Below are 57,082 nucleotides of genomic sequence, written 5' to 3' on the forward strand. Positions count from 1 at the left end.
GCAAGTGGTTCGTCAGTCACACGTCCCCCACGGTGTGATACATCGGCATCTGGCGTCCCATAGCCGACTGTAAGGTTCCGGCCTCGAATCTTGTGGTCCTCTACTGCCTGCGCTTGTAAATAACCTGACCGAAACCGACCTTCCACAGGCCACCGGCCTTCGCCTTTGAACAGAAGACGCGAAACGGCAGGTTTCGGGAACTCGGCAACCTGGTCTGAACGGCCGGAATGGGGCGCGTTGGCGACCCACGGTTGCCGATGCCACGCCGATCATTCACGCAGTAACAACGTGCTAGCGAATGTGGTTGCTGAGTACGGAATCTGGAAATGCACACATCCCAAACTTTCGGGTTCCCGGGGCTATAAGCTCTCGAAGACCTTCGCCAGCGCACTCGTTCCGAGATCAGCCTCACGGTCCGACAGGCCGGAGAAACCGAGCAGCAGCCTTGATGCGTCGAGGGATGCAACGTTCATGCGTGAGAGGGGCATGACGACCACGCCGTGCGCCAGGGCGGTCTGGGAAATCTGCGTATCACTGCTCCAGGTGCCGGTGCTGCGTACGGTCAGGTTGATGCCCTGGTCGGGCAAAACCACCGACAGGTGTTCTCCCATGCGCTCCTGTAGCATTCGAGCTAGCATGTCGCGCGAGGCGCGCAACCGCTCGCGCAGACGGCGCAGATGGGCGGGGAAATAGCCTTCCAGCAGAAAGTCGGCGACGACTCGTTGCTGGAAACTGGGCGGACAACGGTCGAGCGCCGGGCGCACGGCGCGAAACACCGGCACTAAGTCGGGCGGCACAACAAGATAGCCCAGGCGCAGGCTGGGCAGCAGGGCCTTGCTGAAGGTGCCGGTATAGAGCACACGATCAGCCTGATCGAGGCCCTGCAGCGAGGCTATGGCGTGACCGTCGTAGCGAAACTCGCTGTCGTAATCGTCCTCGACAATCCAGCATCCATGTTCACGCGCATAGGCCAGCAGTTCGAGGCGCCGGGGCAGCGACAGCACGGAACCGGAAGGGTACTGATTGGAGGGCGTCACATAGACCAGAGCGGGCGGCGCCAGCGTGCCGGCAATCAGCGGATCGAGTACTATACCGGACGGGTCGACCGGCAGGCCCAAGATTTCGGCGCCATTCAGCGCCAGGCACTGCCGGGCCGGGGGATAGCAAGGGTCTTCGACGACCACGCGATCTCCCGGCGACACCAGTACGCGAAAGGCCAGGTCGAGCGCCTGCTGTGTCCCCGCCGTGATAAACAACTGCTCGGGCGTGCAGCGCACGCCGCGCGAGGCGGCCACATGGGCCACGATGGCCGCACGCAGATCCGGTTCGCCCTGGATATCACCATAGCCTTCGAAGGCATAGTTCATGTGGCGACCCGCCAGGCGGTTGAGCAGGCTCGCCGTCCGTTCGTCATGCGCCATTCGGCCGGTGACAAAGGGCAGCAGCTTTTGTGGTTCAAGGCTGGGACCACGGGTCAGCATGGCGGTCACCGACGCCGAGATGGACCGCCGCGGCGAACTCTTCCCGACAATGGGTTGCGCGACCGTTTCGAGCGGCTCGGCGGGCATGTCTGTCAGGACGTAGGTCCCTGACCCATGACGCGCCGTGGCATAGCCCTCGGCGATCAAGATGTCATAGGCCTCGGCAATCGTGCCGCGCGCGAGCCCCCATTCCTGCGCAGCAAGGCGCGACGACGGCAGCCTCTGTCCCGGCTTGATCCAGCCATCGGCGATGGCCTCGCGTAGCGCCAGATAGAGTTGTCGGGCCAGCGATGCCGGCGCCGCTGGATCAAGACGCGGCTGGAACCCGGCCGACGGGCTTTCGCGCCGGCGGGCCAGCCGGCGCTTCGTAGAGGGCAAGTGGCTCACGACACGCTCGCATAGTGGCTCTTTGAATATCATGGATTATGCATTCTAGTTGATCCACTTTCAATGACCCAGCAATCGAGGTTACGCATTGAAACAATCCAGATTGAAGATTGCCGTATTGTTCGGCGGTCGCTCCGCCGAACATGATGTATCGGTGCTGTCGGCGACCAATGTCATGGCAGCCCTCGACTCCGACAAATACGAGCCCGTGCCGATTTTCGTGACCCGGGATGGCCGATGGCTGCTGAGCCGCTACGAAAAGGGCGTCCTGGCGACGCCCGACAGTGGGGCCGAACTGGCTTTGGTGCCCGGTGGGCGCGGGCGCCTGACCATGCTTGGCGCTGGCGGAGAGGTCGTGGGTACCGACAGGATCGACATACTGTTTCCGGTCCTGCATGGCCTCTTCGGTGAGGACGGCTCTGTGCAGGGTTTTGCCGAGGTCGCCCGCGTGCCGCTGGCCGCCATGGCCTTTGCGTACATGCTGATATCGGTAAATCCGGGAATGGTGTTGAGCTCGTTGACTAGAAAATCGCCGTTTTGCTTGAGGAAAAAGTCCACCCGAGCCATGCCGTCGCAACCCAGCGCCCGGAAGGCCCTGGCTGCCATGTCGCGCATAGCGTTCTCGACTTCTAGTGGCAGATCCGCGGGCACTTTGAGGACCGCGCCGGTCTCGTCGACATATTTGGCGTCATAGCTGTAAAAGCCATGCTGCTCCGCCGGTACGATCTCGCCGGGGCGGGAAATGAAGAGGCCGCCTGTCTCATCCTCCAGCACGCTGAACTCGATCTCGCGGCCCGCCACGAACTCTTCCACGAGGAGGTCGCGGTCAAAGCGGAGGGCGTCTTCGAGGGCGAGTGGGAACTCCTCGCTGCCGGAGACTTTCCTGACGCCGACAGATGATCCCTGCCGGGCAGGCTTGATGAACATGGGCGAGCCAAGCGCACGTTCCAGGGCGGCAAAGTCAGGCGCCTCTTCCTTGGTGATGGCCACCGAACGCGCCACCGGGATGCAGGCCGCGTTCAGCAGACGCTTGGCAATGATCTTGTCGAGCGCCGTGGCCGATCCGAGCAGGCCGCAGCCGGCCAGCGGCATTGCCTATTCCGAGATCATCGAGCGTCTGGTGAGTCATGGCCTCGCGCGGGCGAACCGACCATGACGACCCTCGACACAGGCGAGGCCAAGACGGCCAGTGGCCTGCTCAATGGGCTCATCGGTGTCGCCATCTTCAGCGGATCGCTGCCAGCAACGCGGCTTGCTGTCCAGCAGTTCGACCCGATCTTCCTCACCGTGGCGCGGGCCACCATTGCCGGCCTGCTGGCGCTGGTACTGTTGCTGGCCCTGCGCCAGCGCCGTCCGGCAAAGGCCGACCTCCTCTCCCTGGTCATTGTCGCGCTGGGTGTTGTCATCGGCTTTCCGCTGCTGACGGCGCTCGCGCTGCAGCACGTTACTTCGGCCCATTCCATCGTCTTCATCGGCCTCCTGCCGCTGGCGACCGCCGTTTTCGGCGTGCTACGCGGCGCCGAGCGACCAAAACCCGCCTTCTGGCTGTTCTCTGCGCTGGGCAGTGCGCTGGTGGTCGGCTTTGCCTTGGCGCAAGGGCTCACAGCGTCTCCGACCGGCGATCTGCTCATGCTGGCCGCCATCGTGGTCTGCGGCCTCGGCTATGCCGAAGGGGGCAGGCTGTCGCGCCGGCTCGGCGGCTGGCAGGTTATTTCCTGGGCGCTGATATTGTCGCTGCCGCTCATGATCGGGCTATCACTGCTGACCCTGCCGCCAACATTTATCGGCATCACCCTGCCGACCTGGATGAGCCTGGCCTATGTTTCCGTGTTCAGCATGCTGGTCGGCTTCGTCTTCTGGTATCGCGGGCTGGCCCAGGGCGGCATCGCCGCCATTGGCCAGCTGCAACTACTGCAGCCCTTTTTCGGCTTGGCGCTCGCCGCCACCCTGCTGCATGAGCCCGTCACCTGGACCATGCTGCTGGTGTGCTTCGCCATTGTCCTCTGCGTATTCAGCGCCAGACGATTTGCGGCATGATCAATGGGACGCAAGTTGGGCGGTTCCAACTATCTTACAACTCCCCAAAGCGCCCCTAACATCCTTCCGCCATCGCGGTTTCAGGCAGTTCACTGAAACTACCGCTTTTGGGACCCGGCTGAAGCGGCTCTTGCCTCCGAAATGGGGCGCATCGCCGAAATTTGCTGATGTCGAATGCAGGGGACCGTTGCACGTAAATGCTGCTGTGCGATCGCTAGTAAATGATGTCGCGCGAGGAGCACTCGCGCTGGAAGAACTCACCGCTACCGATTTCACAGATGCCCACCGCGCGACGCACTGAATGGCAGCTATCGGAATACTTCTCAATTTGACCCAATGGCCGAACTGGGGCGCGTGGCCGAACGGCTGCCTCTTAGCTGTCGCTAAAGTTTCCGTCTATTTGCGGTGATGTTGGGCCGCATGTTTCCAAGCTTGACGCGCACCGTGGTCAACGACTTGTACTGGCGGTTGGCTATTTTGAATTTTCATCAGATCGACTGAAGCTCAGGGAAGCAAGCCATGTTCTCGGGCGCTCCCTGTGGTCGCACCCTCGAACTGCGTTGAGAGGAGTGAGCAATGAGCAAAACGCGACCAAAAGGTCGATCGATGGCAAGGAAGAGTGATCCTGCTCTTGAGGTATATGACAAACGTAGGCCATATGGGGTGAGGCTTTCTGCCCGAGAACTGGAGATCGTGAAGGCGCGCGCCAACGCAGAGAACAAGCTTCTTGGGGTGTATTTGCGTGACCAAGCACTACAGCCAAGCCGCCTCCTTGACCTGCAGACCTGGGCAAGACTGGCGAAGTCTGCGGACCGAATTGACGCGCTTTTTGAGCGCTTGGAAGCACAGGATTTTTGCGAACTGGCCAATGAGGCCGACGAACTGCGACAGGCACTTGCGCGGTTCCGAACTGCCCTCCTTGTGCGCAAGGTTCCCTGATGATCGGCAATCTCGTCAAAGGTCGGGACGCCACCGGTCTTGCAAAGTATCTGCTGAGCGCGGTCGATCACGCCGGCAACCTGAGAGAGCGTGTGAATATTCTGGGTGGAACACTTGCGGGCCGCACAGCGGCGGCCATTGCTGCGGAATTGGATGCATTCCAAGGCCTTCGGCCCACTCTGGGTGTCCATCTCGTTCATCAAATGCTGCGCCTGGCAGATTTTGAAGACGAGCTAACTGACAGCACTTGGTTGACCATAGCCAAGCGCTGGGTCGCTGATATGGGTTTTCAAGCCTGGCTGGCGATCGCTCATGGAGACCAGCACATTCATATCGTAGCGTCACGCGTATGTATCGACGGTTCGGTTGTCAGCGACCAGAATGACTACTTCCGCTCCGAAACGTGCGTACGTCAAATTGAAAGAGAATTTGGACTGGTCAAGGTAAAGCCATCGCATTTGCTGGATCATGAGCGCAAGCAGACCCATCAGAAGGTTGCGACAAAGGGGGCTACTGAGATCGAGCGCGAACATGGCATTGCGATGCCTGCCAAGATTATCGCTGGCGAAATTGATCGTATCTTTGCTTCTGGTAGCACTGTAACTCTGCAAGCGTTCGTCGCGGACCTGCAAAGCTGCGGGATCGATGTTCGCCCCAATCTGGCAGCTACCGGCAAAATGTCAGGGTTCGCCTACCGAATGGGGAACGTCAAAGTGACTAGTAGTGCAATGGGCCGCTCCTACACTTGGGCACGCCTACTGGCACGAGGCCTCGCCTATAATGCAGGTGCCGACCAACATATTTTGCGAGACCTGCTTACCCAAAGTATGGCCAGAGAGCCAGCAGAGGTAGGCACCACCGAGCACACAAGTCCTGAAGCGTTGCGGAGCGCTGCAGTCTATACCCAAGCGAGGATGCAGACACTAGTTGATGTGGTGGGACCGAACCAGATCGCAGTTCGGACACCTGAAAGTCGGGTCTTCTATAGATCGGACTTCGTCCCGCGATTGATGCAGGACGCAGCGATTGAGATCGAATTTTCAAGGCGCTTTGTTGTTCTTGGAGACATTCCCCGCGACCGGCGTGAGCAGGTGATGGGGCTACTTGAGCCGTCGATTGTGATCTCTCACGTCTCGGGAACGTGTGACGTCGTCTGCCGAGTGGCGAATGATGACCATCCGCTTCCCACTCAACAGGCATACAAGGAGGTGGCGCAAGCTCTCTCCCATCTCGCTGGCGCAGAGCGCAGGGACTCTATTGCCTCGCCGGTGCCCCGCTCAAAGTCACACTCGAGGGTTGAACAACTGACGCCCCGATTGTCTAGGATCGGCGCTGAGGCGCAATTAGTGGCCCGTCATTCTCCCGGTGCCCTGGCCATTTGGGCCAAGGCGGGCGTTAGCGAACTGTTCCACAAGCTAATAGCTGCAGCAAAGAGGCGGCTCGGTTTGAGTAACCTGACGTTGATTTCGTCCCCGCAGATGCAAAAAAACGAGCAGCCGACAAAGCTGGCTAACCCAAGGACCGACACCGATCACGAGAATGACTTTTCTGCTTAGTTGCGTTCGCGCTAGCTAGCAAAAGGGCGACGATCCAATCGCTGTGAGTTGCCGCCCGATAGACTGCCCGATCTTAGTTTGCGCAAGCAGTGTTCTGAGCTGTTCTAGTGCGCTTCTTGTTGCGAGGTCGAGGTGCCGCCACGCGTGCATGACTCAAAGCGGCCTGAGCAGCGATTGTAAAATCCGGCAACTTTTCGATAGCGTCGAGCATTATCGGCAGCGGCGTTGGATCCCTGTAAATTCTGTTGGTAGTACCGACGTTCTCATGGCCCAGAAGATCCTGTACGGTCTTGTCCCTGACAGCGTCATGATTGTCGAGCTTAGTCGCCACGTAGTGCCTGAAACTGTGAAAGGTCTTACGACGACCATCGACCTCCCGATTGGCGCCCAGTGCCAGATCGACCGCATTGTTGAAGTGGTGGTCCATCTTGTCGCCAAAGGATGAATGTGTGCCTTTGGCAATGCCCGCTCTGGCGGCCAATTCCGGAAACAAATCGACGTCTCTACGCTGCTGTCTCTCCGTAACGTATTTCGCAAAGCCCAATTTCAGAATCGGCGCAGGGATCGGGATAGTCCTTGCCGAGGCGATTGTCTTAAGACCGCGATTGCTGTTCACGCGGACCACAAACGCTGGTGTTTGCGCCAGAATATCCACGTCGGCAACCTGCATTCCTGCGATCTCTTCCCGCCTGACTCCGGTGTAAGCGGCGATCAGCGGGCACCAATACAAGCCGTCCTGGATAATCAGATCGCCGGGCAGATTTCGTCTCGATTGAGATTTGCAGCCGGTCCAGATTGGTCCCGCAAAAAGCGCAAAAAGGTCGGCTGTCTTGAACCTTGGGCGATCCGTGCGCGTGGCCCCGATGTGCACGCTGCGGTCCTGGATTGCGGTGGAGAGATTTCCCAGTTCTGAGAATCCAGCGTTTTTCGCCGCCTTCAGCAAACTTCCTAGAACGCTCAGATTCTTCTTGATCGTCTTTGCCCCGATAGTTTTGAACCCTGCCTTGCCAGCTTTTTGTGCATTTTCGACTCGTTGATGCAAAGTGCGTTCGGCGTCGATCGGATCTTTGCCGTGAGCCGCAGGCAACTGCTCAAGAATGCGCATCCATTTCCAAATGTCAGCCTGCCGGATGCTGACCAGGGTGGTGCATCCCGTGCACTCGACAAATTCTTCAATGACCCTGAGTTTGACCTTTCCCCAGGCAGCATCGTGAGCGCCGGTCCTGACCGCGCGAGCAACCATGTCTCGGGCAAACTCCAAGGTGCCGTCCAACTCGGCGCCCTGCATGGAGTTATGCTCATCAATCCCTTGCTGAGTCATGGTTGTCTGGCTGGGCGCTCTTGGTCCATCGATTGCAGCGGCAGGTATGTTGGAGACGTCCGGTTGCTCCAGCAGGGCGACGAGTTCGCGCGACTGCTCGAGCTGCGATGTGCCCGTTCGGCTTGCGAGTTCATCCGCCACAGAGAGCGCTGCCGCGGCCATCGCGTTCAGCTTAGCCATCCGCCCAGTAGCAAGCTCAATACCGGTTGCCTGTGTGCCAAGGAAATCAGAGATTTGGTGGCGCATACGCTCTGTTCCCGCCTCGCTCCAGATCATGTCAGCAGTAGCGTCCGCCAATTTGCTGACTCTGCGATCAAACTCTGTGTCTCCCGTCGGGGCGGCCTGAGCATCGAGACCTCCTTGAGCCAGCGCAAAGTGTGCATGCGCCGCAACTCGATTGGCGGTAATTTCCTCTTGAATGGAATCACCCGAGTCCAGGGCAAGCATAGTAAGGTTGCGGAGCTTGTCCTGGTGCTTCTTGAAGCAAAGCTTCATAAAGGCCTTCACCTGCTCCTCAGTCATATTGCCCTCACGCAAACTACCAAACGCGCGCTCACTTTCGAGCGTCAGAACACAGGATAGCTGTTGGGCGACCCGCCAGTCTCGTGTGCCGAGACTGAAATCCACATATGCGCGAGAACTCGGGATGCGTCGGCGCCAATAATACGCGTGATTACGGAGGCTGCAAAACTGGACTGCTCTGTGCATCTTTTGGCCCTTGTGTGAGGCCTTGTGTGCGACAGAGCTTCAGCGAGATTTTCGCCTTCAGCTTTTATCTTTTATTTTCAGTGTCTTGGGTGGAGATTTGGCTGGGGAACCTGGATTCGAACCAAGATCGACGGAGTCAGAGTCCGCTGTTCTACCATTGAACTATTCCCCAGCAGATGCCTGCTGGCAAGTCAGCGCGGCGGCCCGGGGGCGGCGAAGCGCGACGGGGGTCTCATTAGACAAAGCTGGGGCCGAATGCAAGCGGGACGGCACGCGAATAATGCCGTGCTGGGGAAAAATCCCTGTGCCCGGCCATTCCCCTCGCGGATCGGACTGATGTCATCTTCCATTGGCAGGAGCGGCTGCGGGAGCGCCGGGCATGCTTTGCGTTGCGCTTCCGCCTGCCTTGCTCTACCGTCATTTTCGACAACGCAACATGATGTGCCCTCGGGCGCGGCCGGTTCGACCGGTCCAGCGACCGTGCACAAAGGAGCCAAAAGTGACCGAACCTGTTCGGTCCGCCCTGGTCTCGGCCCTTGTGGACGAGGCCGGAGCCGGCGTCTCTACCGGCCAGAGCCGGAAGGAGAGGGCGGGCGCTGCCCCGCCTGTCGTGCCGGACCAACGGACCCCAAACGCCCCCCATCCCAGGCGCGGTCGCGGGCCGCTCTATGCGGCGCTGGACCTGGGCACCAATAATTGCCGGCTTTTGATCGCCCGGCCGCATGAGCGCGGTTTTCGCGTGCTCGACGGGTTCACCCGAATCGTCCGCCTGGGCGAGGGGGTTTCAGTGACTGGCCGGCTTTCGGACGCCGCCATGGAACGCACGCTGGACGCCTTGCGCCAGTGCCGCAACAAGCTGCGTGACCATCAGCCCGGCCGCATGCGTCTGATCGCCACCGAGGCCTGCCGTGCCGCGGAAAACGGTCCCGCATTTCTCGACCGTGTCCGCAATGAAGTCGGGTTGGAGCTCGAGATCGTCGATCGTCGCACCGAGGCCGAGCTGGCCGTGACCGGCTGTGCCGACCTGATCGACGGAGCAGCGCAGGGCGCGCTGATGTTCGATATTGGCGGTGGCTCATCCGAGCTGGCCTGGCTTGATTTTCGCGGCGGCCGCCCGCGCGCCCAGGGCCGTATGTCGGCCTCCATCCGCTCCTGGCAATCCCTGCCGGTGGGCGTGGTCTCGATTGCCGAGAAATTCGGCGGTGTCGATGTCACTCCGGAAGTCTTCGAAGCCATGGTCGAGTATGTCGGCTCGCATCTGCGCCAGTTCCGGGGACGCGAGAAACTCAAGCAGATGATCGGCACCCATCCGGTTCACCTGATCGGCACCTCGGGCACGGTGACCACGCTGGCCGGGTTGCATCTGGGGCTGGAACGCTATGAGCGGCAGAAAGTCGATGGGCTCTGGATGCGGCGCGACCAGGTGGACGAAACCATGCGGGCCCTGCTCGGCATGCCTTTCGCGCGGCGTGTGGCGCATCCCTGCATCGGCAAGGACCGGGCCGATCTGGTGCTGCCCGGCTGCGCCATTTTCGAAGCGATCCGCCGCGAATGGCCGACCGAACGGGTCCGCGTCGCCGATCGCGGCTTGCGCGAAGGCATTCTGATTTCCCTGATGGACGCCGACCGCACGCAGAAGCGCCCGAATCGCTATCCCAGGAGGCAAGGCAATGGCCAATAACAAGGCTCTGGGCACGGGCGGACGCAAGTCCGACAAGGACCTCAAGATCAGGGTGAAAACGGCCAAGGGCCGCAAGGTGGCGTCGACCAAATGGCTCGAACGTCAGCTCAACGATCCCTATGTGGCCCGCGCCCGCGCCGAGGGCTATCGCTCCCGCGCCGCCTTCAAGATCCAGGAGATCAACGAAAAGCACAAGCTCTTCAAGAAAGGCATGCGCGTGGTCGATCTCGGCGCCGCGCCCGGAGGCTGGTCGCAAGTGGCTGCCAATGCGGTGGGCTCCACCACCGAACATCCGCTGATCGTGGGCATCGACTATCTCGATATGGATGCCATCCCCGGCGTTATCCTGTTCAAGAAGGATTTCACCGAGGAGGATGCACCCGCCATGTTGATCGAGGCCATGGGTGGTCACGGTGCCGATGTGGTGATGAGTGACATGGCCTGGCCGACCACCGGCCATCGCGCCACCGACCACCTGCGCATCGTGCACCTGATCGAGATCGCTGCCGACTTCGCAATTCAAGTGCTCAATCCCGGCGGATCTTTTGTGGCCAAGGTGTTCCAGGGCGGCACCGAGCATGAGCTGCTGCATATGCTCAAGCGCCACTTTGCCACCACCTTCCACGTCAAACCGCCCTCGAGCCGCAAGGATTCTGCGGAGGCCTATCTGGTCGCAAAGGGGTTCAAAGGCTCCGCTTCGGCCGAAGGCAAAATCACTCCAGTGGAGTGATTTTAGACGCGGAGGCCATGAGAGCTACGTTCGAATGGCGGGGGTGCTTCGGCTGAAGGCAAAACCACTCCAGTGGAGTGATTCTGGACGCGGAGGCCATGAGAGTTACGCCCGAGTGGCGAGATCGCCGCTAAGAAGACGATCAATGCGATTATTCTGCGCCACGCCCAAAGTGGCGCTGGATCGAGAAAATGCACGCGGACCGGTAACCGCACGCCTCCTGGAAACGAACACTTCTTTGAAATTGCACTTGGTCAATGCAGCCAAGGCTGAAATGCTGCCCTTAGAAATGTCCCGGGAGGACCCCATGTTGCGTCACACGACTACCCGCTTGATTCTGGCCACATCGATGGTTGCCCTGCTCGGCGGGACAGCCATGGCCGAAACCTTCCGCTGGTCGGCCACCACCGACCCGCAGACCATGGACCCGCACGCCGCCAATCTGGCGCCGGTGACCTCGTTTCTGAACAATATCTATGAAGGGCTGGTCCGCCGCGGCAAGGACATGTCCATCGAGCCATCCCTGGCCACCGCCTGGGAGCCGCTGACCGGCGATGAGGACGGCTGGCGCTTCACCCTGCGCCAGGGCGTCACCTTTCAGGATGGCGCCCAGTTCAATGCCGATGACGTACTGTTTTCCTATGAGCGCGCCATTTCCGAACAGTCGGACGTGAAATCCTGGTTCGCGCCGGTCAGTGAGTTGCGGGTGGTCGATGATTACACCGTCGAGTTCATCACCAATGGTCCCAATCCGCTGTTTCCCGACAGCATTGCCAACTGGATGATCCTGGATCGCGACTGGGCCGAGGCCAATGGCGCCACCGCACCGGCGCGGGACAGTGAAACCTATGCGACCCTCAACGCAAACGGCACCGGCCCGTTCATGCTGGATACGCGCGAGCCAGGCGTCGCCACGCGTCTGGTGGTCAATCCCGATTGGTGGGACGAGCCCGAGCACAATCTCACCGAGGCCGTGCTGAGCCCGATCACCAATTCAGCCACGGCCATTGCCGCGCTGCTCTCGGGGGAACTGGACATGCTGGCCACCGTGCCAGTACAGAACGCGCCGCGCCTGGCCGAGACAGATGGCATCACGGTGTTCTCCGGGGTCGAGGCCCGCGTCATCATGCTCGGCTTCAGCCAGGACAAGGACACGCTCTATTTCACCGATGGCAGCGTCGATGGGAACCCGTTCACCGATGTGCGTGTCCGGCAGGCCGTGGCCCATGCGGTCGATGTTCCGGCGATCGTCCAGGTCATCATGGGTGGGCTGGCCAAACCAGCGGCGCAATTGCAGCCTGCGGGGCTCTCGGGCTATTCGGCAGCCCATACCGAACGTCCCGCCTACGACCCCGAGGCGGCCCGCGCCTTGCTGGCCGAAGCCGGCTATCCCGATGGCTTCACCTTCAGCTTGCGTTGCCCCAATGACCGCTATCTCAACGACGCCGATGTGTGCCTGGCCATCACCGGCATGCTGCAGCAGGTTGGGCTGAACGCCGAGCTTGAAACCATGCCGGTGGCCAATTACTGGCCCGAACTGCGCGAAGACAATGCCGACCTCTACCTGCTCGGCTGGTCGCCGGGTACGTTCGACGCCGAGCACCCGATCCGCTTCCTCGCACACACGCCGACCGAACAGCTCGGTACCTGGAACTTCGGCGGCTATTCCAATGCCCGCATTGATGAATTGCTGCCCCAGATCCAGCAGGAACTCGATCCGGCGGCTCGCCAGTCCATGCTGGAAGAAGTTGCCGGCATTCTTCAGGACGAGATGGCCTATGTGCCGCTCTATGAAGAACCACTGGTCTGGGCCGCGCGCGATGGCGTGGAGCTGGTGCAGCGCCCGGACAATTTCCTCATGCTGCGCTGGGTCACGGTCAACTGACCACACGCCGCATCAATGCATATGCGGGCCGCTCATCAACTGGTGGCCCGCATTGCGCGGAATGCGCAGGAACATGACGACAGCGATGGCGCTGATGGCCGAGACCACGAAGAAGGCCATGTGAAAATCTGTCAGCGCCAATTCGCCCCCGCCACGCAGGCGATGGGCAAGTTCGAGCGTGCCACCGCCGACCGCCACGCCCATGGCGAACATCAACTGGCCCCAGACCTGGCTGATCACATTGGCCTGGCCGGCATCCTTGTCCTCCACATCGGCGAAGACGAAGGCATTTGAGCCGGTCCAGAAGGTTGATTGCCAGAAGCCTGTAAATACGAGAATGCCCAGGATCAGCGGAATGGGCGTGCCCGGCACATAAAAGCCCATCACCAGAATGCCCAGGGTCGAGACCAGGCTGGCGATCACCAGCGGGTATTTGAACCCCCAGCTCTTGAATATCCAGTTGGCGACAAACTTGGCGGAAAGCGCCCCGATGGCGGCAACGAAGGTCACCATGCCGCTTTCGAACGGGCTGAGCCCGAAGCTGAGTTGCAGCATCAACGGAAACAGAAACGGCACCGCGCCCTGGCCGAGGCGGAAGAAGCTGCCAGCCACCACCGAGACCCGAAAGATCGGCAAGCGCAACAATCGCAGGTCGAGCAGGGGATATTCGGTGGCCAGCGCATGGCGCGTGTAGAAATAGCCCAGCCCGATCCCCAGCGCTGCGGCGATGACGCCATAGATCGGGGGCAGGGCAGGCAGGCTGATCACCGAGCAGCCGAAAGCAAACAGCGCAAAGGCGAGTCCGGCCAGCACGAAGCCCTTGCCATCGATGCTCCGCGGCTTGTTGCGCGTCTCGTTGGGCAGCGCCAGCCCGACCAGGGCTATGCCGAGCAGGCCGATGGGAATATTGATGATGAAGATCCAGTGCCAGGAGAAATAGGTGGTCAGAAACCCGCCAAAGGGCGGGCCGACAATCGGGCCGATCAATCCGGGAATAGTCAGCCAGGCCATGGCGTCCACCAGTTGGTGCCGTGGCGTCATGCGCACCAGCACCAGCCGCGCCACCGGCCCCATCATCGCCCCGCCCATGCCCTGGATGAAGCGTGCACCCACGAACTGTGCGAGCGAGCCGGAAAAGGCGCAGGCGATCGAGCCGATCATGAACACCAGCATGGCCAGCCGGAACACCCGGCGCGCGCCAAACCGGTCCGCCATCCAGCTCGAAATCGGGATGAAGATGGCCAGCGCCACGAGATAAGCGGTCAGGGCCAGTTTGAGCGAGATGGGATCGGTACCGATATCGGCTGCAATGGCCGCCAGCGACGTGGCGATCACGGTCGAGTCCATGTTCTCCATGAAGATCGCCGTGGCGAGGATCAGAGGCGTTGCGCGCGACATGTCTTGTTTCGGCCCGGTGTTCCGGTGCCGCTCACTCCCGAACGGCCCGATGGCCGGAAACATTGTTGCCGGCGTCATGCGGCAGGCGGAAATAGATGATGCCGGCCAGGGCGCTCATGCCCCCGACGGCAAAAAAGGCGATCTGAAAATTGAGCAGCGTCAGGTGGCCGCCGCTGAACATGCTGGTGATCTCAAGGATGGCACCCGCCACCGCCACCCCGAAGGCGACCGACAATTGCTGGCCCACCGCCACGATGGCGGTGGCCTGGCTGGCTTCTTCGTCGGAAATATCGGCATAGCCAATGGCGTTGGTGCCGGTAAAGAATATCGAGCGCAACACGCCACCGGCGACCAGGATGATCATCATCACCGCCACCGGTGTTTCTGTGGTGAATAGGCCCTGCGCCGCGATCAGCAGCCCGCCAAAGACCGATGCAAACCCCAGCACGCGCGGGAAGCCGAAGCGCGCAAAAATCCGTTCAGCGATGAACTTGCTCATGATCGCGCCAATTGCCGAAACGAAGGTGATGGCGCCGGACTGGAATGGATTGAGCCCGAAGCCGAGCTGCAGCATCAGCGGCAGCAGGAAGGGCATTGCACCCACCCCGATGCGAAAGAACGACCCCCCGGTGACCGAGGAGCGGAACAGCTTGTGGCGGAACAGGCTTGGATCGAGCAGGGGATATTTCGTCTTGCGCGCATGCAGCAGATAGAGCAGGGCCGCCGTGACGCCGATCGCCAAGGTCATGTAGCCATAGATTAGCGGCAGGGCAGGCAGGCTGATCACCGACAGACCAAATACCGATCCGGCAAAGGCCACCGAGGCAATGAAGAAGCCGACGATGTCGACCGGCCGCGGAGTCCGTTCATCGGGCACCTTGAGATAGATGCCCGAAAAGATGATGCCGGCAATGCCGATCGGGATATTGATCCAGAAGATCCAGTGCCAGCTCAGATAGGTGGTCAGGAATCCGCCGATCAGCGGCCCCGAGACCGGTGCCACCAGCGCGGGGACCGTAAGCCAGGCCATGGCGGCAACCAGCTCATTGCGCGGGGTCGAACGCACCAGCAAGAGACGTCCCACCGGCGTCATCATCGAGGAGCCGATGCCCTGGAAAAAACGCGAACCCACGAAGGTTTCCAAAGAATAGGAGAAGGAGCAGGCCAGCGAGCCGAGCATGAACACGAAGATCGCCAGCCGGAAGATATTCTTGGCGCCGAACCGGTCCGCCATCCAGCCGCTGATCGGAATGAAGATGGCCAGCGCCACGAAATAGGCCGTCAAGGCGAGCTTGAGCGCGATCGGTTCGGTGCCGATATCGTTCGCAATCGCAGGCAGCGAAGTGGCGATGACGGTCGAGTCCATCTGTTCCATGAACAGGGCGACCGCCAGGATGAGCGGGGTAACGCGGATCAAGACAAAACCGGGATGAATCGGAATAGGCCGCGAATGCGGTATCGCCATTATGGGCTGGCCTGCCGGACACGACTAGCCCAAAATCATTCATCCATGGGATGAACCCGGTTCGTGCCCGGGGCACTAGGCAAACAGCGTCCCGGGTGCTATTGGACCTCGCCAACCTGAACCCGCGCACATTCAATCGCCGGTTCACATTCCAACAGTTCTGGATTTCATCAGAAGGCAGGAAGGGTCTGGCCTTGGCGAAGATTATTACCACCATCACCGGCGAATCGGCGCTGACATTCGACGATGTGCTGCTGCAGCCCGCGCGTTCGGACATTCTGCCCACCGAGACCGATATCTCCACCTATGTCACCAAGGACATAGCCCTCAAGCTGCCGATCCTCTCCTCGGCCATGGACACGGTCACCGAAGCCAATATGGCCATCGCCATGGCCCAGGCTGGCGGCATGGGGGTCATTCACAAGAACCTGACCGCCGAGCAGCAGGCCGAGCAGGTCCGCATGGTCAAGAGCTTTGAAAGCGGCATGGTGGTCAATCCCATCACCATCGGCCCCGAAGCGACCTTGGCCGACGCGCTTGCGCTGATGCAGCAGAGCCGGATATCGGGCATTCCAGTGGTCGAAAATGGTGGCAAGGGTGGCCGCGCCATCGGCAAGCTGGTCGGCATTCTCACCAACCGCGATGTGCGTTTCGCCTCGAACCCCAACCAGCCCATTGCCGAGCTGATGACCAAGGACAATCTCATTACCGTCGGCGATGGCGTGTCCAAGGACGAAGCCAAGGTGCTGCTGCACCGCCACCGCATCGAGAAACTGCTGGTGGTGGATGCCGATTTTCGCTGCGTCGGCCTGATTACCGTCAAGGACATCGAAAAGGCCCAGCTTCACCCCAATGCCGTAAAAGACGAGCAGGGGCGCCTGCGCGTGGCCGCCGCCTCGACCGTGGGGGACGCCGGCTTTGATCGTTCGCTGCAACTGATCGATGCCGGCGTCGATCTTCTGGTCATCGACACCGCGCACGGCCACTCGGTACGCGTCGCCGAGGCCGTCGAGCGCGTCAAGCGCGAGAGCAATTCCACCCGTATCGTGGCGGGTAATGTTGCCACGCCCGAAGCTGCGCGCGCCCTGATCGATGCCGGCGCCGATGCCATCAAGGTGGGCATTGGTCCCGGCTCGATCTGCACCACCCGCATCGTGGCCGGTGTTGGCGTGCCGCAACTAGCCGCCGTCATGGGCTGTGCCGAAGAGGCGAGCAAATCGGGCGTGCCGGTCATCGCCGATGGCGGCATCAAGTTCTCCGGCGACATGGCCAAGGCCCTGGCCGGCGGCGCGTCCTGCGTCATGGTCGGCTCGCTCCTTGCGGGCACCGACGAGGCGCCGGGCGAAGTCTTCCTCTACCAGGGCCGTTCCTACAAATCCTATCGCGGCATGGGCTCGGTTGGCGCGATGGGCGCTGGGTCGGCCGATCGCTACTTCCAGCAGGATGTCCGTGACCAGATGAAACTGGTCCCCGAGGGCATTGAGGGCCAGGTGCCTTATAAGGGCCCGGTCAACGCCGTGCTGCACCAGCTCGCCGGCGGTCTCCGTGCCTCCATGGGCTATACCGGGGCGCATAATCTCAAGGACTTCCGCGAGAACTCGGTCTTCGTGAAGATTTCCGGCGCGGCCTTGAGCGAAAGCCATGTGCACGACGTCACCATTACCCGCGAAGCCCCCAACTACCGCAGCGGGCGCTAAGACATCCTGGCGTTGCCGGCACCCCGGCAGCGCCCCACCGCTCGCCGGAAAACTGATTCAGCAACAAGACGTTACTGCGAAAAGCCGACTCTCTGGCGGAGCCTCAGGACATGCCCCTTCTCGACAAACTGCTCGCCCTCGCCATGGCTGCCCAGGTCTTCCTGACGCTGGGCTTGCTGATATGGATGGGACGGGAGCGCGTCCCTCGTGTCATGCGGGGCGAGATCAAGGTGGCAGATATTGCCGTTGAAAAAGATGCCTATCCGCTCAAGGCGCGGCTGCTTTCCAACAGCTTCGACAATCAGTTTCAGCTTCCCCTGCTGTTCTTCGTCGGCGCGTTGGCCGCTCTGCATTTTGGCCTGCTCGACTGGTTCACCGTCGGCCTAGCCTGGCTGTTCGTCTTCCTGCGCTACGTGCACGCCGCCATTCATGTCACCACCAACCGGGTCTATCGGCGCTTTGCCGCCTACACCGCCGGCCTTGCCGTCCTGGCCCTGTTCTGGCTATGGCTGGTCCTTCGCCTTTTGCTTGCCCCGAGTGTTTGATCCATGCGCCTTCCCGGCCGTCTTGCCGCCGCCATTGAAGTTCTCTCCGACGTCGAAACGCGGCACCGGCCCGTTTCCGAGGCGCTGAAGGCCTGGGGCATCAACAATCGCTTCGCGGGGGCCGGAGATCGCGCCGCTATCGGCAATCTTGTCTATGACGCGCTGCGTCGCCGCGCCTCCCACGCCGCCGCCATGGGCAGCGACAGCCCGCGCGCCCTGGTCCTGGCCGTGGCCATGCGCGATTGGGGAGAAACGCCGGACAGCCTCGCCGCGGCCTTTGAGGGCGATAGCCATGCCCCCGAGGCGCTCACGCCCGAGGAAATTGCGGGGGCAATGGCAGATCTTTCCAGTGCACCGGCCGCCGCGCGCGCCGATATGCCCGAATGGCTGGTCCCCTCGCTGGAGCGTGCGTTTGGGGATGACTGGATTGCCGAAGGCGCGGCGATGGCCGGGCGTCCTTCACTCGATCTGCGCGCCAATGCGCTCAGGGCCTCGCCCGAAAAGGTGATGAAGTCGCTGGCGCGGTTCTCGCCGCAACCCACCACGATCGCCCCGTTCGGCATCACCATGCCGGCTGGTCCGCGCGACGCCCGCACGCCCAATGTCACCACCGACGAAGGCTACCAGAAGGGCTGGTTCGAGGTGCAGGACCAGGGCAGCCAGATCGTGGCCATGCTGGCTGGTGCCCGCGAGGGCGAACAGGTGCTCGACCTCTGCGCCGGAGCAGGGGGCAAGACATTGGCCCTGGCCGCCACCATGGGGAACAAGGGCCAGATCTTTGCCTATGATGCCGACCGCTCGCGCCTTGCGCCGATCTATGATCGCCTCAAGCGCAATATGGTGCGCAATGCCCAGGTCCGGTCCCCGCAGAATGGCGCACTGGATGACCTGGTCGGCAAGATGGACCGGGTTGTGGTTGATGCGCCCTGCACCGGCACGGGCACCTGGCGCCGCCGCCCCGATACCAAGTGGAAACTGACGCCAGAGCTTCTGGCAGTGCGCCAATCCGAGCAGGCGGCACTGCTGGTGGAGGCGGCGCGCTATCTCAAGCCGGGCGGCACGCTGGTCTATATTACCTGCTCCATCCTCCCCGAGGAGAATGACGATCAGATCGCCACGTTTCTTGCGGACCATCCCGGTTTTGAAACCGTGGACATCGCTGCGGCGTGGCGCCAGACGCTGATCACCGATCTTCCGGAAGGCCTTGCCACCTCCGGTGGCGGCATCTGCCTGACACCAAGGCGCACCGGGACCGACGGCTTCTACTGCCACTTGCTGCGCAACAAGGGCTGAGGGGTCTTCTTCTGACACCTTGTCCCTCTGCTCCATGCGGAGAGGAGGCGGAACGCCAAGCATAGGGCAGGGCTGCCGTGTCCAGGCAAATACGGACCCCAAATGTGAACTAGTGCTGCGGTTTCTGCGTTCTGACAATAGAACACCCGTATGGGAGAACATCATGCACGCCACCGCCGCCGATTACCGAACACCACAATCCTGGATCGCCCTGGCCATCTTCCTCGTATTGGTCATCGGTGTCGGCGCGCTCGTCGGCACCCAGTCCCAGCCGGGCACCTGGTACGAATCGCTCGCCAAGCCACCGCTCAATCCGCCCAACTGGATTTTCGGTCCAGTCTGGTTCGCCCTCTACGTGATGATCGCCGTGGCCGGCTGGCGCATCTGGATCGCCGCACCGCAATCGGGTGCCATCAAGTTCTGGGGCGCCCAGATGCTGCTCAACTGGGCCTGGTCGCCGGTTTGGTTCCTGGCGCAAATGCCATGGGCAGCCTTTGCGATCCTCATCGCCATGTGGCTTTCGATTGCCGGGTTCATCCTCGCTGCCCGGCGGCATGACAGCGTCGCACCTTGGTTGTTCGTACCCTATATCGCTTGGGTGAGTTTTGCCGGTTATCTCAACCTTTCTATCGCGCTGATGAACTAGCATCAGACTTGTGCGGCGTGCATGGGGGCTTCTCCCACAGCATGCTTGCACAATCGGTGTGGCGAGGCTAAAGCCTCGCCATGCAGCACCCAGACACCGCCACCCGCAACGACACTATCCTGATCGTCGACTTCGGCTCGCAGGTCACCCAGTTGATCGCCCGCCGCATTCGCGAGACCGGTGTCTACTGCGAAATTCACCCCTTCCAGTCCGCCGGCGCCGCTTTTGGCGCGCTCAACCCCAAGGGCGTCGTGCTCTCGGGCAGCCCTGCTTCGACGCTGGACGAGAACGCGCCCACCATTGACCCGGCGATTCTCGATGCCGGTGTACCGATCCTGGGCATCTGCTACGGTCAGCAGGCGCTCTGCATGGCCCTGGGCGGCAAGGTCGAGGCCGGGCACCATCGCGAATTCGGCCGCGCCGAAGTGACGGTGCACAAGGCCAACAGCCTTTCCGATGGTGTCTGGGATCTCAACACGGATCATCAGGTCTGGATGAGCCATGGCGACCGCGTTGTCGCTCTGCCCGAGGGCTTTGAGGTGGTCGGCACTTCGCCAAACGCCCCCTTCGCGATGATCGCCAATGAAGCGCGCCGCATCTGGGCCGTGCAGTTCCACCCCGAAGTGGTGCACACCCCCGATGGGGCCAAGCTCTATGCCAATTTCGTGCACCAGATCTGCGGCGTTTCCAGCAACTGGACCATGGCAGCCTATCGTCAGAAGATGGTCGAAAAGATCCGCGAGCAGGTCGGCACCGGCAAGGTGATCTGCGGACTCTCCGGTGGCGTCGATTCTTCTGTTGCTGCCGTGCTGATTCATGAGGCCATTGGCGACCAGCTCACCTGCATCTACGTCGATCACGGCCTGATGCGGCTCAACGAGAGCGAACAGGTCGTCACTATGTTCCGCGATCAGTTCAATATTCCGCTGGTCCATGTAGATGCCGAGGATCTCTTCGTGGGCGAGCTGGAAGGCCAGTCCGACCCCGAGACCAAGCGCAAGATCATCGGACGCCTGTTCATCGAAGTGTTCGAGCAAGAGGCCAAAAAGCTCGGCGGCGCCGATTTCCTGGCTCAGGGCACGCTCTATCCCGACGTGATCGAATCCGTCTCCTTCACCGGCGGCCCCTCGGTCACCATCAAGTCGCACCACAATGTGGGTGGTCTGCCCGAGCGCATGAACATGCAGCTCGTCGAGCCGCTGCGCGAGCTGTTCAAGGACGAAGTGCGCGCCCTCGGCCGCGAACTGGGCATTCCCGAGAGCTTCATTGGCCGCCATCCCTTCCCGGGACCGGGCCTGGCCATCCGTTGCCCTGGCGGCATCACGCGTGAAAAGCTCGACATCCTGCGCCAGGCCGATGCCATCTATCTCGATGAAATCCGCAAGTCGGGCCAGTACGACAAGATCTGGCAGGCCTTCGCCGTGCTGCTGCCAGTCCAGACCGTCGGCGTCATGGGCGATGGCCGCACCTATGAATTCGTCTGCGCCCTGCGCGCCGTCACCTCGGTCGATGGCATGACCGCCGATTTCTACCAGTTCGACATGAACTTCCTCGGCAGGACGGCCACGCGCATCATCAACGAAGTCCGCGGCATCAACCGCGTGGTGTACGATGTGACCTCCAAGCCGCCGGGCACGATTGAGTGGGAGTAGCCACTGGCGGCGCAAAGCGCCGCAAAATCAATCCAGTGGACTGATTTTAGGTAGCTACACCCGGAGCGTTGTGCTCGAAGGGGCAGGCGGTTGCTCTCTGCTCCGCCGGCATTCGATAGCCTCAAAGGCGCCTTGCTTCCCGTTTTCGCCCAGTCGCTCGGATCGCGGATCCAGTCGCAATTGTCTTAGGCCCATGAAAACCATCGAAACAGCAAGGGTCGTCCTGCGCAATTTTGCCCCGGAAGATGCCGAGGGGCTGCTCGCCTATATGCGTGAACCGCGGGCAAGCTGCTTTATCTCCGGCAAGCTCGACGATCTCGATGCAGCCATCTCCGATATCCGATCCCGAGCCGATAGCGACGACGCGATTGCGGTCGCGCTGAAGTCTTCCGGGGAGCTGATCGGCGACATGTTCTGCATGTTCGAAGAGCCCGACACGTTCAGCGTTGGCTGGAATTTCAACGCGGCCTTCGAGGGCAAGGGGCTGGCCAGCGAGGCGGCACGCGCATTGCTGCACCACCTGTTTACCGACCGCGGTGCCCGGCGCATCTTTGCCTATGTCGAAGTGACCAATCCGCGTTCACAGGCGCTGTGCGAGCGGCTCGGCATGCGCAAGGAAGGTGTCTTCCGAGAGTTCATCTCGTTCATAAACGACGCGGCGGGCAATCCGATTTACGAGGACACAATGCAATATGCCCTGCTCAGGCGGGAATGGGGCGGCCAGGCATAAGCGCCCGGCGCCCCGGAACAGTGGCACACCTCGCCTCAGGCGCCGCTTGATGAAGGCATCAGGCCCTGTTCAGCCGGTTTGCATTCCGGGGGGCGCGTGATAATGCTCGCCCTCAAATTCTTTCTTGCCTTAGGCCGACCATGTCCAACGAGAACATTTTCCGCGAAATCGACGAGGAACTGCGCACCGATCGCATGCGGGCGCTGTGGCGCCGCTTTGCGCCGTTCGTCATCGGAGGCGCCGTTGCCATCGTCGCCCTGGTGGCGATCAATGAGGGCTGGTCCTGGTACACCAACAGCCAGTCGGCCGCGGCCTCCGAAGAGCTCTATGCAGCCTATGACGCCGCCGAATCCGGCAATCTCGACGAGGCCGTAAGCCAGCTCGATGCGCTGGCCGCTGACGGTTCGGGCGGTTATCCGGTTCTGGCCGAGTTCCGCAAGGCCGCCTTGCTGGCCGAACAGGGCGACACCGCTGGCGCCATTGCCGCCTATGATAGCCTCGCCAATACCCAATCCAACGCCCGCCTGCGCGAACTGGCGTTGTTGCTGGCCGCCAACCTTCTGGTCGACAGCGGTTCGCTGGCCGATGTCGAGGCGCGCATTGGCACGCTGGCAACCGAGGACAGCCAGATGCGCCGCGTCGCCGGTGAACTGCTGGGGCTGGCCCAGTACAAGGCCGGCCAGTTCGCTGCGGCCGAGGAAAGCTTCGAGGCCGTGCTGAACGATCCGCTGGCACAGGGCGGCATCCGCAACCGCATGGCCTACTATCTGGCGCAGATGTTGTCCGAAGGCGTGGTGGCTGAGCCCGCGCCGGAGCCGGCTGCGGACAATGCCGATGACGCTGCACTCGACGGCGAACCCGCTGCCGAACCCGCGGCCGAATAATCCGCATTTCAGGGGAACCGCCATGACGGTCACACTTGCCATTGTCGGCCGTCCAAATGTCGGCAAATCCACCCTGTTCAATCGGCTGGTCGGTCGCAAGATCGCTCTCGTCGACGATACGCCGGGCGTGACGCGCGACCGGCGCGAGGCCGATGGGCGCATTGCCGATTTGCATTTCAAGGTGCTCGACACTGCTGGCTATGAGGACGTCAAGGACGGCAGCCTCGAAGACCGCATGCGCCAGCAGACCGAGCTGGCCATCCGCGAAGCCGATATCATCCTGTTCATGATCGATGCCCGGGCGGGTGTTGTGCCGCTCGACCAGCGCTTTGCCCAGGTGCTGCGCAAGGCCGGCAAGCACGTCCACCTCGTCGGCAACAAGGCCGAGAGCAGTGCCGCGGAAGCCGGCCTTGTTGAAGCCTTCAAGCTTGGTTTTGGTGAACCCATCCCCTTGTCGGCCGAACATGGCCTGGGCCTGTCCGAGCTCTATTCCATCGTTTCAGCGGCCATCGACAAGGCCGAAGCGCAAAAGGCCGCTGCAGCGGCCCGGGGCGAAGAAACTGTGGACGACCTCGACTTCATACCGGAGGTCGATGTCGACATCACCCCCGACATGCTCGAAGGGGAGGGGGACGACGCGACCCTGCGTTGGAACCCGCGCCGCTATCTCAATGTGGCCATCGTCGGGCGCCCCAATGCGGGCAAGTCCACCCTGGTCAATCGCATGGTGGGCGAGGATCGCGTGCTGGTTGGCCCCGAAGCCGGCATCACCCGCGACAGCATCCTGGTGCCCTGGGAATGGGAAGGCCGCATTGTCAATCTGGTGGATACCGCCGGCATCCGTCGCCGGTCCCGCGTCACCGGCAAGCTGGAAAAGCTGGCCGTGGGCGATAGCCTGCGTTCCATCCAATATGCCGAAGTCGTCGTGCTCATGCTCGATGCCACCGTGCCGTTCGAAAAACAGGATCTGGCCTTGGCCGATCTGGTCGAGCGTGAAGGCCGGGCGATGGTTATTGCGCTCAACAAATGGGACTTGATCGAGGACAAGAACGAAACGCTCAAGGTCCTGCGCGAGGAATGCGAACGGCTATTGCCGCAACTGCGCGGCGTTCCGCTGGTGACCCTGTCGGGGCTGACCGGCAAGAATATCGACCGGTTGATGGATGCCATTTTCGAGATCGAGCGGAACTGGAACGCCCATGTGTCTACCTCGCGCCTCAACCGCTGGCTGGCAGGCATGATCGAGGGGCATCCGCCCCCGGCCGTCTCCGGCCGTCGTCTCAAGCTGCGCTACATGACCCAGGCCAAGACGCGCCCGCCCAGCTTCATCGTCTTTTCATCGCGGCCCGACGCGGTGCCCGCGTCTTATCAGCGCTATCTGGTGAACGGATTGCGCGAGGCGTTCGACATGAAGGGGACGCCAATCCGCCTCTGGCTGCGTGGTGGCAAGAATCCGTACGTGGACAAGAAATAGTCAGATCTGAGCCCAGGGCATTTGATAAGGCATCAAGCCCTGTTTACGTCTCGGCGCCTTGCCCTATGATGCGCCCGTCGGAGCACCCCGCCATTGGTCGCGGCGTGCCAATAGTGCACTCTCTTGCTTACAGAAATTCTCATTGTTGTTGTGCTGATCCTGGTGAACGGCGCGTTGGCCATGTCCGAGCTGGCAGTGGTCTCGGCCCGCCCGGCGCGGCTCAAGGTCCTGGCTGAACAGGGTGACGCCGGCGCGGCCACAGCCATGCGCCTGGCCGAGGAGCCGGGCAAGTTTCTCTCATCCGTACAGATCGGCATTACCCTGGTCGGCATCCTCTCGGGCGCCTTTTCCGGTGCGACGCTGGGCCTGCGCCTCACGGCCTGGCTCAAGGATCTCGGGCTGGCGGACAATTTTGCCGACATCGCGGGCGTTGGCGTCGTGGTCGTGCTGATTACCTATGGCTCGCTGATCCTGGGTGAGCTGGTGCCCAAGCAGATTGCCTTGCGCAACCCCGAAGCTGTAGCGGCACGCGTAGCCCAGCCCATGGCGCTGCTGGCTTTGATTGGTACGCCGGTCGTCTGGCTGCTGGACGCCACGGGCAAGGCCGTCCTGCGCCTGTTGGGGCAGGGGGACCAGACCGAAGATTCCGTCACCGAGGAGGAAGTGCGTACCATCATCGCCGAGGCCACCACGGCTGGTATTCTTGAGCATGAAGAACATTCCATGATTTCGGGCGTGATGAAGCTGGCCGACCGCTCGGCACGCGGCATCATGACTCCACGGCTCGATGTTGTGCTGATTGATCTCGAAGACAGCTATGAGGACAATCTCAAGATCATCCTCGAAACCTCGCACACCAAGGTGCTGGTGCAGGAGGGGGATGCCGACAGCATACTGGGCGTTCTGGCCCAGTCCGACCTGCTCCCGGCGCTGGTCGCCGGGAAACAGCCGGACCTGCGTGCCCTGGTCAAGCCTGTGCCGGTGGTGATGGAGCATGCCGATGCGCTTGATGTGGTCGAGGCCATGCGCAAGGAGCGCGCCCAGATGGCGCTTGTTGTCGATGAATACGGGCACTTCGAGGGGATCATCACCTATGGCGATGTGCTTGAGGTCATCACCGGCATCTACAATGAAGAGCCCGGCGACGAGCCAGCATTGACCCAGCGTCAGGACGGCTCATGGCTGGTTGCGGGCTGGATGCCTGTCTATGACTTTGCCGAGCGCTTCAACGTGCCCGTGCCCAAGGATGCGCGCTATGAAACGGTGGCCGGATTTGTACTGGCCCAGGTCAACCATATGCCCGCCGTTGGCGAGGTCTTCGAGCAGGATGGCTGGCGATATGAGGTGCTTGATCTGGACGGACACCGTATCGACAAGGTGCTGGTAACGCCGGTCGCGCCGCAGAGCGTGGACTAGAGGGGCATTCCGAACCAGACGACGCCCGGCTCCTCGCGCAGCGGCGTAAAGCCGCTGCGGGTCCAGAAGGCGATGCCGCCGCTATTGCTGGCGCTGGCGCCCAGATGAATGCCGCTTACCCCGGCAGCCTTCGCCCGTTTTACCCACATGTCGAGCAGCCTGGTGCCCACGCGCTGCCCGCGCAGGCGCGAGAGCAGGTTCATGTGGATATGGGCGGGATAGCCCGCCACGATATCGGCCGGCGTGGTTTCCGGCCGCATGATGGCGGCGACACGCCCCCGGTCAGCTTCGGTCATGCCGGAGGGGTCGGCATATCTGGCGCGCAGAGTTGGCCACCACTCCCGCTCGAGCCGCTCCGCGAAGCGATTGCTGTCATGGGTGCCCACGATATAGCCGGCAACACCCGCCTCATCCTCGGCGACGAAGACATTCTCTGGTTCCAGCACCCCATAGGGCGCCGAATAGATATGTCCCACAAGCTGGTGGTCGCTATGCAGCGGCGTGGCATCCTTGCTGGCGTCGCCCGTCTGCAGGCAGATCGCATAGAGCGCGTCGAGATCCTCGGGACGGTAGGGACGGAGCGCCAGCATGGTTCAGATGTCTTCGAAGGCGCCAGTGCCGACATCGAACAGCCGGCCATTCTCGTCCAGCGACGGGCTCAGCATATCGATCAGGCTCGGCGCCACCTCCGCCGGGGTCGGCAGCGTATTGGGGTCTTCGCCCGGCATGGCCTTGGCCCGCATGGCGGTGCGCACAATGCCCGGATAGTACACATTGGCGCGCACCTTGGTGGTCGCGACTTCGCCGGCATAGGATTTGACCAGCGCGTCGAGCGCCGCCTTGCTGGCGGCATAAAGGCCCCAGAACGGGCGAGCAGACCGGGCCGAGCCGGACGAGACGAAAACGGCCCGTCCGGCCTCGGACTGGCGCAGCAACACGTCCAGCGAGCGCAACAGGCGATAATTGGCCGTCACATTGACGGCCATCACCTTGTCGAAGTCGTCCGGCTTGATGTGGGCCACAGGGCTCAGCACACCCAATTGGCCGGCATTGGCCACCAACCCATCCAGATGCCCCCAGCGCTCGAAGATTGCCGCGCCCAACCGGTCAATGGCGTCACCATCGCGCAGGTCGAGCGGCACCAGTGTGGTCGAGCCTCCGGCCGCCTGGATGGCGTCATCGAGCTCTTCCAGCCCGCCAACGGTCCGCGCCACGGCAATCACATGCGCGCCGCGCCGTGCTGCTTCGATGCTGGCGGCATAGCCAATGCCGCGCGATGCGCCGGTGACCAGGACGACCTTGCCGGCCAGTTCGGTTTTGTCAGTCATCAACCCGCTTCCTTGAGCAGCGAAATCTGCTTGGGATCGCTCATCGTGCGTCCATGCAAATCGGTCAACTGCGTCGGATAATCCCCTGTGAAATAATGGTCGGTAAATTGCGGCGCCTTGGCGTCGCGCTTTTCTCCACCCACGGCCTGATAGAGCCCATCAATGGACAGGAACGCCAGAGAATCCGCCCCGATATAGCGGCACATGTCATCAAGCTCGGCATATTGGTTCGCCAGCAGCTTGTCCGGATCCGGCGTGTCGATGCCGTAATAGTCCGAATGGAAAATCATCGGGCTGGCGACGCGGATATGTACTTCGGTCGCCCCCGCTTCGCGGATCATCTGCACGATCTTGACCGAGGTAGTGCCGCGCACGATGGAATCATCGATCAGCACTACACGCTTGCCGGCAATCTCTGCCCGGTTGGCAGAATGTTTGAGGCGTACGCCAAAGGCACGGATCTGCTGCGTCGGCTCGATGAAGGTCCGGCCCACATAGTGGTTGCGGATGATGCCCAGCTCGAACGGAATGCCGCTCTGCTGTGCAAATCCGATGGCGGCCGGCGTGCCGCCATCGGGCACCGGCACCACCACGTCGGCCTCGACTGGGGCCTCGATGGCCAGGTTCTTGCCCATATTCTTGCGCGCGGTATAGACGCTGCGGCCCGAAACCATGCTGTCGGGGCGGGCGAAATAGACATATTCGAACAGGCAGGGGCGCTCGGGCACCTGATGGGCAGGCTTGCGGGCCTCAATGCTGATCGAGCCATCCGGCTGGATTTCGCAGATGATAACCTCGCCATTTTCCACGTCGCGCACATATTTGGCGCCGACGATGTCGAGGGCACAGGTTTCCGAACAGAAGATCGGCTTGCCATCCAGATCGCCCATCACCAGCGGCCGGATGCCGACAGGATCGCGCGCAGCAATCAGCTTGGTGCGGGACATGGCCAGCATGGCATAGCCCCCCTCCATCTGCCGGATCGCGTCGATGAAGCGGTCGGCGGTGGAGGAATGGCGCGAACGGGCGATCAGGTGCAGCACCACTTCGCTATCCGAAGTTGACTGACAGATGGCGCCGGTCGCGATAATCTGCCGGCGCAGGGTCAGCCCATTGGTGAAATTGCCATTGTGGGCGATGGCGATGCCACCGGCTTCCAGTTCGGCAAACAGCGGCTGCACATTGCGCAGTGCCACTTCCCCGGTGGTTGAATAGCGCGTGTGGCCAATTGCGATATTGCCGGGCAGCTTCGCCAGCACGGCGGGGTCGGTATAGTGGTCGCCCACCAGGCCCATATGCTTTTCCTGGTGGAACTGACGGCCATCGAAGCTGACAATACCGGCCGCTTCCTGGCCGCGATGCTGCAAGGCATGCAGGCCGAGGGCGGTCAGGGTCGAGGCATCGTTGTGCCCCAAAATGCCAAACACGCCGCACTCCTCGTGCAGCGTGTCTCCATTGAGATCGAAATCGTCATCGTTCCAATGGGTCACCGGGTTCTCCATGCGAATTGGGCCTGCTCGCAAATAGCGCATCTACCTGCCGGCCACCATTGCCAGATGGGGTCGGCAGGATTGAGGCGGGTGCGCTGCTGCCCGCCAAACTTGTCTGGCCTCAGGCCTCGGGCGCCGGGTCGATCACCGGATCGGTCGGGTCGACGGTACCATCAATACTGGGGTCCGGCGTGCCGCCTTCAAGCGGGGCGGCCGGCGCCTGCGGATCCTCGGTCAGATTGGCGCCGCCACCCGAGAGGATGTCGGTCACCTGCTGCTCAAGACCTTCGGGCAGCATGGAAATCAGCGTATTGCCCATATCCCGCAGATAAGGCAGCGACTGGGCGTTGCTGGCCCATTCCGGCAGATTGGTGCCGAGCAGCCAGATGCCGAAAATGGTGATGACGATGGCAATCAGAATGCCGCGCAGCACGCCAAACACGAAGCCAAGCGTGCGGTCGATCGGGCCAATACGGCTATCGACCACGAAATCGGCAATCCGCATGGTCAGCAGATGCAGCACGATCAGCGCGACAATGAACGTCACGACCACCGTGGCGATGTCGGCCACCACGGGTTCCGCGATATATTGCCGGGCAATGTCGGGATGGTACTGCCACATGTAAACGGCGATGGCGGCAGAACCCGCCCAGGTCGCCAATGACAGGACTTCGCGGGTGAGCCCCCGTGCCGTGGCCAGGATCGCTGAAATCAGCACCAGCACACCCACACCAACGTCGAACGCAGTCAGCATATGTCTTTGCCCTGTTGTCTTGCCGCCCCGGCTTTTGCTGGACCTTTAACGGCTTTGACGCGCGCTGCCAAGCCTAGCGGTGCCGCGTCCTCACAATCTCCCCGGAAACCATTTGTTTACCAGCCTTCTGGCTCAGGCTCCGGCATCTGGCGCTTGCCGCGCGCGGCAATGCGGCTGACCATGTCGCTCAATTGCGCATATTCGGTGACCTCAAGGCCGCTATTGCGATCCGCCTTGCCCAGCTTGCCGGTGACCACCGAGCCAAAGCCCAGCTTCTCGGCCTCGCGCAGCCGCAGCGCACCATGCACCACGGGACGCACCCCGCCGGCCAGCGAGATTTCTCCGAAATAGACAGCATCGGCTGGCAGGGACGCGCCGGTCAGCGAGGAGATCAGCGCGGCTGCCACGGCCAGATCGGCCGCCGGCTCGTTGATCTTCAGCCCACCAGCGACATTGAGATAGATGTCATTGGCGCCGATCCGGACCCCGCAGCGCGTTTCGAGCACAGCCAGCACCATGGATAGGCGCGAACTGTCCCAGCCCACCACGGCACGGCGCGGCGTGCCAAGCGGGGAGGGGGCCACCAGCGCCTGAATCTCAATCAGGATCGGCCGCGTTCCCTCCATGCCGGCAAACACCGCGGACCCGGCCGCGTCCTTGTCGCGCTGGTCCAGGAACAGGGCGGAAGGGTTGGCCACCTGTTCAAGGCCAAGCTCGGTCATGGCGAAGACGCCGATCTCGTCGGTGGCACCATAGCGGTTCTTCACCCCGCGCAGGATGCGGAAGGTATGGCTGCTGTCGCCCTCGAAATAGAGCACGGCATCGACCATGTGCTCGACCACGCGCGGCCCGGCAATCTGCCCGTCCTTGGTGACGTGGCCCACCAGCACAACGGCAGCCCCGCTCTTCTTGGCAAAGCGCGTCAGGGCCTGGGCCGATGTGCGCACCTGGGTGACGGTGCCCGGGGCTGAATCGACTCGGTCGGTCCACAGGGTCTGGATGGAATCGATGATGACCAGGTCCGGGGGCGGCCCGCTTTCAAGCGTGGCCAGGATGATCTCGACATTGGTTTCGGCGGCCAGCAGCACCCCGGCTTCGCCAAGGCCCAAGCGCTGCGCCCGCAGCCGCACCTGCGCGACCGCTTCTTCGCCCGACACATAGATGACGCGCTTGCCCTTCTGGGCCAAGGCCGCTGCCGACTGCAGCAGCAGGGTAGATTTCCCGATGCCGGGATCGCCTCCGACCAGGAGCGCCGATCCCTTGACGAAGCCGCCCCCCGTCACCCGGTCCAGCTCGGCAAAGCCGGTGACCACGCGCGCCGCACTTTCAGTCTCTCCCGAAAGCGGCACCAGATTGGCCGGACGGCCGCTGGCCTTGGCCGATTTCGGACCCGCGCCGACCCCGGAATCCACCAGTTCCTCGACAATGGTGTTCCACTCGCCGCAAGCGTCGCAGCGCCCCTGCCATCGGCTGGAGACGGCCCCGCAGGACTGGCAGATGAATTGGGATCGGTTCTTGGCCACGCTTACTCTTTCCCCCGCGCGATCGAGCGTTCCGCCAGCTTGCGCGTCGTGTTCCAGTTCCGGGCCGTGTTGAGCCCGCATTGCTTGTCGATTCTCCGGATCAGCTTGCCGGACTTGGCGACGTCCTGCGAGAAATCCACGATCAGGTGATTTGCGATGACATGGATCATCTCGGGTCCACCATGGTCCGAGATCCAGCCCAAGTCCGGCTTGGCAGCGGCGAAGAAATAAACGCCCGTTTCGGCGGGACGATGCTGGGCCGCATCGGCGATGGGATCGGCCCGCAGCAGCTTTTTCAACTGCGCCGGGGTCCGCAGGATCGGGACGACATTCTCGCCCAACCCGAATTGGCGGAGCACGCCGGTCATGGTCTGGCGCGCCGCGGCCGGCGAGCCGTCGAACTGCGCAATCATATTGCCCGTATTGACCAGTGTTTCGGGCGCGATGAAGCCGGCGGCCTCGGAGGCCGCGCGCCACTGCGCCATGCCCATCAGCTTGTGCGTCGCCGGACCAATGGCGCGCAGCAGAATGGCGTAGAGAGGCGGGGAGGTGGCCAATGCGAATCCGAATGCTAAATGCGGTGAACACTAGCAGCCATGCTCATGGCAGGGCAAGAACGAAATGGGAACAAATGGCGCAACTTTGCGCCGCCAGGCTAGCTTGCCTCGCGGTTGCACAAAAGGAGCGGTATCCCGAGACGGTCGTCGTCCCTGAAACTAAAAAACTGAGACGAAAACCGCCTCGGGATGCCCGCCATTCGCGCATAGCGCTCAAGGCCTTCTCACCTCAAATCTCTCCACCGGAGAGATTTGCCTAGTAGGACGGATCGAAGTTCTCTTTAGAGGGTAACTTGGAAGGCTGTCCGGCGCGACCGCCCCTGGGGCACTCGCTTTCATCTGCGGCCGAAGCCACAGCAGGCACGAACTCTCACCGACCGACCCCCAGACCATGGCTGCACGCGACTGCCCCACGCCCGGCTGTTCCTCCTCGGCCATTCGCGCACAGCGCTTATGGCCTTCTTGCCTAAAACCTCCCCACTGGGGAGGTTTTGCCTGCGGCACAACGCGAAGCTGGTCGCTGCAGGCCGCCCTATCGCGAGAGGAATAGGTGGGAGTATGCGGCAAGTTTTCGGGGCGGGGATATCTATTGTTGAGGGCGTCTATTGGGGAGAGGCGATGCTACTCCGGGATATTCCCGTCGCCGACATAGTTGCGGCTGTAGCGGCCCTTCAGGCTGGTGAGGATTTCATAGCCGATCGTGCCGGCCGCATCTGCCTGATCGTCGACGCTGACATTGGCGCCCAAGACTTCTGCGCCTTCGCCGGGCGTGGGCAGGTCGGAACCGAGTTCGGTCACATCCACCACGGTCAGGTCCATGGAAATCCGGCCGATCACCGGGCAGTGCTTGCCGCGAATAAAGACCTTGCCGCCCGGGCGCGGATTGGTGCCGGACAGCGAGCGCAGGAACCCATCGGCATAGCCATAGCCAAGGATGGCCAGCTTGGAATTGCGATTGAGCGTATAGGTGGCGCCATAGCCCACCGACTCGCCGGTGCGGCCCTCCGTGACCTGCAGGATCGGCACATGCAGCGTGACAACCGGCTGCATCGGGTTCTTCCGGCCACCCACGGCGCGGCCGCCATAGAGCGCAATCCCCGGTCGCACCATCTGGAAATGATAGTCTCGCCCGGTCATCAGCCCCGCCGAATTGGCGAGGGAAGCCGGAATGCCGGGGAATTGCGACATCACCGAACCGAACAGCGCCAGTTGCGTGCGGTTCTTTTCATGGTTGGGCGTATCGGCACAGGCCAGATGGCTCATCACCATCTGCGGCGCATAACCGAGCTTCTCGATGCTCTCGCGCACCAGGCTCGCTTCATTGAGGCGGAAGCCGAGGCGGTTGATGCCGGTGTCGAAATGAAAGGCCGCCGGATAGGCTTCATTGCGCTCGATGCACTTGGCCATCCACTCTTCCAGCATCGACATGGAGGAGAGCACCGGCATCAGGTTCTGCCGGATGTAGAGGTTGGCGGCGCCCGGATAGAGCCCATAGAGAATGAAGATATGCGCATCGGGCACGGCAGCGCGCACCGCCATGCCTTCATCGGGCGTGGCCACGAAGAAGAAGCGCGCTCCGGCCGCGTGCAGCGCCTTGGAGGCCTGCTCGATGCCGGTGCCATAGGCGTCGGCCTTCACAACCGCAGCGGTCAACGCGCCGGCGCTCACCTTGTCCAGGGCCCGCCAGTTCCGGGCCAGTGCCCCCAGATCGATGCTCAATTGGCCGCCAAGGCCAGACGTCAGCGCCATGCCTATTCCATGCGTTCAGGCAGATAGTCTGCCCGAGCAAGGTTACCAAAGCGGGTAAATTGTGCCTCGAAGCTCAACTGCACCGTGCCGGTGGGGCCGTGGCGCTGCTTGGCGATGATGACCTCCGCCTTGCCATGCACCTTTTCCATTTCGCCCTGCCAGGTCAGATGCTCCGGCGTGCCCTCTTTGGGTTCCTTGTTCTTGAGATAATATTCTTCACGGTACACGAACAGAACCACGTCCGCGTCCTGCTCGATAGACCCCGATTCGCGCAGGTCAGCCAATTGCGGATGCTTGTCATCGCGCGCCTCGACCTGACGCGAAAGCTGGGAAAGCGCAATCACCGGGACTTCCAGCTCCTTGGCGAGCGCCTTGAGCGTGGTGGTAATTTCGGTCAACTCCTGCACGCGGTTCTGGCTCGAGGCCTTGGATGACCCCGAGAGAAGCTGCAGATAGTCGACGATGAGCAGGTCGAGTCCTTTTTGGCGCTTGAGGCGCCGGGCGCGGGCGGCGAGCTGGGCCACCGAGATACCGCCTGTATCGTCGATATAGAGCGGCACCTTGCTCATCACATTGGATACATCGACCAGCTTGGCGAACTGGTTGTCGTGAATGCGGCCGCGGCGGATGTCGGACGAGGAAATCTCCGCCTGCTCGGCCAGAATACGGGTGGCGAGCTGTTCGGAACTCATTTCAAGGCTGAAGAACCCGACAATGCCGCCATTGACGGTCTTGGAATGCCCGTCCGGGGTCACGTCCCCCCGCCAGTTCTTGGCAACGTTATAGGCGATATTGGTCACCAGCGACGTCTTGCCCATGGCAGGACGGCCCGCGAGGATGATCAGGTCGCTTCGCTGCAGGCCGCCCATCTGCCGGTCGAGATCATGCAGGTCGGTCGCCACGCCGGATAGGCCGCCATCGCGCTGAAAAGCTTCGCCCGCCATCTGGATGGAGGCGTTGAGCGCAGTGCCGAAGGCCTGGAAGCCACCGTCATACCGGCCTTTTTCGGCAAGCTGGAACAGCTCGCCTTCGACCTTTTCGATCTGTTTGACAGGCGTCATCTCGACATCGCTGTCATAGGCGACCGAGACCATTTCCTCGCCCACCATGATCAGATTGCGGCGAATGGCGAGGTCATAGATGGCCTGGCCATAGTCCCCGGCATTGAGCACCGTCGTCGCCTCTGCAGCCAGGCGCGAAAGATACTGCATCATGGTGACTTCGGGCAGGAGCTGGTCAGGCAGATGGGTCTTGAGCGTGGCCGGTTCCGCCGCCTTGCCGGCGCGGATGATCTTTCCGGCGAGCTCGTATATGTCGCGGTGGATCGGCTCGTAGAAATGCTCTGGCAGCAGGAAGTCGGCGACGCGATAGAAGGCGTCATTATTGATCAGAATGGCGCCCAGCAGCGCCTGCTCGACATCCACATTGTGCGGTGCGACGCGAAACGACTTGTCATCGGCAGGGTGAAGGCGGGCAATCTCGGCCATGGGTCTTCCTGGGTGTTAACCTCTCTTAACCATGCATTTTGACGCTGAGTCTTGGGCTAGCGGGGTGGGGGTTGATGTTTCCCTAATGGCCCCTGTGAACTCTGTGGACAACGGGGATTTCATCGGGTGCCGGTTGCTTCTTAAGACTCACCGGCGCGCCGCACCGAGTCTGTCGCAATTGCGGGACAAAAGCAAAAGGCCGGGCGCTGGGCCCGGCCTTTCAACAGCAGATGTGAACGAAGACTACTCTTCGTAGCGGTCATCAGCGGCAGCAGCGGCCTGGCCGGCTGCGAAGTCGCCATCTTCGTCGCTGTCGAAGGTGGGGACAGTAACGTCTTCACCAGCAGCCTGACGCACGGCTTCGTCTTCCGAACGAGCCACGTTGACGGTGATCGACACGGCCACTTCCGGGTGCAGCGAGAGATCAACCGAGTGCACGCCGACAGTCTTGATCGGGTCGGCCAGGTCGACCTGGTTGCGCTGGACGGTGAAGCCGTCCTTGGCCAGGGCGTCGACGATATCGCGGGCAGCAACCGAACCGTAGAGCTGGCCGGTTTCACCAGCCTGGCGGATCATGATGACGGCGTGGCCGTTCAGGCCCTCGGCAATACCGGCGGCCGCATTGCGGCGTTCTTCATTGCGCTGTTCGATATGGGCGCGTTCGTTCTCGAACTTCTTGCGGTTGGCTTCCGTGGCGCGCAGGGCCTTGCCCTGGGGCAGCAGGAAGTTACGGGCAAAGCCGTCCTTGACGTTGACTTCGTCGCCGATGGAGCCGGTGCGGCCAACGCGCTCGAGCAGAATGACTTTCATATTCTTATTCCTTTGGCTGTCCCGCTCCCGTTGGAGCGGTTAGGAGCCGCGAACCATTTCGCGACCCCAGCGATGCAGTCTCAGCGAAGCGAAAGCTTACTGGACGGCGTAGGGCATCAGGCCGATAAAGCGGGCGCGCTTGATGGCACGGGCCAGCTCGCGCTGCTTCTTGGCCGAAACGGCGGTGATACGGCTCGGCACGATCTTGCCACGCTCGGAGACGTAGCGCGAAAGCAGGCGCACATCCTTGTAGTCGATCTTGGGAGCGTTCTCGCCGGAGAACGGGCAGGTCTTGCGACGGCGCTGGAACGGACGGCGAGCCTGGGAAGTGGTAAGGTCTTTGATAGCCATTTTGTTTTCTTCCTTGTCTCTTAGAAGCGGCGCGGACGGCGTTCGCCGGAGAAGCCACCACGGCCGCCATCGCGGTCGTCACGGTCGCGCTTCTGCATCATCGCGGACGGGCCTTCTTCCAGCTCGTCGACGCGCACGGTCATGAAGCGCAGGATGTCTTCATTGATGCGCATCTGGCGTTCCATTTCGGCAACAGCGGGGGCCGGTGCTTCAATGTTGAGCAGGGTGTAGTGGGCCTTGCGGTTCTTGCGGATGCGGTAGGAGAGACCCTTGAGGCCCCAATATTCGTTCTTGGTGATCTTGCCGCCGCCCTGGCCGAGGATTTCGGCGAGCTGTGCGGTCAGTTCCTCAACCTGCTGCTGGGAAACATCCTGGCGAGCCAGGTAGATATGTTCGTAGAGGGCCATTGATGCGCCTTCCTTTCGAGTTTACTCAACAATGCCTGGCGCGGAGCCCCTTCGAAGCCGGAAAGGCGTCAAAGCAGTCTTGCAAAGAGCGGGAACACGGGAGGCCGGGTCCGCCGGACCCTGTTCATGCAAAGCATGAACCCTCCGTTCAGCCCCCGGCCAAACGAATTGCTGGCGCGGCTATAGAGGAATGAGGGGAAGAAGGCAAGCGGCGCGTCCGTTCGCCTTGACTCTGCCGTACACTCCCGGCAAAGCGCCGGGCAACTGGACAGTCCGCTTGCGGCTTGTCACATTGGCTCGAAAAGGGATCGAACATGTCCATTTCCGCTTTCACTTTCCCAGGTCAGGGCAGCCAGGCTGTCGGCATGGGCAAGGATCTTGCGCACGAATTCACCGAGGCGCGGGCCGTCTTTCACGAGGTGGACGAGGCTTTGGGCGAACGCCTTTCCTCGATCATGTTCGAGGGGCCGGAAGACATTCTGCGCCTGACAGAAAACGCGCAGCCCGCGCTGATGGCCGTCAGCGTGGCGGTGATCCGGGTGCTTGAGGCCAGGGGTATTTCGCTCAAGGACCACGCGAAATATGTCGCCGGCCATTCGCTGGGCGAATATTCTGCGCTGTGTGCCGCTGGCACCTTCAGTCTGGCCGATGCGGCGCGTCTGCTGCGCACCCGCGGCCAGGCCATGCAGAAAGCTGTTCCGGTTGGACACGGCGCCATGGCGGCGCTGCTGGGCCTCGATCTCGAGACTGCACAGGCCGTGGCTGATGAAGCAGGGCAGGGCGAGGTCTGTGCCGTGGCCAATGACAATGCTCCTGGCCAGGTTGTGATCTCCGGCGCCACGGCAGCCATCGAGCGCGCTGTCGATATTGCCAAGGGCAAGGGCGCCAAGCGCGCTCTGCTGCTGCCGGTCAGTGCGCCGTTCCATTGTTCGTTGATGCAGCCGGCCGCCGAAGCCATGGCGGCCGCCCTGGCCGAAGTCGAAATGAAAGCGCCCGTGGTGCCGCTCGTGGCCAATGTGCTCGCTGCGCCGATTTCCGATCCGGACGACATCCGCCAGCGCCTGGTCGAGCAGGTGACCGGCGTTGTGCGCTGGACCGAAAGCGTGACCTGGCTCACCACCGCCGGCGGTGTGGCCAATCTGGTCGAACTCGGCTCAGGCAAAGTATTGACGGGCCTTGCCAAACGCATCGCGCCGGACGCCTCGGCCCAGGCCGTCGGAACACCGGCTGATATCGAAGCTTTCGTTGCCCAGCTTGGCGCCTGACCCCCTTGAATCACAGTCTGAAGCGCTTGAATCGCTTTCTCCCCGGAGGAGACCTAAATGTTTGATCTTTCTGGTAAACGCGCTCTCGTGACGGGCGCCAGCGGTGGTATTGGCCGCGAAATCGCCAAGGCCCTGGCCGCTGCGGGCGCGACGGTTGCGCTTTCCGGAACCCGTGTCGGCGCGCTGGAAGATACGGCCAAGGAAATCGGCAAGGATTGTCCCATCCTGCCCGCGAACCTCTCCAAGCTCGACGAGGTCGACAAGCTTGTGCCGGCCGCCGAGGCGGCCATGGGTGGCGTCGATATCCTGGTCAACAATGCCGGCATGACGCGCGACAATCTCTTCATGCGGATGAAGGACGAGGAGTGGGACGACGTCATCGCCGTCAATCTGACCGCTGCTTTCCACCTCAACCGCGCCGTGCTGCGCGGCATGATGAAGGCGCGCTGGGGCCGCATTATCGGCATTTCCTCGGTGGTGGGCGTGATGGGCAATCCGGGGCAGGGCAATTATGCCGCCTCCAAAGCCGGACTGATCGGCATGAACAAGGCGCTGGCCTACGAAGTGGCAAGCCGCAACATCACCGTCAATTCCATCGCGCCGGGCTTTATCGCTTCGGCCATGACAGACGAGCTCAATGACAAGCAGCGGGACGCGATCCTCTCGACCGTTCCGGCCGGACGCCTCGGTACTGCGCAGGAAGTTGCCGGCTGCACGGTGTTCCTCGCCAGCGATTCTGCTGCCTACATCACCGGGCATACGCTCAACGTGAATGGCGGCATGGCGATGCTTTGAACCATCCCAAAGGGCAAATCTCTCCGGGGGAGAGATTTGAGGTGAGAAGGCCATGAGACCTACGCTCCAATAGCGGTACTGCATAGCAAAAGCCTTGGAAACCTAGGCAATTGCGGCTGGCTATGGCGGATAAAACATGGTACCCCGCGCCCCGGTCGATCTTGCCAGCCTGCCTTGCGGGCGCCCAGAAGGCCGCATACATTGCCCCCGTGCAAACCAATTGTGCGCTTGATGATTTGGCTTTGCGCCAATAAGAAGCGAAACGAAACGTCGATTTCTAAAAAGGGAAGTCAAATATGAGCGATGTCGCTGATCGGGTCCGCAAGATCGTTGTGGAACACCTCAATGTGGATGCCGAGAAGGTCACCGAAAAGGCCAGCTTCATCGACGATCTGGGCGCAGATTCGCTGGATCAGGTCGAGCTGGTGATGGCATTCGAGGAAGAATTCTCGGTCGAGATCCCTGACGACGCTGCTGAGTCGATCCAGACTTTCGGTGACGCAGTCGCTTTCCTGACCAAGGCCACCAGCTAACGCTGGGGCTAGGCCGCTGACCATGGAATTGCGCCGAGTCGTCGTCACCGGACTGGGGCTTGTCACACCGCTTGGCTGCGGCGTGGAAGCAACCTGGTCCAATATTCTTGCCGGCAAGAGTGGCGCCAAGCGTATCGACGATTTCGAAATCGACGATATCGCCTGCCAGATCGCTCACCGCATTCCGCTCGGGGACTATGCCGATGGCAAGTACAACCCCGACGAATGGATGGAGGTGAAGGAGCAGCGCAAGGTTGATCCCTTCATCGTCTACGCCATGGCGGCGGCCCAGCAGGCCATCGAAGATGCCGGTGTCGAGCCCAAGACCCAGGAAGAACAGGAACGCACTGGCGTCCTGATCGGCTCGGGCATTGGTGGTGTCGGCGGCATTTATGATGCGTCGATTACTCTGCATGAAAAGGGGCCGCGCCGCATCAGCCCCTTCTTCATTCCCGGTCGGCTGATCAACCTGGCCTCCGGCCAGGTCTCTATCCGCTTCGGCCTCAAGGGACCGAACCATTCGGTGGTGACGGCCTGTTCCACTGGCGCTCATGCCATTGGCGATGCTGCCCGTCTGATCGCCCTGGGCGATGCGGACGTCATGGTGGCCGGTGGCACTGAAAGCTGCGTCAACCGTCTGTCGCTGGCCGGTTTTTCTGCCGCCCGGGCGCTTTCGACCGGTTTCAACGACAATCCGACTGCCGCTTCACGTCCTTACGACAAGGACCGCGATGGCTTCGTGATGGGCGAGGGCGCCGGCATTGTTGTGCTCGAAGACTATGAGCGGGCCAAGGCGCGCGGCGCCAAGATTTATGGCGAAGTGATCGGCTATGGCCTGTCGGGCGATGCCTATCACATCACCGCTCCCTCGCCCGATGGCGACGGTGGCTTCCGCGCCATGAGCGCGGCGGTCAAGCGTGCTGGTATCTCGGCATCGGAAATCGACTACATCAATGCCCACGGCACCTCCACGCCGCTGGGGGATGAAATCGAACTGGGTGCCGTGACCCGCGTTCTGGGCGACGCTGCCAAAGGCGCCGTGATGAGCTCGACCAAGTCCGCGGTGGGCCACTTGCTCGGCGCTGCCGGTTCTGTGGAAGCCATCTTCTGCCTGCTGGCCATGCGCGACAATATCGCCCCACCCACGCTGAACCTGGATAATCCTTCGGTCGAAACCGAGATCAATCTTGTGCCGCACACGCCGTTCAAGAAGGAAATCAATGTGGCCCTGTCCAACAGCTTCGGCTTTGGCGGCACCAATGCGACCCTGGTGATGCGCAAGGTGCAATAGCATCGCGCGGAAAAGTGGACGGCGGTTTCCGGCGTTGGCGATGCATACAATTTGAGCTTTTCCACGAATTGTAAGGGGCACATTGCACTCACCTGCGATGTGCCCCTTGTCTTTGCGCGTCCGCGTTGCGAACAATGCCGGCGCCCCGCCACAGTTTGGCGCAAGAATAATGACAACCAGGGCCGCCAAGGCCCATATTCGCGAGTGACAGGGATACGATGAACGATCGCAGGAATCGGCGCCGCCGCCGCTCAGGTAATGGCTTGGTCGACATCCTCAATGGCCTGCTGACCCTTCTGGTCATCGGCCTTGTCGTGGTCGGGGGCGGTCTGTTCTATGTTGCCTCGCAATATTATGGCGATGGCCCGCTGCGGGAGGACCGCGTTTTCCGTGTGGAATCGGGCAATACGCTTTCCACCACGGCCAACCGCCTCGAAGAGCAGGGCTTCATCACCAATTCGATGATCTTCAGTCAGTTCGGCAGCCGCGTCGAGGAAAGCGCCATCGTCAAGGCAGGCGACTTCAACATCCCTGCCGGCGCCTCAATGTCCGAGATCCTCAAGGAGCTGACGCTGGGCAATCCGTTGCGCTATGCCGTCACCATTCCCGAAGGCTGGACCGTGTGGCAGGCCATTCAGCGTATCAATGCCGATGACCGGCTGACTGGCTCGATCGACCAGCTTCCGCCCGAAGGGTCGATCCTGCCCGGCAGCTATGACTACACCCCCGGTGACACCCGCCAGTCCGTGCTGGACGCGATGCAACTGGCCATGACCCAGGCGCTGGCGCAGGTCTGGGCCGGGCGCGAGGCGGATCTGCCGCTCGAATCGCCTGCCGAATTGCTGATCCTGGCCTCGATCGTCGAGAAGGAAACCGGCATTGCTTCGGAGCGTCCGCAGATTGCCGCTGTCTTCGTCAATCGTATACGCGAGGGCATGCGCCTGCAGTCGGATCCGACCATCATCTATGGCATTACACTGGGCCAGGCGACGCTCGACCGTGGCATTCGGCGCTCCGAAATCGAGGAGCGGACGCCCTACAATACCTATCAGATTGATGGTCTGCCGCCGACCCCCATCGCCAATCCGGGCATTGAGGCGCTTGAGGCCGTGGCCCACCCGGACAGCCATGACTACCTCTACTTCGTGGCCAAGGGAGCGACGCCGAGCGAGGGCCACGTCTTTGCCGAGACCTATGCCGAGCATCAGCAGAATGTGGCGCGCTACCGCGAAATAGCCGCCGAGGCGGCCGCGCAGGCCGAGGAAGAGGCCGAGGCGGCGCGCCAGGCGCTTGAGGCCCAGGAGGCCGAAGGCGCCGGCGCTGAAGCCGAAGCCGAAACGGCACAGTGAGCGCCACGCTCGCCAGCATGACGGGCTTTGCCCGCGCGGAGCGGCAGCTTGGCGACATGCGGGCTCGGGTCGAGCTGAAATCGGTCAATAGCCGCGGGCTCGATATGCGCCTGCGGCTGGGGCCGGGGCTGGATGCGCTCGAAATTCCCCTGCGCCAATTGCTGTCCAAATCGCTGAGGCGCGGCGCCATCAATCTCGTGCTGACGCTGGATCGTAGTTCACGCGCCGGGGCGGTTCGCCTCAATCATCAGGCCCTGGCCGGCGTACTGGCTGCCATCGCGCAGGTCCGGCAACAGGTCACAACAGACCTGCCCCGGCCGGAGGGTATTCTGGCCTTGCCCGGCGTGCTCGAGACCGACGATGGGGCAGGGGAGATCGACGAAGACCAGCAGGCAGAAGTGGTCCTGGACTGTGCCCGGCAGGCGCTCGGCTCCCTGCTGGCTGCGCGCCGGCAGGAAGGAGCCGAGATCGCGGCGGTGCTGCTGGACCATCTGGACACGATTGCCGAACTGGTGGTCCGCGCCGAGGCTCACCCGTCCCGTGATCGCGCCACGATAGAGGCCAGGCTGCGCGAGCAGGTCGCGGCACTGCGCGAGGATACCAGCCTGCCGCAGGACCGGCTGGCGCAGGAAGCCCTGCTCCTGGCCACCAAGGCCGACATCCAGGAAGAACTGGACCGGTTGCGCGCCCATATCGCCGCCGCCCGCAAGCTGATCGAGGACGGTGGCGCGGTGGGCCGGCGGCTCGATTTTCTGGCCCAGGAGTTCAATCGCGAGGCCAACACGCTTTGCGCCAAGGCAAACGCAGTGGAGCTGACAGCCATCGGTCTTGACCTCAAGGCGACGATCGATCAACTACGCGAACAGGTTCAAAACGTCGAATAGAGTGGGTCAAATGGATTTTCAGCGCCGCGGCGTCATGCTGGTGATTGCCTCTCCGTCAGGCGCAGGAAAATCCTCGATCTCGCGCTCCCTGTTTCAGCAGGACCCCAATATCCGCCTCTCGGTCTCGGTGACCACGCGCGCCCGCCGCAGCGACGAAGTGGATGGCACGCATTACCATTTTATCGACGTGCCCACCTTCAAGCGCATGCAGGCCGATGACGGACTGCTCGAATCCGCTGAGGTGCACGGCAACTTCTACGGCACGCCGCGCGCCCAGGTGGAAGAGCAGCTTGCCGCCGGCAACGATATTCTCTTCGATGTCGATTATCAGGGCACTCTGCAGCTCTATGAAAAGTGCCGCCAAGACATGGTAACGGTTTTCATCCTCCCGCCCACCATTGGGGAGTTGCGGGCCCGGCTGGAGCGTCGCGCTCAGGATAGCGTGGGCACCATTGAGAAGCGCCTGCGCAATGCCCGCATCGAACTCGATCACGCGGGCGAATACGAATATGTCATCATCAACCGCGATTTGGAGCAGTCTGTCCAAAACGTCCGCTCCATCCTTGCTGCGGCCCGCCTCAAGCGCGAGCGTCAAACCAATTTTGCGAGTTTCGTCAAAGACTTGCAAAGCCAGATTGATTCTCTCTGAGAATGAAGTTCGAGCCCGTGCACATTCAGCGTTTCGGGCGTCACCCCACCCTCATTCCCTCCCCTTCGAGGGGAGGGAGGCGAAAGTACGAAACGTCTGTGTTCATCGTCTCCCTTCCCCTTGTGGGGAGGGATCAAGGGTGGGGGTGCCAAGGGCGGCACCCCAGTAGACTCAGGGTGCGAAAGCCATGATCGCTCCCGCAATCCAGCGCGGCACGCCAGAGTTCGTGCGCGCCAATATCGCCTTCTTCCTCGCCGCATTTTCAGTCTTCGCATCGCTCTATTCGGTGCAGCCGCTGCTGCCCATGTTCGCGCAATATTGGGTGCGGGATGCGGGGACAGCATCGCTGGCGCTCTCGGCCACCACGGCCACCATGGCACTGGCATTGATCCCCGCCAGCATGCTGGCCGATCGGCTCGGCCGGCGTCGGCTGATCGTCGGTGCTCTGCTGGCAACGGCCATTCTGGACGCATTGCTGCCCTTCACCCAGGTGTGGTGGCAGCTCATCACCCTGCGCACGCTGATGGGCCTGACCCTGGCCGGCGTTCCGGCCGTCGCCATGGTCTATCTCTCCGAGGAAATGGACCCCGGGGCGCTGGGCTATTCCATGGGCCTCTATATTGGCGGCACGGCGATTGGTGGCATGGCCGGGCGCGTCATCTCCGGCGTTCTGTCGGACTGGCTGGGCTGGCGCCTCGGCACCGGCATCCTGGCCAGCCTCATCGTGGCCGCAGCGATTGCCGTTGCTGTCCTGCTCCCCCGGCCACGTCACTTCGTGCGCGATCCGATCCGCCTGCCCGACCTCTGGCGCCGCTGCCGGGCCAGTTTTGACGATGCGGCGCTGCCCTGGCTGTTTGCCAGCTCATTCCTGCTGATGGGCGGCTTTGTCACGCTCTACAATTACGCCGGCTTCCGCCTGGCCCTGCCGCCATTCGACCTCAGCCATGCTGCCATCGCTGCGATCTTTCTTGTGTACCTGCTGGGGGGCGTCAGCTCGACCTGGGCAGGCGGCTTGTCGCAGCGTCTGGGCCGAAGAAAGGTGTTCTGGGCGCTGGTGGCGTTGATGGGAACGGGCATGGCTGTAACGATGATCGAGGATACCATTGTCATCATCATTGGCCTGGCCATCGCGACTACGGGATTTTTCGCTGCGCATGGCGTTGCCAGCGCCTGGGTTACCCGCCGCGCCCGGATCGGCAAGGCGCAGGCCTCGGCCATCTATCTGGTGGCCTATTACCTCGGCGCCTCGATCCTGGGCACGCTGGGTGGCTATGCCTGGACGGCCTGGGCCTGGCCCGGTGTCATGCTGGTCAGCGGCGGTGCGGCGATATTGGCGCTGCTGGTGGCCATCAGGCTGGTCTTCGTGGCGCCCTTGCCGGTGCCGGAAAAACCCGCAGCACCTTCGCCTCTCCTCTGAGGGACGGGGAATTAGCCTTCGGCCCGCAACCCCGGCAAAGCCCGCGCCATGGCGAGGAAGGCTTCGATGGGCAGGGTTTCGGCCCGCTCTTCGCCCTTGAGGTCTGCAGCGGCCAGCAGGGCCTCGACCGGCACGCCGAGCGATTTCAGCGACTGCCGCACCATCTTGCGGCGCTGGCCGAAGGCGGCCCTGGTCACCTGTTCGACCAGCCTGACCGGCAGCCCCTCTTCAACCGGCTTGGGCACGATGTGCACCACGGCCGAGGTGACGCTGGGCGGCGGCACGAAGGCCTGTTTGCCGACATTAAAGGCGATGCGGGCGTCAGTCCGCCAGCCGGCGAGGACGCCGAGGCGACCATAGTGATTGTCACCGGGCCCGGCCACGATCCGCTCAGCCACTTCACGCTGGAACATCAGCGTCAGGCTCTCGAAAAAGGGTGGCCAGGGCTCCATGGTCAGCCAGCCGGTGAGAAGCTGGGTGCCGATATTATAGGGCAGATTGGCGACGATCCGCGTCGGACCGTCAGCCAGCAGGCGATAGTCCATCTCCATGGCATCACCGCCAATCACGGTCAGCCGGCCCGGATAGGCGTCGGACACTTCAGCCAGGGCTGGCAGGGCGCGTGCGTCGCGCTCAATGGCGATGACCTCGCGCGCGCCTTCGGCGAGCAGGGCACGGGTCAGCCCACCGGGGCCGGGACCGACTTCAATCACCCGCACGCCCTCGAGTGATCCGCCGACACGGGCAATGCGCGCGGTCAGGTTGAGATCGAGCAGGAAGTTCTGCCCCAACTCCTTCTTGGCGCGCAGGCCGTGGGCGTTGATGACCTCGCGCAGCGGAGGGAGATTGTCGATCTGGCTCATGTCTTGGGGGCCGTCATGGTATGCGCCATGGCCAGGGCCGCGGCAAAGCTGGAAACGGAGGCCTTGCCGGTGCCGGCCAGGTCGAAGGCGGTGCCATGGTCGGGCGAGGTGCGCACAATGGGCAGGCCGAGCGTGACATTGACGCCGGCATCGAAGGCCACGGTCTTGATCGGGATCAGCGCCTGATCGTGATACATGGCCAGCACCGCATCATAGTGCCGCCAATGGGGCGGATGAAACAGGGTATCGGCGGGCAGGGGGCCGACAGCCTCTATGCCGTCGGCCACCGCGTCGGCAATGGCCGGCGCGATGCTCTCCACGTCTTCGCTGCCAATCGAGCCGCCCTCACCGGCATGGGGGTTGAGCCCGGCCACCGCGATGCGGGGATTTTCGATATGAAACCGCTGCCGCAGGTCATGGGCCATCACCCGCAGCGTATCGAGGATCAGCTTGCGGCTGATCAGCCCAGGCACATCCTTGATCGGCACGTGAATGGTCAAAGGGACGGCGCGCAGATCTTCGTGCGCCAGCATCATCACCGGCAGCCGAGGCTTGCCGCCCATGGCGCAGAGATCGGCCAGAAATTCGGTATGGCCAGGATATTTGAACCCGGCATGGTAGAGCGCGCCCTTGTGAATGGGGGCCGTTACAACCCCCCGGCAATGCCCCGTCATGGCCGCCTGCACGGCCTCGGAAATGGCATTGATGACGACGGACGCGGCATGTTCATCGGCCACACCGGGCAGGTCGGCCACCATGCCCTCGATATGCGCCACCGGCAGTGCCCGCGCGAATGTGTCGGCAGCGGCGTCCGCTCCCACGGCCTCGATGCCGATATCAAGGCCCAGGCGCAGGGCGCGGGCCTTGAGAAAATTGGCGTGTCCATAAACAACAAAGGGGGGAAGGTTGAGGGCCTGGCGGCGCGCATAAAGCGCCAGGATCAGGTCTGGGCCGATACCAGCCGGTTCCCCCATTGTGACGGCCAAAGGCGCAGTCATGCTGTCCCCCAAAGGCGAGGCGGCCGCAAGACATTGCGGCCGCGAAATGGCCCCCGGAATGGGCCGCTATTCTGCGCAGGCCGCGATGCGCCTACTGATAGAAGATCTTGGCCTGGCTGCGCAGGCGTTCGAGATAGGCCTCGGCTTCCTTGGCCAGGGCATCGCCGCCGACATCCTCACGCAACCCGCCTTTGACGAAGGTCAGGTCTTCGGCCTGCACCTTTTCGCAGATGGCCAGCATGGACAAGCCCGCCTCGACCGCGCGCGGCTTGCTGATGCCACCGACATTGAGGCCGGCCAGTTCCCGGGCAATGGCATCGGGCATCTGCGTGGCGTGGCGGCGGCCGATATCGACGACGGCGACATCGGTATAGGCAAGCGAGAGTTCCACGGCCGTGTCGCAGCCGGCAAAACTTGAGCGGAAACTATTGGCCTGGCCGGACCGGCCACCGCCACCCACAAAGATGACTTCCTTGAGGATATAGTCGAAGTTCTGGAAATCGGCGATCTGCTCGGCGGCGCGCTGGTCCAGTTCAAGCTCGGAAATCTGCACCTGCGGGGTGATGGCGGATTCGGTCACGGCATTCCAGGCAATGGCGGCGCGCAGGCGATCCTGCAGGGTCTGGGCGCTGACGCCGCCCTGTTCCAGCATCTGGGTCAACCGGTCGCGGCTGACATTGAGATTGCGGGCAATCTGGAGGAAGGCGTCGTCGACCTGCGCATTGGACACATTGATGCCCAGCCGCTTGGCCTCCTGGATCTGAATGGCCTCGGTGATCAATTGCTGGGTCGCGCCGCTGCGGCCGGTATTGTTGCCTTCCATGCGGAACAGACGCAGGCGCTGATCCACCTGAATATCGCTGATTGGCTCGCCATTGACCGTCACCACGGTCGCCGCCATGGCAGGGGCAATGCCTCCCAGGGTCAGGGCAAGTCCGATGAACATCGCGCCGAGAGCGCGCCGAAATTCAGCAAAGGTCATGGTCAGGTCCGCTTGTCTTGTGACGCCTTCAATGCGGCGTCAGAGCCAGTCTTGTCAATTGGGCGATGATTGAGGCCAAAATCGGAACGGCCCGAACCGGTCAGGTCCAACCATCCTCCTTGCGTAGCAACACTGTCACACCGATGACGATGGCGACAAGGGCCGGGCCGACGGCGGCAAAGAGCGGGTCCAGCACGCCGGTCGCGCCGGCCCGGTCTGCCATTTCGGTGATGATGAAGACGACAAAGCCGAGCACGATGCCATAGAGCACGGCCGGCCCGATCTGCGCGTGGCGGCTATAGCCGGCGGTAAAGGCAAAGCCGATCAGCAGGGATCCGGTCAGCACCAGCGGCAGGGCCAGCAGCTTGATCAGCCGCATCGAGGTCGAGGCATAAATCGAGGGATCGCTGACCCCGCGCTGCAGCAATTGGGCCAGCTCGAAAAAAGTCATGTCTTCGGTCGAGGCCAGCTTGAGGCTGATTTCGGCCGCAGTGGAGCGGGTCGGCACGCGCAGATCGCGCATGATCCGCACCGGGCCATCCGGCGTGCGCACGCTGGCTTCTGGAAAGGTCCAGAATCCGCCTTCCAGAATGGCTTCCTCCGCCTCAATGCGGGGTGTTTCACTGGGGCCCAGGTGAAACAGCGTCACATCGGCCAGCCTTGAGCCGCCTTGCGACATGCCGCGCCCCATCAAAACATAGTGTACCCCATCGCCGCGCTGCTCCAGCCAGACCTCGCCCGGCGGGGTCAATTGCGTCACCTGTCCAGGCGGGGTAGGGGCCAGTTCGCGGTTGATCGTGGTGCTGATGGTCTCTGCCCCAAGGGCGATCACCAGGCTGGCGAAAAACAGCACGGCCACCGGCGCGCGCAGCACGCGCCAGATCGAGAGGCCACTGGCCTTGATCACAGTCAGCTCGTGCCGCATCTTGAGGTCGACCAGCCCCAATATGGTGCCCATCAAAACCGTTACGGGCAGAGTCTTGATGGTCCAGCGCACCGCGCTCATCGCCACCATGACAATGGCCATGTGCACGCCGCGCTCGTCGGCCACATGGCTGAACCGCCAAGTGTCGAGCGATTCGACCAGCGCGATCAGCCCGTAAAAGATGAATACCGTGGCAGCGATGCGACTCGTCAGCCGGGCGACAATGACCCTGTCGATATGGTTGATCATGCCGGTTTCGCCTCCATCGGGCGCCGCGGCCACAGCCGGAAGAGGAGGATGGTGCCGCCGGCCAGGATCAGCAGGATCGCGCCCGTACCGCTGCCCAGCGGGCTATAGGCGCTGATGCCGCGCTCGCCAAACGCCACCAGCATCACAAAGGCTTCGAGTGGCAGCCTGATGCGCATGCGATTGCCACTGGGGAAGCCGGCCAGCGCCACGACCAGCAGGACCAGCCCCAGGACGCGCAGCCCTTCGGCGGAACGGTCGAGCAGGCGCTTGACGATTTCGGGAGACCAGCCGGTTTCGAACGCCTGGGCGATCAGGCTGAAACTGTCGGTCTCCGAGAGCACATCGACATAGGCGACCTGCTGGGCCAGGCTTTCAACGCTCACGTCATAGCGGGAAAAGCGGATCTCGGAATAGCGGCCATCGGCCTCGGTGTGCTGCAAAGTGCCATCGCGCAATTCGAGCACATAATCCTCGCCAACGCTGACCACGCGGGCCGAGGCCGCGATATAGGTGCGCCGCGTTTCCGGATCGCGCCGGTCATCGGCAAAGAACTCGGTAATTTCTCCGCCATCGGCGCGCCCCCCGATCAGCAACACCACGCCCGGCGTGACCTGGGTGAACCGGTTCGGCTTGAGGGTCGAGCTGACAAGGTCGGCGGCCACTTCGGCCGACAGCCGGTTGAGCTGCTTGTTGGCAAGCGGCTCCACCACATGGGCGAGCAGCAGCACCATCGCCACCGCGACGCCGCAGGTCACGATACTGGCCCGCCAGAGCCCGCTCAACCCGTTGCTGGTGTGGATGATATGCAGCTCGTGGCTGGTCTGCAGGGCACTGAGCGCCCGCACCACGCCGATCCCCACGCAGATATAGAAGAAGGACAGCGCCAGCGGCGGCATGGTGTAGAGCGCCTGCAGCGCCAGCGTGCCAAATCCCTGGCCCTTGACCGAGACGACGTCGAACGAGCGCAGGCAATTGACCAGCCAGAGCAGGAAGCACATGATTCCGAACAGGATCAGCGCATCGCTGGCAAACAGGCGCGTCAGATAGCTGGTCAGTCGTCTCATATGGGTCCGAAGCTGGTGCCCGCGCAGATTAGCGTGGGATGAATCGCGCCGCACCTTGCGGCAGTTCGGTGTTCGGCACAATCTCCCATACCGTCACAAATGAGCCCTCGCGCATGCCTGCATGGCGCGTGGCGAACTGGTGCCGCCAGCCTGCGGCAGATAATGTGGAGCCATGGCCGAAGTCCTGTTTTATCATCTCGAAACCCGCCCGCTCGAGGCCGTCATGCCGCTGCTGCTTGAAAAAACCATCGAGCGGGGTTGGCGCGCCATCGTCGAGGTCGGCTCGCGCGAACGGGCCGAAGCGCTGGACGCCCATCTCTGGACCTATCGCGATGACAGCTTCCTGGCGCATGGCCTGGCCGGTGAGGAACTGGACGCCCAGCAACCCATTCTGATCACCACCGAAACCGGCAATCCCAATGGTGCCACCGTCCGCTTTTTCGCCGATGGTGCTGTGCCGCAATCGGGTGAGGGCTATCAGCGGCTGGTTTACCTGTTCTCGGGTCACGACCCGGAGGCCGTGCAGACGGCGCGCGACGCCTGGAAAGCGCTGCGGGGCGGCTCTGATACCCTGACCTATTGGCAGCAGGACGCCACGGGCCGCTGGGAAAAGAAGGCCGCGGCATGACGCCAGACCTTTCGACCCCCAGCCGGCACAAGCTGCACGAAGACATCTTTGCCATGCTGATCGGCACCATGCTGGTGTCGCTGGGCATTGCCTTTTATGCGCAGGTGCAGTTGACCACTGGCAGCAGCGCCGGTCTTGCGCTGCTGTTGCAATATATCACCGGCATTCCCTTCGGCTGGCTGTTCTTCGCCATCAACCTGCCGTTCTACGCGCTGGCCTGGTGGCGCATGGGCCTGCCCTTTACCCTCAAGACCGTCGCCAGCGTGGCCATGGTGTCCTTTTTCACCAGCCAGATTCCGGGCTGGATCGGCATTGAACGCATTGACCCGCTATTTGCCGCGCTGGTTGGCGGCGTACTAATGGGCCTGGGCATCCTCTCCCTGTTCCGCCACAAGGCGAGCGTGGGCGGAATCAATATCCTGGCACTGTTCCTGCAAGAAAACTTCGGTATCCGCGCTGGCTATTTTCAGCTTGGCGTCGACGCGGTGATACTGATCATCGCCTTTTTCGTGCTGCCCTTTGACCGTGTCCTCTATTCCATCCTGGGCGCTCTGGTGCTGAACCTGATCATTGCCCTCAACCACCGGCCGGGGCGTTATGTCGGGTTCAGTTAGCTGGCTCAGTTTCGCCGGCGCGGGTCCTGCGCGTTAAGATGAAGCTGCATGAAGTCCTGGATCAGTTCATAGCAGAAGATGATTTCCGTTGTCGCGGGGTCATAGAAGGCGTTGGATTCGCCACAGCGCCGTGCTGTGAAACGGACCTGTCCATCCAGGCGGTAGCCGCGCCGCAATTCTTCGGCGACATCATCGAAGATCCCGCTACCACGGAAAGCGCGCTCGGCCAGGCGCAGTCGTGTGCCGCCATCGTGATAAGTCACATTGACCCGCGTGCCTGAGTCGCTTTCGGAAATCAGTGCGTCAAGGCTGCGATTGACCAGCTCATAGTCGAACAGGCAGGTGTGTTGCCGTTCGGAAGGGATGTCATAGGCATTGGCAATGCTGCGAAAGGCCGTGCGGTCGGCGCCCACCATCAGGCAGATGATTTGCATGGCCCGGTGCCGGTCGGGGCTATAGCCCGAGGCATAATCGTCTCCGGCGAAATAATTGTCATAGCTTTCCCCGGTCAGCACCCAGCCATCCGCTGCATCCTCCAGCGCCTGGTTTGCCTCGGGCGTGTTTTTCCTGAGCAGGATCCAGGTGGCGATATTGTCGGCCGCGTCTTCTTCCTTGCCCAATACAGGCAGGTCCAGCTTGTCAATCAGCAGATGCGCAACCTCATGATAGAGCGTGAACAGGCTGTTATTGACCGCAAAGCGCAGCGTTTCCGCGCGCTCCTGCTTGGTGAGGCCGGACAAGTCCTGGGCCAGGGCTGGCAGAGCCGGCAATGCCATGGTCAAGGCGACGAGCAGAACGAGCAGACGCTTCATGGCAGACCTCACAACACACTATGGGATGAGTGAAGATGACCGGAGCGGGCGCGTCAACGCTTTCACGTGAGTTTGGTGAAGCCCGTCGCCGCAGGATCAGTCCTGCTCAGGCGCCCAGCCGGGCGGGGCCAGCTCGAAACCCTCAAAACGGAAACCCGGGGCCACTGTACAGCTCACCAGCGTCCAGTTCCCCAGGCTTCGCGCCGACTGCCAGGCATGCGCCGGCACGATTCCCTGCGGGCGCTGTCCATGCGTGATGTCGGGACCCAGTTCCACGAGCTGCCGCTCGTCTGGCCTCGCAATCTCCAGCACCAATGGTGCGCCGGCATGCCAATGCCAGGTTTCCACGGCATCAACACGGTGCCAGTGCGAGACCTCGCCGGCCTTGAGCAGGAAATAGATTGCCGTGGAGCGCGCGCGTCCATCCGGCCCCGCCGCGTCCTCGAAGGTCTGGACATACCAGCCGCCCTCAGGGTGAGGCTCGAGATCCAGGCTCGCGATGATCTCTTCGGCAGTCATGCGCGTTCGGCTTCTTCCAGTTCGGCGCTGAATTCGAGCCAGCTCTCCTCAAGTGCCTCAAGGTCGCTGCTGAACCGGGCCTTGTCCTTGCCCAGGGCAATCAGTCTGTCCGGCGGGCCATCATAGACCTTTGGGTCGGCAAGCTGGGCCTCGATCTTGTCGATCTCGGTCCTTAGGCGCTTCATCCTGTTTTCGGCGTCGGTGATCTTTTTCTTGAGCGGGGCCAGCTCCGCCCGCCGCGCCGCCGCCTCCTGGCGGGACTGCTTGCGATCATTCACGCCCGGCCCGCCATTGCCCGATTTGCCGTCCTTGTTCGAGGTGATGCTGCGCTGGTAGCTGTCCAGATCCTCGTCCAGCTCACGGATCGTACCGTTCTCGGCAATCCAGAGCGTGTCGCAGGTGGCTTCGATCAGATGACGGTCGTGCGAAATGATCAGCACGGCGCCCTGGTAGTCGTTCAGGGCATAGACCAGCGCATCGCGGCTATCGATGTCGAGATGGTTGGTCGGTTCGTCAAGGATCATCATCGAGGGGCCGGAAAAGGTGATGAGGCCCATCAGGAGGCGCGCCCGCTCGCCACCGGAGAGGTTCTTGGCCTTGGTGTCCATGCGCGACGTGGTCAGACCCATCTGCGCCAGCCGGCTCCGGCGTTTTGCCTCATTGTCGAGCGGCATAAGCGCGGTGACATGTTCCAGCGGCGTCTGCTCAGGCTTGAGCTTGTCCATCTGGTGCTGGGCGAAATGAGCGATATCGAGCTTCTTGTTGATCTTGAGCTGGCCGTCCATCACTGGAATGTCGCCGGCAAGGAGCTTGGCAAAGGTCGACTTGCCATTGCCATTGACGCCGATCAGCGCGATGCGCGCATCCGGATCGATGCGCTGGGTGACGTTGCGCAGGATCACCGTGTCGCCATAGCCGGTCGACACCTTGTCCAGCGTGATCATCGGGGTGGGCAGATCCACCTTGGGCTGCTGGAACTGGAACGGGGCGGCGTGCTCGTCGAACATGGCCTCGGGCGGCTTGAGCTTTTCGATCATCTTGACGCGCGCCTGCGCCTGCTTGGCCTTGGTGGCCTTGGCCTTGAAGCGGTCGACGAACTTTTGCAGATGCGCAATCTGGTCCAGGGTCTTTTCCCGGCTCTTGTTGTTGAGCTCCATCTGCATGCGACGGGTCTCTTCAAAGGTGTCGTAATTGCCTTTGTAGAAGGTCAGCTTGCGGTGCTCGAGATGCACGATTGAACTGACCGCCTTGTTCAGCAGGTCACGGTCGTGGCTGATCAGAAAGACCGTGTAGGGATAGCTGGCCAGGTATTTTTCCAGCCACAGCGTGCCCTCGAGGTCGAGATAGTTGGTCGGCTCGTCGAGCAGCAGCAGGTCGGGCTGGCTGAACAGCACCGCCGCCAGCGCCACGCGCATGCGCCAGCCGCCGGAAAGCTGCCGGGTTGGCGCATTCTGCCGGTCCTGCTCGAACCCCAGGCCCTTGAGAATGGAGGAGGCGCGCGCCTCGGCGCTATGCGCGTCGATATCGGCCAGGCGCATATGGATTTCGCCGATCCGATGCGGGTCCGTCGCCGTCTCGGCCTCGGCCAGCAGAGCCGTGCGCTCCTTGTCGGCGGCCAGCACGACCTCGAGTACGGTTTCTTCGCCCGCCGGGGCCTCCTGCGCAACCGCGCCGATGCGGGCCTTCCGGTTGACTTCGATCGAGCCGCTGTCGGCGCCGATATGCCCCTGGATCAGGTGAAACAGCGTGGTCTTGCCGGTACCGTTCTTGCCGACAAAGCCCGCCTTGGCGCCATCGGGCAACACGAGCGCGGCATCCTCGAACAGGGGGCGGCCCTGAATGCGATAGGTGAGGTTATTGATCGTCAGCATGCCATAATCTCGCCGACCCGATAGGCAAGGTCGGCGGTCCATAAAGTCGTTTGCAGTTGTTGCTGTGCCAATACAGCGCGCCCGAGGAGATGTCTAATGCGCAGGACCATGGCTTCCATACCGCTGGCGCAGGCCGCGGCCCTTTGTTGCGGTGCGGCGCTGGCCCAGGAAGCGGCCAGCTTCACCCAGCTTTCAGCCTGCCGGATCGATGCCGAACGCATTCTGTTGCGCGCGACCTTTGATGGCAGCCCATGCTGGGCGGTGGAGCCCGCGCAACTGGCGGAACCGCGCGGCACCATTGTCGCGGTGCATCTGCCCACTATGAGCACCGCCGAAATCTGCACCATGAACATCGTGCCCGTCAGCACCGAACAGGTGATCGAGGCGCCCGAGCCGATTGTGGACCTCGATGTGACGGCCGCAACGCCCCGGAACGACGTGGTGGCGCAAGGTGTGATCGAGGTGAGCGAAGGGCAGGGTGACTGCCTTGGGGCCAGGGGCTGAGCAGGCGGCAAGTTGCCGTCTTGCGCCTTACACACGCACCCGCTAAAAGGCGCCACCTTTCCAAACGCATCAAGCAGGAACATACCGCCATGGCGCTCGAACGCACCTTCTCCATCATCAAGCCCGATGCCGTCCGTCGCAACCTGATCGGCAAGATCGTCGCCAAGTTCGAAGAGAACGGCCTGCGCCCCGTCGCCATGAAGAAGATCCACATGACCCGCGAACAGGCCGAAGGCTTTTACGCGGTCCACAAGGAACGCCCCTTCTTTGGCGAACTGGTCGAGCAGATGATTGCCTCGCCTGTCGTCGTGCAGGTCCTGGAAGGCGAAAACGCCATCCTCAAGAACCGCGAGATCATGGGCGCCACCAACCCGGAAAACGCCGCTGAAGGCACCATCCGCAAGGAATTCGCCCTCTCCGTCGGCGAAAACTCCGTGCACGGTTCGGACGCTCCGGAAACCGCTGCCCAGGAAATCAAGTTCTTCTTCTCCGACGACGAAATCGTCGGGTAAGACCCGACGGCTGGCCAAGGCCAGCCGGCAAGTCGCTCCGGTGGAGCGATTTGAGGGACGAACGCCCTGAGCCCCGCGAAGGGCCGGGCCGATGTCTCCGCCACCGCAAATTCCAGGCCGCCCGCCGGGCGGCCTTTTTGCTTGTTTGTGCTATAAGGCACTGAACTCGTCCCGGGTCACTCCGCCACAAGGGCGGAACCCCATTGATAGACACCAGCAATCGGTCGGAGCATCCCGCAGCGTCGGGGCACGGCACGCATGGTGCAATCCGCTCCGAAAGAACTGCATTGTCCCTACCCGATACCATTATTGCCCCCATCGCCCAGGCCCTCGTGGCCAAGGGCTATGACAGCCTCACCCCGGTGCAGGCTGCCGTCATCGAAGAAGGCGCGGATGGGCGCGACCTTCTGGTCTCGGCCCAGACCGGCTCGGGCAAGACCGTCGCCTTCGGCATGGCGATCGCGCCGACCCTGTTGGGCGACGACCTCATTCTGCCCGCCCCCGGCGCACCGCTGGCACTGGTGATTGCGCCGACCCGCGAACTGGCCATGCAGGTGCGCCGCGAGCTTGACTGGCTCTATGCCAATATGCACGCCCAGACCGCCGCCGGCGTTGGTGGCATGGACCAGCGCACCGAGCGCCGGGCGCTTGAACGCGGCGCCCATATCGTCGTTGGCACGCCCGGGCGCCTGCGCGACCACATCACCCGCGGCGTGCTCGACACCTCGGCGCTGCGCGCCGTGGTGCTCGACGAAGCCGATGAAATGCTCGACCTCGGCTTCCGCGAAGACCTCGAATTCATCCTCGCCGCCGCGCCCGAAGATCGGCGCACCCTGCTGTTCTCCGCGACAGTGCCCAAACCCATCGCTGAGCTGGCCAAGACCTTCCAGCGCAATGCCCTGCGCATCACCGCCGCCAGCTCGGGATCGCAGCACGCCGATATCGAGTATAAGCTGATGTCGGTTCCCGCCGCCGAGCGCGAAAACGCCGTCATCAACACGCTGCTCTGGTACGAAAGCACCAATACCATTGTCTTCGCCTCGACCCGCGAAGCGGTGAAGCATCTTTCGGCCCGGCTGCACAATCGCGGCTTTGACGTGGTGACGCTCTCGGGCGAACTGAGCCAGGCCGAGCGCACCAGTGCGCTGCAATCCATGCGCGATGGCCGGGCCCGCATCTGTGTGGCCACCGACGTTGCCGCCCGTGGCATCGATCTGCCAAATCTCGACCTGGTCATTCACGCCGACCTGCCGATGAACGCCGAAACCCTGCTGCACCGCTCGGGCCGAACCGGCCGGGCAGGGCGCAAGGGCACCTGCGTGGTCATCGCCCCGGCCCATCGCAAGCGCGTCGCGCTGTCGATCCTGCGCACTGCCAAGATCGATGCCGAAAACATCGCCCCGCCCAGCGCCGCCGATATCGATGCGCGCTACCGCGAACATATCCTTTCGGCGGAAACGCTGAGCGCGCCGGCCACCGAGGACGAGGCGCCGCTGGTCAGCCAATTGCTCGAGCGCCACAGCCCCGAGGCGATTGCCGCCGCCTATGTGCGCCTGCAACTGGCGGCGCGGCCGGTCCCCGAGGACGTGACCGCCACCGCGCCCGATGATTCCGGTTCGCGCGAGCCGCGCAGCCGCGAGGCCTTTGCCGGCGGAAGCTGGTTCAAGGTCAATCTGGGCCGCAAGCAGCGCGCCGAGCCGCGCTGGCTGCTACCGATGATCTGCAAGGCCGGCGGTGTCACCAAATCGGCCATCGGCTCGATCCGCATTTTCGACACCGAGAGCATTTTCGAGATCGCCGCCGACAAGGTGGATAGCTTCCTGCGCAATGTGGGCAGCAATGGCACTGGCGAAAAGGGCGTGCATATCAATGCTGTCGATGGTCCGGGCGAGCGCTCCGAGCGTCCGCAGGGCAAGCGCCGCCCGCCCGGCCCGCCGGAAAAATACGATCCGATGAAGGCCCGGCCGGAGCGCGCCG

General features: G+C 62.5%; 51 protein-coding genes, 1 tRNA gene and 2 pseudogenes (1 of these 54 cut by a window edge). 29 read left to right on the top strand and 25 right to left on the bottom strand.

Going from position 1 to position 57,082, the window contains the following annotated elements; translation table 11 throughout:
* Window positions 1-359: 359 nt before the first annotated feature.
* Complete coding sequence (gene pdxR, locus DDE76_RS08390) at window positions 360-1,868, bottom strand: MocR-like pyridoxine biosynthesis transcription factor PdxR (protein ID WP_210202706.1); 1,509 nt, start codon at window positions 1,866-1,868, stop codon at window positions 360-362.
* Between the two features lie 154 nt (window positions 1,869-2,022).
* Between pdxR and DDE76_RS20130 the strand changes: the two are divergent.
* Window positions 2,023-2,262: pseudogene (locus DDE76_RS20130) on the top strand (D-alanine--D-alanine ligase A); the annotation flags it as partial.
* 56 nt (window positions 2,263-2,318) lie between these two features.
* Here DDE76_RS20130 and DDE76_RS08395 read toward each other — a convergent pair.
* Window positions 2,319-2,960 (bottom strand): annotated as a pseudogene (locus DDE76_RS08395) (D-alanine--D-alanine ligase); the annotation flags it as partial.
* Between the two features lie 60 nt (window positions 2,961-3,020).
* Here DDE76_RS08395 and DDE76_RS08400 point away from each other — a divergent pair.
* From DDE76_RS08400 to DDE76_RS08410, 3 genes are all read left to right on the top strand, one after another.
* Entirely contained in the window at window positions 3,021-3,905 is an 885-nt protein-coding gene (locus DDE76_RS08400) for a DMT family transporter (protein WP_104891345.1), read from the top strand.
* Between the two features lie 576 nt (window positions 3,906-4,481).
* Window positions 4,482-4,844 (top strand): hypothetical protein, encoded by a 363-nt coding sequence (locus tag DDE76_RS08405; RefSeq protein WP_157955721.1) that lies wholly within the window; start codon window positions 4,482-4,484, stop codon window positions 4,842-4,844.
* On the top strand, window positions 4,844-6,400 hold the full coding sequence (locus DDE76_RS08410) for a relaxase/mobilization nuclease domain-containing protein (RefSeq protein WP_104891343.1): 1,557 nt from the start codon (window positions 4,844-4,846) through the stop codon (window positions 6,398-6,400). Before DDE76_RS08405 ends, DDE76_RS08410 begins: the two co-directional genes overlap by 1 nt.
* A gap of 73 nt (window positions 6,401-6,473) precedes the next feature.
* Here DDE76_RS08410 and DDE76_RS08415 read toward each other — a convergent pair whose 3' ends face one another.
* The gene (locus DDE76_RS08415; protein WP_157955722.1) at window positions 6,474-8,243 is read right to left on the bottom strand and encodes a site-specific integrase; all 1,770 of its coding nucleotides are present in this window, start codon (window positions 8,241-8,243) and stop codon (window positions 6,474-6,476) included.
* A gap of 284 nt (window positions 8,244-8,527) precedes the next feature.
* Window positions 8,528-8,601 (bottom strand) — tRNA-Gln (locus tag DDE76_RS08420).
* 327 nt (window positions 8,602-8,928) lie between these two features.
* Between DDE76_RS08420 and DDE76_RS08425 the strand changes: the two genes are divergently transcribed.
* The 3 genes from DDE76_RS08425 to DDE76_RS08435 all read left to right on the top strand — a co-directional run bounded on the left by DDE76_RS08425 (window position 8,929) and on the right by DDE76_RS08435 (window position 12,725).
* Complete coding sequence (locus DDE76_RS08425) at window positions 8,929-10,110, top strand: Ppx/GppA phosphatase family protein (protein ID WP_245891849.1); 1,182 nt, start codon at window positions 8,929-8,931, stop codon at window positions 10,108-10,110.
* The gene (locus DDE76_RS08430; protein ID WP_104891340.1) at window positions 10,100-10,840 is read left to right on the top strand and encodes an RlmE family RNA methyltransferase; all 741 of its coding nucleotides are present in this window, start codon (window positions 10,100-10,102) and stop codon (window positions 10,838-10,840) included. Before DDE76_RS08425 ends, DDE76_RS08430 begins: the two co-directional genes overlap by 11 nt.
* 307 nt (window positions 10,841-11,147) lie before the next feature.
* Window positions 11,148-12,725 carry an ABC transporter substrate-binding protein gene (locus DDE76_RS08435; RefSeq protein ID WP_104894677.1) on the top strand — a complete coding sequence of 526 codons (1,578 nt, stop codon included), beginning with the start codon at window positions 11,148-11,150 and terminating at the stop codon, window positions 12,723-12,725.
* A gap of 12 nt (window positions 12,726-12,737) precedes the next feature.
* On the opposite strand, the gene DDE76_RS08440 is transcribed toward DDE76_RS08435, so the two are convergent.
* Together DDE76_RS08440 and DDE76_RS08445 are read right to left on the bottom strand one after the other, a co-directional pair.
* Window positions 12,738-14,123, bottom strand: a complete 1,386-nt coding sequence (locus tag DDE76_RS08440; protein WP_245891850.1) for an MFS transporter — start codon at window positions 14,121-14,123, stop codon at window positions 12,738-12,740.
* Window positions 14,124-14,154: 31 nt separating this feature from the next.
* Window positions 14,155-15,540, bottom strand: a complete 1,386-nt coding sequence (locus DDE76_RS08445; protein WP_342748370.1) for an MFS transporter — start codon at window positions 15,538-15,540, stop codon at window positions 14,155-14,157.
* Between the two features lie 242 nt (window positions 15,541-15,782).
* Here DDE76_RS08445 and guaB point away from each other — a divergent pair, with 242 nt between their 5' ends.
* The 9 genes from guaB to DDE76_RS08490 all read left to right on the top strand — a co-directional run bounded on the left by guaB (window position 15,783) and on the right by DDE76_RS08490 (window position 25,925).
* A complete protein-coding gene (guaB, locus tag DDE76_RS08450) occupies window positions 15,783-17,285 on the top strand; it encodes an IMP dehydrogenase (protein WP_104894675.1) in 1,503 nt (500 codons plus the stop codon).
* 110 nt (window positions 17,286-17,395) lie between these two features.
* Window positions 17,396-17,830 carry an MAPEG family protein gene (locus DDE76_RS08455; RefSeq protein ID WP_104891338.1) on the top strand — a complete coding sequence of 145 codons (435 nt, stop codon included), beginning with the start codon at window positions 17,396-17,398 and terminating at the stop codon, window positions 17,828-17,830.
* A gap of 3 nt (window positions 17,831-17,833) precedes the next feature.
* Window positions 17,834-19,123, top strand: coding sequence for an RsmB/NOP family class I SAM-dependent RNA methyltransferase (locus DDE76_RS08460; RefSeq protein WP_104891337.1), 1,290 nt, complete (start codon window positions 17,834-17,836; stop codon window positions 19,121-19,123).
* 163 nt (window positions 19,124-19,286) lie between these two features.
* Entirely contained in the window at window positions 19,287-19,769 is a 483-nt protein-coding gene (locus DDE76_RS08465) for a TspO/MBR family protein (protein ID WP_104891336.1), read from the top strand.
* An 80-nt stretch (window positions 19,770-19,849) separates the two neighbouring features.
* Complete coding sequence (gene guaA, locus DDE76_RS08470) at window positions 19,850-21,421, top strand: glutamine-hydrolyzing GMP synthase (RefSeq protein WP_104891335.1); 1,572 nt, start codon at window positions 19,850-19,852, stop codon at window positions 21,419-21,421.
* A gap of 193 nt (window positions 21,422-21,614) precedes the next feature.
* A complete protein-coding gene (locus DDE76_RS08475; protein WP_104891334.1) occupies window positions 21,615-22,151 on the top strand; it encodes a GNAT family N-acetyltransferase in 537 nt (178 codons plus the stop codon).
* Between the two features lie 140 nt (window positions 22,152-22,291).
* Window positions 22,292-23,035, top strand: coding sequence for a tetratricopeptide repeat protein (locus DDE76_RS08480; protein WP_104891333.1), 744 nt, complete (start codon window positions 22,292-22,294; stop codon window positions 23,033-23,035).
* Window positions 23,036-23,057: 22 nt separating this feature from the next.
* Entirely contained in the window at window positions 23,058-24,509 is a 1,452-nt protein-coding gene (gene der, locus DDE76_RS08485; protein ID WP_104891332.1) for a ribosome biogenesis GTPase Der, read from the top strand.
* 123 nt (window positions 24,510-24,632) lie between these two features.
* Entirely contained in the window at window positions 24,633-25,925 is a 1,293-nt protein-coding gene (locus DDE76_RS08490) for a hemolysin family protein (protein ID WP_104891331.1), read from the top strand.
* Here DDE76_RS08490 and DDE76_RS08495 read toward each other — a convergent pair.
* The 11 genes from DDE76_RS08495 to rpsF all read right to left on the bottom strand — a co-directional run bounded on the left by DDE76_RS08495 (window position 25,922) and on the right by rpsF (window position 36,381).
* On the bottom strand, window positions 25,922-26,515 hold the full coding sequence (locus DDE76_RS08495) for a GNAT family N-acetyltransferase (RefSeq protein WP_104891330.1): 594 nt from the start codon (window positions 26,513-26,515) through the stop codon (window positions 25,922-25,924). The genes DDE76_RS08490 and DDE76_RS08495 overlap by 4 nt on opposite strands.
* 3 nt (window positions 26,516-26,518) lie before the next feature.
* Window positions 26,519-27,253 carry an SDR family NAD(P)-dependent oxidoreductase gene (locus tag DDE76_RS08500; protein WP_104891329.1) on the bottom strand — a complete coding sequence of 245 codons (735 nt, stop codon included), beginning with the start codon at window positions 27,251-27,253 and terminating at the stop codon, window positions 26,519-26,521.
* A complete protein-coding gene (gene purF / locus DDE76_RS08505; protein WP_104891328.1) occupies window positions 27,253-28,755 on the bottom strand; it encodes an amidophosphoribosyltransferase in 1,503 nt (500 codons plus the stop codon). Before purF ends, DDE76_RS08500 begins: the two co-directional genes overlap by 1 nt.
* Window positions 28,756-28,864: 109 nt before the next feature.
* The gene (locus DDE76_RS08510) at window positions 28,865-29,497 is read right to left on the bottom strand and encodes a CvpA family protein (protein WP_104891327.1); all 633 of its coding nucleotides are present in this window, start codon (window positions 29,495-29,497) and stop codon (window positions 28,865-28,867) included.
* 116 nt (window positions 29,498-29,613) lie between these two features.
* A complete protein-coding gene (gene radA / locus DDE76_RS08515) occupies window positions 29,614-31,020 on the bottom strand; it encodes a DNA repair protein RadA (protein WP_104891326.1) in 1,407 nt (468 codons plus the stop codon).
* Window positions 31,021-31,022: 2 nt separating this feature from the next.
* Window positions 31,023-31,577 (bottom strand): DUF1697 domain-containing protein, encoded by a 555-nt coding sequence (locus DDE76_RS08520; RefSeq protein WP_104891325.1) that lies wholly within the window; start codon window positions 31,575-31,577, stop codon window positions 31,023-31,025.
* Between the two features lie 621 nt (window positions 31,578-32,198).
* The gene (gene alr, locus DDE76_RS08525) at window positions 32,199-33,326 is read right to left on the bottom strand and encodes an alanine racemase (RefSeq protein WP_104891324.1); all 1,128 of its coding nucleotides are present in this window, start codon (window positions 33,324-33,326) and stop codon (window positions 32,199-32,201) included.
* A gap of 2 nt (window positions 33,327-33,328) precedes the next feature.
* Window positions 33,329-34,813 carry a replicative DNA helicase gene (locus DDE76_RS08530; RefSeq protein WP_104891323.1) on the bottom strand — a complete coding sequence of 495 codons (1,485 nt, stop codon included), beginning with the start codon at window positions 34,811-34,813 and terminating at the stop codon, window positions 33,329-33,331.
* Window positions 34,814-35,056: 243 nt separating this feature from the next.
* Entirely contained in the window at window positions 35,057-35,623 is a 567-nt protein-coding gene (rplI, locus tag DDE76_RS08535; protein ID WP_104891322.1) for a 50S ribosomal protein L9, read from the bottom strand.
* A gap of 96 nt (window positions 35,624-35,719) precedes the next feature.
* Window positions 35,720-35,974 (bottom strand): 30S ribosomal protein S18, encoded by a 255-nt coding sequence (rpsR, locus tag DDE76_RS08540; protein WP_157288877.1) that lies wholly within the window; start codon window positions 35,972-35,974, stop codon window positions 35,720-35,722.
* A 20-nt stretch (window positions 35,975-35,994) separates the two neighbouring features.
* Entirely contained in the window at window positions 35,995-36,381 is a 387-nt protein-coding gene (gene rpsF / locus DDE76_RS08545; protein WP_104891321.1) for a 30S ribosomal protein S6, read from the bottom strand.
* Between the two features lie 314 nt (window positions 36,382-36,695).
* Here rpsF and fabD point away from each other — a divergent pair, with 314 nt between their 5' ends.
* The 8 genes from fabD to DDE76_RS08585 all read left to right on the top strand — a co-directional run bounded on the left by fabD (window position 36,696) and on the right by DDE76_RS08585 (window position 44,564).
* Complete coding sequence (gene fabD, locus DDE76_RS08550; protein WP_104891320.1) at window positions 36,696-37,646, top strand: ACP S-malonyltransferase; 951 nt, start codon at window positions 36,696-36,698, stop codon at window positions 37,644-37,646.
* 57 nt (window positions 37,647-37,703) lie between these two features.
* Window positions 37,704-38,441, top strand: a complete 738-nt coding sequence (fabG, locus tag DDE76_RS08555; RefSeq protein WP_104891319.1) for a 3-oxoacyl-[acyl-carrier-protein] reductase — start codon at window positions 37,704-37,706, stop codon at window positions 38,439-38,441.
* A gap of 296 nt (window positions 38,442-38,737) precedes the next feature.
* Window positions 38,738-38,974, top strand: coding sequence for an acyl carrier protein (locus tag DDE76_RS08560; protein ID WP_046103861.1), 237 nt, complete (start codon window positions 38,738-38,740; stop codon window positions 38,972-38,974).
* A gap of 28 nt (window positions 38,975-39,002) precedes the next feature.
* On the top strand, window positions 39,003-40,265 hold the full coding sequence (gene fabF / locus DDE76_RS08565; RefSeq protein WP_104894673.1) for a beta-ketoacyl-ACP synthase II: 1,263 nt from the start codon (window positions 39,003-39,005) through the stop codon (window positions 40,263-40,265).
* 218 nt (window positions 40,266-40,483) lie between these two features.
* Window positions 40,484-41,614: an endolytic transglycosylase MltG gene (gene mltG, locus DDE76_RS08570; protein ID WP_104891318.1), complete on the top strand. Its 1,131-nt coding sequence runs from the start codon at window positions 40,484-40,486 to the stop codon at window positions 41,612-41,614.
* Window positions 41,611-42,498 (top strand): YicC/YloC family endoribonuclease, encoded by an 888-nt coding sequence (locus DDE76_RS08575; protein ID WP_245891851.1) that lies wholly within the window; start codon window positions 41,611-41,613, stop codon window positions 42,496-42,498. The genes mltG and DDE76_RS08575 overlap by 4 nt, the downstream gene beginning before the upstream one ends.
* 10 nt (window positions 42,499-42,508) lie before the next feature.
* Window positions 42,509-43,147, top strand: coding sequence for a guanylate kinase (gmk, locus tag DDE76_RS08580; protein ID WP_245891852.1), 639 nt, complete (start codon window positions 42,509-42,511; stop codon window positions 43,145-43,147).
* Between the two features lie 187 nt (window positions 43,148-43,334).
* A complete protein-coding gene (locus DDE76_RS08585) occupies window positions 43,335-44,564 on the top strand; it encodes an MFS transporter (protein ID WP_104894672.1) in 1,230 nt (409 codons plus the stop codon).
* Between the two features lie 11 nt (window positions 44,565-44,575).
* On the opposite strand, the gene rsmA is transcribed toward DDE76_RS08585, so the two are convergent.
* From rsmA to DDE76_RS08610, 5 genes are all read right to left on the bottom strand, one after another.
* Entirely contained in the window at window positions 44,576-45,427 is an 852-nt protein-coding gene (gene rsmA / locus DDE76_RS08590; protein WP_104894671.1) for a 16S rRNA (adenine(1518)-N(6)/adenine(1519)-N(6))-dimethyltransferase RsmA, read from the bottom strand.
* Entirely contained in the window at window positions 45,424-46,425 is a 1,002-nt protein-coding gene (gene pdxA / locus DDE76_RS08595; protein ID WP_104894670.1) for a 4-hydroxythreonine-4-phosphate dehydrogenase PdxA, read from the bottom strand. The genes rsmA and pdxA overlap by 4 nt, the downstream gene beginning before the upstream one ends.
* A 91-nt stretch (window positions 46,426-46,516) precedes the next feature.
* Window positions 46,517-47,407 carry a peptidylprolyl isomerase gene (locus tag DDE76_RS08600; RefSeq protein ID WP_104894669.1) on the bottom strand — a complete coding sequence of 297 codons (891 nt, stop codon included), beginning with the start codon at window positions 47,405-47,407 and terminating at the stop codon, window positions 46,517-46,519.
* Window positions 47,408-47,507: 100 nt separating this feature from the next.
* Window positions 47,508-48,581, bottom strand: a complete 1,074-nt coding sequence (locus DDE76_RS08605; protein ID WP_157955723.1) for an LptF/LptG family permease — start codon at window positions 48,579-48,581, stop codon at window positions 47,508-47,510.
* Window positions 48,578-49,645 (bottom strand): LptF/LptG family permease, encoded by a 1,068-nt coding sequence (locus DDE76_RS08610; protein ID WP_104894667.1) that lies wholly within the window; start codon window positions 49,643-49,645, stop codon window positions 48,578-48,580. The genes DDE76_RS08605 and DDE76_RS08610 overlap by 4 nt, the downstream gene beginning before the upstream one ends.
* Before the next feature lie 172 nt (window positions 49,646-49,817).
* Here DDE76_RS08610 and DDE76_RS08615 point away from each other — a divergent pair, with 172 nt between their 5' ends.
* Both DDE76_RS08615 and DDE76_RS08620 read left to right on the top strand, forming a co-directional pair.
* Window positions 49,818-50,273 carry a DNA polymerase III subunit chi gene (locus DDE76_RS08615; RefSeq protein ID WP_104894666.1) on the top strand — a complete coding sequence of 152 codons (456 nt, stop codon included), beginning with the start codon at window positions 49,818-49,820 and terminating at the stop codon, window positions 50,271-50,273.
* Window positions 50,270-50,887, top strand: coding sequence for a YitT family protein (locus DDE76_RS08620; RefSeq protein ID WP_104894665.1), 618 nt, complete (start codon window positions 50,270-50,272; stop codon window positions 50,885-50,887). The genes DDE76_RS08615 and DDE76_RS08620 overlap by 4 nt, the downstream gene beginning before the upstream one ends.
* Window positions 50,888-50,892: 5 nt before the next feature.
* Here the strand turns inward: DDE76_RS08620 and DDE76_RS08625 are convergent, their stop codons facing one another.
* The 3 genes from DDE76_RS08625 to DDE76_RS08635 form a co-directional block, all read right to left on the bottom strand.
* Complete coding sequence (locus DDE76_RS08625; protein WP_104894664.1) at window positions 50,893-51,699, bottom strand: DUF4344 domain-containing metallopeptidase; 807 nt, start codon at window positions 51,697-51,699, stop codon at window positions 50,893-50,895.
* Window positions 51,700-51,795: 96 nt separating this feature from the next.
* Complete coding sequence (locus DDE76_RS08630) at window positions 51,796-52,218, bottom strand: cupin domain-containing protein (protein ID WP_104894663.1); 423 nt, start codon at window positions 52,216-52,218, stop codon at window positions 51,796-51,798.
* Window positions 52,215-54,089, bottom strand: a complete 1,875-nt coding sequence (locus DDE76_RS08635; protein ID WP_104894662.1) for an ABC-F family ATP-binding cassette domain-containing protein — start codon at window positions 54,087-54,089, stop codon at window positions 52,215-52,217. The genes DDE76_RS08630 and DDE76_RS08635 overlap by 4 nt, the downstream gene beginning before the upstream one ends.
* Before the next feature lie 96 nt (window positions 54,090-54,185).
* Between DDE76_RS08635 and DDE76_RS08640 the strand changes: the two genes are divergently transcribed.
* The 3 genes from DDE76_RS08640 to DDE76_RS08650 form a co-directional block, all read left to right on the top strand.
* A complete protein-coding gene (locus DDE76_RS08640) occupies window positions 54,186-54,593 on the top strand; it encodes a hypothetical protein (RefSeq protein ID WP_108463683.1) in 408 nt (135 codons plus the stop codon).
* Between the two features lie 89 nt (window positions 54,594-54,682).
* Entirely contained in the window at window positions 54,683-55,105 is a 423-nt protein-coding gene (gene ndk, locus DDE76_RS08645; RefSeq protein ID WP_104894660.1) for a nucleoside-diphosphate kinase, read from the top strand.
* A 287-nt stretch (window positions 55,106-55,392) separates the two neighbouring features.
* A protein-coding gene (locus tag DDE76_RS08650) for a DEAD/DEAH box helicase (protein WP_104894659.1) crosses the window boundary here: on the top strand, window positions 55,393-57,082 show its 5' portion. The gene runs 266 nt beyond the window's last position; 1,690 of the gene's 1,956 nt are visible here — the first part of the coding sequence; its start codon is at window positions 55,393-55,395; its stop codon lies beyond the right edge, outside the window.

The organism is Devosia indica, from assembly GCF_003056405.1.
Classification (GTDB): domain Bacteria; phylum Pseudomonadota; class Alphaproteobacteria; order Rhizobiales; family Devosiaceae; genus Devosia; species Devosia indica.

What these genes read in the sequence shown, in the direction of transcription:
- DDE76_RS08400 (WP_104891345.1), top strand. Translation starts at nt 3,021, where the DNA reads ATGACGACCCTCGACACAGGCGAGGCCAAGACGGCCAGTGGCCTGCTC.
- DDE76_RS08405 (WP_157955721.1), top strand. Translation starts at nt 4,482, where the DNA reads ATGAGCAAAACGCGACCAAAAGGTCGATCGATGGCAAGGAAGAGTGAT.
- DDE76_RS08410 (WP_104891343.1), top strand. Translation starts at nt 4,844, where the DNA reads ATGATCGGCAATCTCGTCAAAGGTCGGGACGCCACCGGTCTTGCAAAG.
- DDE76_RS08415 (WP_157955722.1), bottom strand. Translation starts at nt 8,243, where the DNA reads ATGACTGAGGAGCAGGTGAAGGCCTTTATGAAGCTTTGCTTCAAGAAG.
- DDE76_RS08430 (WP_104891340.1), top strand. Translation starts at nt 10,100, where the DNA reads ATGGCCAATAACAAGGCTCTGGGCACGGGCGGACGCAAGTCCGACAAG.
- DDE76_RS08435 (WP_104894677.1), top strand. Translation starts at nt 11,148, where the DNA reads ATGTTGCGTCACACGACTACCCGCTTGATTCTGGCCACATCGATGGTT.
- DDE76_RS08440 (WP_245891850.1), bottom strand. Translation starts at nt 14,123, where the DNA reads ATGTCGCGCGCAACGCCTCTGATCCTCGCCACGGCGATCTTCATGGAG.
- DDE76_RS08455 (WP_104891338.1), top strand. Translation starts at nt 17,396, where the DNA reads ATGCCCCTTCTCGACAAACTGCTCGCCCTCGCCATGGCTGCCCAGGTC.
- DDE76_RS08460 (WP_104891337.1), top strand. Translation starts at nt 17,834, where the DNA reads ATGCGCCTTCCCGGCCGTCTTGCCGCCGCCATTGAAGTTCTCTCCGAC.
- DDE76_RS08465 (WP_104891336.1), top strand. Translation starts at nt 19,287, where the DNA reads ATGCACGCCACCGCCGCCGATTACCGAACACCACAATCCTGGATCGCC.
- guaA (WP_104891335.1), top strand. Translation starts at nt 19,850, where the DNA reads ATGCAGCACCCAGACACCGCCACCCGCAACGACACTATCCTGATCGTC.
- DDE76_RS08475 (WP_104891334.1), top strand. Translation starts at nt 21,615, where the DNA reads ATGAAAACCATCGAAACAGCAAGGGTCGTCCTGCGCAATTTTGCCCCG.
- DDE76_RS08480 (WP_104891333.1), top strand. Translation starts at nt 22,292, where the DNA reads ATGTCCAACGAGAACATTTTCCGCGAAATCGACGAGGAACTGCGCACC.
- der (WP_104891332.1), top strand. Translation starts at nt 23,058, where the DNA reads ATGACGGTCACACTTGCCATTGTCGGCCGTCCAAATGTCGGCAAATCC.
- DDE76_RS08495 (WP_104891330.1), bottom strand. Translation starts at nt 26,515, where the DNA reads ATGCTGGCGCTCCGTCCCTACCGTCCCGAGGATCTCGACGCGCTCTAT.
- DDE76_RS08500 (WP_104891329.1), bottom strand. Translation starts at nt 27,253, where the DNA reads ATGACTGACAAAACCGAACTGGCCGGCAAGGTCGTCCTGGTCACCGGC.
- purF (WP_104891328.1), bottom strand. Translation starts at nt 28,755, where the DNA reads ATGGAGAACCCGGTGACCCATTGGAACGATGACGATTTCGATCTCAAT.
- DDE76_RS08510 (WP_104891327.1), bottom strand. Translation starts at nt 29,497, where the DNA reads ATGCTGACTGCGTTCGACGTTGGTGTGGGTGTGCTGGTGCTGATTTCA.
- alr (WP_104891324.1), bottom strand. Translation starts at nt 33,326, where the DNA reads ATGGCGCTGACGTCTGGCCTTGGCGGCCAATTGAGCATCGATCTGGGG.
- DDE76_RS08530 (WP_104891323.1), bottom strand. Translation starts at nt 34,813, where the DNA reads ATGGCCGAGATTGCCCGCCTTCACCCTGCCGATGACAAGTCGTTTCGC.
- rplI (WP_104891322.1), bottom strand. Translation starts at nt 35,623, where the DNA reads ATGAAAGTCATTCTGCTCGAGCGCGTTGGCCGCACCGGCTCCATCGGC.
- rpsR (WP_157288877.1), bottom strand. Translation starts at nt 35,974, where the DNA reads ATGGCTATCAAAGACCTTACCACTTCCCAGGCTCGCCGTCCGTTCCAG.
- rpsF (WP_104891321.1), bottom strand. Translation starts at nt 36,381, where the DNA reads ATGGCCCTCTACGAACATATCTACCTGGCTCGCCAGGATGTTTCCCAG.
- fabD (WP_104891320.1), top strand. Translation starts at nt 36,696, where the DNA reads ATGTCCATTTCCGCTTTCACTTTCCCAGGTCAGGGCAGCCAGGCTGTC.
- fabG (WP_104891319.1), top strand. Translation starts at nt 37,704, where the DNA reads ATGTTTGATCTTTCTGGTAAACGCGCTCTCGTGACGGGCGCCAGCGGT.
- DDE76_RS08560 (WP_046103861.1), top strand. Translation starts at nt 38,738, where the DNA reads ATGAGCGATGTCGCTGATCGGGTCCGCAAGATCGTTGTGGAACACCTC.
- mltG (WP_104891318.1), top strand. Translation starts at nt 40,484, where the DNA reads ATGAACGATCGCAGGAATCGGCGCCGCCGCCGCTCAGGTAATGGCTTG.
- gmk (WP_245891852.1), top strand. Translation starts at nt 42,509, where the DNA reads ATGGATTTTCAGCGCCGCGGCGTCATGCTGGTGATTGCCTCTCCGTCA.
- DDE76_RS08585 (WP_104894672.1), top strand. Translation starts at nt 43,335, where the DNA reads ATGATCGCTCCCGCAATCCAGCGCGGCACGCCAGAGTTCGTGCGCGCC.
- rsmA (WP_104894671.1), bottom strand. Translation starts at nt 45,427, where the DNA reads ATGAGCCAGATCGACAATCTCCCTCCGCTGCGCGAGGTCATCAACGCC.
- pdxA (WP_104894670.1), bottom strand. Translation starts at nt 46,425, where the DNA reads ATGACTGCGCCTTTGGCCGTCACAATGGGGGAACCGGCTGGTATCGGC.
- DDE76_RS08600 (WP_104894669.1), bottom strand. Translation starts at nt 47,407, where the DNA reads ATGACCTTTGCTGAATTTCGGCGCGCTCTCGGCGCGATGTTCATCGGA.
- DDE76_RS08605 (WP_157955723.1), bottom strand. Translation starts at nt 48,581, where the DNA reads ATGATCAACCATATCGACAGGGTCATTGTCGCCCGGCTGACGAGTCGC.
- DDE76_RS08610 (WP_104894667.1), bottom strand. Translation starts at nt 49,645, where the DNA reads ATGAGACGACTGACCAGCTATCTGACGCGCCTGTTTGCCAGCGATGCG.
- DDE76_RS08615 (WP_104894666.1), top strand. Translation starts at nt 49,818, where the DNA reads ATGGCCGAAGTCCTGTTTTATCATCTCGAAACCCGCCCGCTCGAGGCC.
- DDE76_RS08620 (WP_104894665.1), top strand. Translation starts at nt 50,270, where the DNA reads ATGACGCCAGACCTTTCGACCCCCAGCCGGCACAAGCTGCACGAAGAC.
- DDE76_RS08625 (WP_104894664.1), bottom strand. Translation starts at nt 51,699, where the DNA reads ATGAAGCGTCTGCTCGTTCTGCTCGTCGCCTTGACCATGGCATTGCCG.
- DDE76_RS08630 (WP_104894663.1), bottom strand. Translation starts at nt 52,218, where the DNA reads ATGACTGCCGAAGAGATCATCGCGAGCCTGGATCTCGAGCCTCACCCT.
- DDE76_RS08635 (WP_104894662.1), bottom strand. Translation starts at nt 54,089, where the DNA reads ATGCTGACGATCAATAACCTCACCTATCGCATTCAGGGCCGCCCCCTG.
- DDE76_RS08640 (WP_108463683.1), top strand. Translation starts at nt 54,186, where the DNA reads ATGCGCAGGACCATGGCTTCCATACCGCTGGCGCAGGCCGCGGCCCTT.
- ndk (WP_104894660.1), top strand. Translation starts at nt 54,683, where the DNA reads ATGGCGCTCGAACGCACCTTCTCCATCATCAAGCCCGATGCCGTCCGT.